This window comes from Microcystis sp. LE19-8.1F (assembly GCF_027531715.1).
In the GTDB taxonomy this organism is placed as follows: domain Bacteria; phylum Cyanobacteriota; class Cyanobacteriia; order Cyanobacteriales; family Microcystaceae; genus Microcystis; species Microcystis wesenbergii_A.
In genome coordinates this window covers 1-57,377 of the sequence record NZ_JAPZSO010000064.1, presented here as the reverse complement: position 1 = coordinate 57,377, position 57,377 = coordinate 1, and the positions used below count along the sequence as shown (strand labels likewise).

The window sequence follows — 57,377 nt, the reverse complement described above, 5'->3', positions numbered from 1 at the left end:
CAAAAGTCAAAAGGGAAGAAAAATATGTGTACCTCACTAGCTTATAGCGGTGTGCAGTCGTATTAGGTACAGTGTCACAAGCTATAAACCATGCTAGGCAAAGCTTGGTCTGTATCTCACTCAAGCGCTTACCGCTATATTTCTTCTCGATAAAGGTGATCGCTGATCCTGTAGTGCGATCGCTGCTCTTGTAGGTTGGGTTGAGGTAACGAAACCCAACATTGCCTTTATTTCTTACCTTAATTTTTTGGGTTTCACTTCGTTCAAGCCAACCTACATTTTATTCGATACCAACTATTAGTGACGAAACCCAACATTGCCCTTATTTCTTACCTTAATTTTTTGGGTTTCACTTCTACATTTTATTCCATACCAATATCACTATCAAAGATCAGCCTTTCTGAAGCTCCCCACATCTGATCATAAATTCCTTCTTCAACATAACGATGAAAACTGGAATATTGCCAATCTTTCGGAGCGTTTACTAATCCATGATGCACGGGATTATAATGGATGTATTCGAGATGATTAACAAAATCTCGATCGCCGTAGGCGCGCCCTTGGCGACCATCTCGAACTTGATGCTCCCAAAAGCGACGTTGCCAAATAGCCTTTTCTCCTTTATGTTGTCGAGATGTTGAAATTTTACCCTGATATTGAGAATGACATTGACGGCTAAAATAACTTTTAATTAATCGCCAACGAGTTGAAAAATCTGCATCCGTTTCAGGCAATGTCCAAAGAGCATGAATGGGATCTGGTAAAATGACAATAGCATCAATCTTAAAATGATGTTGTCGCATAACATATTTAAAAGCATTTCGTAGTCAATCCACATTTTCAGGTTCACACAAAATTCTGTGACGATTGTATGTCACAACTGTAAAAAAATAAGTGGCTCTAGGTGTTTTTGCTCTACGGTATTGCATCAAGTTAGAATAACATTTATTGGATTGGTGTTTACGCAACTGGTTGTTGGGTTTCGCTTTCCCCTAAAATTGAGAGGTTTTCTTTAACCCATTGATTCGCTCAACCCAACCGACGGACTCTCTTGTAGGTTGGGTTGACGTAAGGAAACCCAACTATAGACCCAAGGAAACCCAACAAAAGGTCATGAGAAGCGATCGCCTATTCAGACGGATTTAGGTGTTGGCTGTTGGGTTTCCCTTTCCCCTAAAATTGAGAGGTTTTCTTTAACCTATTGATTCGCTCAACCCAAGAAAAAGGACTAGACCGCGCCTAATAGCCGTAGGAGTTTCATAACCTTTTCATATAACGCCGCGTTTCCTTGCTGGCGGAACAGTTCGGCGGCTTGTCGGAAATCTCTGATCGCTTTTTCCCTTTCTTTTCGAGAGTAATAAAGAATCCCCCGACCGACGTAAGCCTCGGCGTATCTGGGATTAATGTTGATCGCCTGATTGTAATCGGACAGGGCGAGGTCGGCTTTTCCCTGTTCGTAGTAAAGATTCCCGCGATTGTAGTAAGCATTGGCGTATCGGGGATTAATGTTGATCGCCTGATTGTAATCGGACAGGGCGAGGTCGGCTTTTCCCTGATCTTCGTAAAGAGACCCGCGATTGTTGTAAGCCGGGGCGTATCGGGGATTAATGTTGAGCGCCTGATTGTAATCGGACAGGGCGAGGTCGGCTTTTCCCTGTTCGTCGTAAAGAGACCCGCGATTGTAGTAAGCCAGGGCCAATCGGGGATTAATGTTGAGCGCTTTGTTGAATTCAGCGAGGGCGCGGTCGGGTTTCCCCTGATCGTAGTAAAGAACCCCGCGATTGTTGTAAGCCAGGGCCAATCGGGGATTAATGTTGAGTGCCTGATTGTAATCGGACAGGGCGAGGTCGGGTTTCCCCTGTTCGTAGTAAAGAAGCCCGCGACCGTTGTAAGCTTCGGCCAATCGGGGATTAATGTTGAGCGCCTGATTGAAATCGGACAGGGCGAGGTCGGGTTTCTCCTGTTGTTCGTAAAGAAGCCCGCGATTGTAGTAAGCCGTTGCGTTTCGGGGATTAATGTTGAGCGCCTGATTGAAATCGGACAGGGCGAGGTCGGATTTCCCCTGTTCGTAGTAAAGAAGCCCCCGATTGTTGTAAGCCTCGGCCAATCGGGGATTAATGTTGATCGCCTGATTGAAATCGGACAGGGCGAGGTCGGGTTTCTCCTCTTGTTCGTAAAGAACCCCCCGATTGAGGTAAGCCTCGGCGTATCGGGGATTAATGTTGATCGCTTTGGTAAATTCAGCGAGGGCGAGATCGTATTTTTCTTGTTGGATGTAGCCAACTCCCCGGTTATAGTGGCCGATCGCGTCTTGATTGTTCCCTTGAGCGATCCGGGTTTCGGCTGGTTGTCGGCTCTCTAGCGCCATGACGGGGCGAACAGTCGCGAGGGTGGAAAGGCTGATTAGGCTAAGGGTGGTAAGAAGGGCAAAGGATTTCATGGCTAGTTCCTCACTGGGGGTGATTTGAATTCTACTTAGGGTTTGCTGAAAAAGTTTTTCCCGGGGGCAGGGTGTGGGGTGTAGATCACGCCAAGGGTTGGCAGTTTTTGATTGCAAAAAAGCCTAAAAATATTATCCAACAAGGTTTTTAGATTTATTCAGCCAGCCCTACTTATACTAAATCTGGTTATTAAAAACTGATGATTTATTCTCCGTTTTGCCTCTTGCCTCTTGCCTCATCTCAATAAGCAATTTAAATGCGCGGGCAGTTTACCTAGCAGCAGTCAAAGGCAATCAACCAACTCTTAACGATAAGATTCAAGCTCTAAGTATAGAGGACAATTTTAAAATAAGTATTGAAAACAAGGACAGCAAAAAACTTGAACAACAAAAACTAGAACAGCAAGGGATGGGAGCAACCCCATCCCCAAACTAGACAATTATGCTATTCTTTTTTATACATCACCTCCACCACGGTATGTACGTTACCCCTCGGATGAAAATCCCCCTTAACTTTCATCTGCAAGGGTTCGCAAGCGGCCACCAAATCATCTAAAATTTGGTTAATTGCTTCTTCGTGGGAAATATAACGATCGCGATAACTATTAATATAAAGTTTAATCGCCTTTAATTCCATCACCTTTTGATCGGGAACGTAGCTAAGATAAATAGTGGCAAAATCGGGATAACCGGAAAAGGGACACTTACAGGTATATTCCGGCAGAGTGATCTGAATATCGTAATTTCTGCCGGGGCGTGGATTGGGGAAAGTAATTAATGTTCCTTCGGCAATTTCTCTTTCCCCGTACTTAACTTCAATTTTTTCGGAAGACTGAACCATGTTTTTTCCTAACTAGACAATGTTTCCTATCATAGCTGGAATATTCTCTCGAGAGGTGTTACCGAATCAAGAGATGAATAGTAACTCCTGCATCCTATTGACAAATTAGCTTAGTCCTACATTGAAAGAATGCCGAGAAGACAATTCAGACTGAAAATCAGCCAAGCCCAATTTTCAGGTAAAAAATGCTCTATGATTAACCCTAAAGATACTGTAAAACTGGTTTCATGCTCTCCGAGATTAAAAACATAGCCGAGAGTCTCGCACCCCGATTAGTGGAGATTCGCCGCCACATTCACGCGAATCCAGAGTTAAGCGGGCAAGAATATCAAACTGCCGCCTATATTGCCGGGGTTTTGTCTTCCTGTGGTCTATCGGTGCAGGAAGCGGTGGGAAAAACGGGAGTTAAGGGAGAATTGGCGGGAAAAGGCAGTGATCGAAGGATTTTAGCCATCCGGGCCGATATGGATGCCCTACCGATCCAAGAAAGAACCGATTTAGACTTTGCTTCCCGCAAACCGGGGATTATGCACGCCTGCGGTCACGATGTTCATGCTACCGTCGGTTTAGGGGTGGCGATGGTGCTTTCCCGTCTCTCGGAACCTTTGGGGGGAAAAATACGCTTTCTCTTTCAACCAGCAGAGGAAATTGCCCAGGGGGCCAATTGGATGATCCGGGAGGGGGTGATGCGGGATGTCAGCGCCGTTTTCGGGCTGCACGTTTTCCCCTCGATTCCGGCCCGATCGATCGGGGTTCGTTACGGGGCCTTAACTGCGGCTGCCGACGATCTGGAGATTTTTATTCAAGGGGAATCCGGCCACGGGGCCCGGCCCCACGAGGCGATCGATGCTATCTGGATCGCCTCGCAAGTAATCACCACTTTGCAACAGGCAATTAGTCGGACTCAAAACCCTTTGCGTCCCATTGTCCTCACCATCGGCCAGATTAGCGGTGGTCGCGCCCCCAACGTCATCGCCGATCAGGTACGCATGGCAGGAACAGTGCGATCGCTGCACCCAGAAACCCACGCCCATCTCCCGGAATGGATCGAGAGTTTGGTCACGAATGTCTGTAGCACATATAACGCAAAATGTCAAGTAAAATATCGTCGGGGTGTGCCATCGGTACAAAATGACCAATTTTTAACCCGGTTAGTCGAAGAAGCTGGTTTAGAAGCTTGGGGACGGGATCGGGTTTTAATTCTCTCGGAACCCTCCATGGGGGCCGAGGATTTTTCCCTTTATTTGCAACAGGCCCCGGGGACAATGTTCCGTCTGGGAGTGGGTTCTACTAACCTCCTCAATCCCCCCCTTCACCATCCGGAATTTTTAGTCGATGAGTCGGCAATTCTGACGGGAGTGATTACTTTAGCCTACGCGGCCTATAAATATTGGCAACGGCAAGATTAAACCAGTTTTTCAAGATAATTTTATGGAAATTTGGCAAGATTTAGCTATTATAGCTTGGACGGAATTGCTGCTGGATAATTATGAACAGTTAATCGGGCGATCGCTTTTACCCCGGATCGGTACTGGCAAAGAACAGAGTAAAATGCTCTTTTATGCCCCTTTTGTGCTGGTTTCCCACGGTACACAAACTAATCCGATCTTCAATTATGGTAATCGCGGTGCCCTCGATCTCTGGGGTTTAACTTGGCCAGAATTATTAACAACTCCTTCGCGAGCAACGGTAGAGGGAGAGGAACCCGCCCAAGAACGCCAAAAAATGCTGGATTTAGTCAAAAAACAGGGCTATATCAACGATTATCACGGGGTAAGGATCACGAAAAACGGTCAACTATTTCGCATTGAAAAAGCGATCGTTTGGAATATCATCGATCGTGATGGCATTTACTGCGGACAGGCTGCCACTTTTGCCGATTGGATTTTTCTCTGATTTATCACCCAAATATGACCAACTCAGACCGAATTATTGTTCCTCTCGATGTGCCGGATTTAGAATCAGCGATCGCACTGCTCGATCTGTTGCCGGAAGTCAATTTTTGGAAAGTGGGACTAGAATTATTTGTCAGTAGCGGTGCAGAAATTCTAGGGATTCTGCAAGAAAGACAAAAAAAGAGCTTTCTCGACCTAAAATTTCATGATATTCCCAATACGGTCGCCGGGGCCTGTCGTTCCGCTAGTCGCTATCAAGTGGATTTACTCACCCTGCACGCTACGGCCGGACGGCAAGCACTGACGGCAGCTAAGGAGGCAATATCTGACCTGCTATCGCCGCCAAAACTTCTCGCTATCACCGTTTTAACCAGCCTTAACGCCCGCGAATTAGCCCTCGACCTCAAAATTCCCCTAGAACTATCGGAATATGCCTTAAATCTGGCATTATTGGGCAAGGAATCAGGAATTGATGGGGCGGTTTGTTCTCCCCAAGAAGTGGCGCAATTGCGGCGCGTCTGTGGAGAGGATTTTCTCTTAGTTTGCCCCGGAGTTCGTCCCTCTTGGTCAAGCAAAGGGGATCAAAGTCGGGTGATGACTCCGGCCCAAGCGATTAAAGCTGGGGCTGATTATCTAGTAATTGGACGACCGATCACCGGTGCCGAGGAGCCAAAGGTAGCATGGACAAAAATTTGTCAAGAATTAACCGACATTTAGCTGTATTACTGGTTATTTTCGGGATTAACTTGCCAGCAGTTAGTCGTCCTCTTTCTAGCTGTCCGGAGGATTTAAATCTTTTAGTCGATCGCCTCTTGTCAGATTTACCCGGTTATGCTAATCGAGTTATTACCCGTTCCCAAATCGACCAAAAATTATCTACACCGGTTTTTGTGATTATTGCCGGTCGTCCCGAATTTGCACCCCTACCTTTAACTGCTAGTCAATATTCCGGTCAAATTGCCGATGACACTCAACAGGTTTTTTTTACGACTTTAGAGCGTCAGTATAGCAAAAATCGCTCTGTCAGCCTCCAGAATTATCACTGGTTATTTTTAACTAAAACTGGGGAAGGATGGCGATTAGTGACGGTTTACAGTCAATTAGCTTCCCTTGAACCCGCTCAAGTCCCCTTACCTCCCCTAGAAACCAGTCAAGGCACCATCGGCCAAGCGGTGCGTCTCTGGCTGCGGGACTGCGAAGCGGGTACATTGCGCTAAATTCGCTCGGCCAAAACAAAGCGATCGAAACCTGCTAGGTCGTTAATAATCTGAATTTGTCGATAATTGCCCTGATTTTCCAGCATTTGCGCTACTTTTTCCCCTTGACCGGCTCTCATTTCCACTAGCCAAAGGCCTCCCGATCGCAGATAATCGGGAGCAGTGGCCACTAGATAGCGTAGCGCGGTCAATCCGTCTTCACCTCCATCGAGGGCCAAACGGGGTTCATGTTCCCGCACTTCAATTTGTAAGTCGAGGATTTCTGCACTGGGAATATAGGGAGGATTGGACAGCATACCGCTAATCTGTCCTTTCCACTTCTCTAGGGGGGTCCACCAAGAACCCTGTTTTAAGATAATTCTGTCGGCAAAACCCGTCTTGATGATATTTTCTTTGGCGATCGCTAAAGCCGTTTGACTGTAATCAATGGCATATATCTCTGCTTTTGTCAAGATACTGGCTAAACCAATAGCGATCGCACCGCTACCGGTTCCCAGATCTACCCAGATTCCCCCTTCTTCTCCTCTGACGGTTTCTCCAACGATATCGATTAATAACTCGGTTTCGGGACGAGGAATTAAGACCCCCGGGGAGACTTTCAGGGTAAAATTACGCCAGACCACCGATTCGAGCAAATACTGCAAGGGAACCCTTGCTTGCAGGCGTTTTTGCCAGCGTTTAGTAATTTCCGACCAAGAATAACTCAAAGGGATTTTTTCTCGTTCCCGAAAGGATTGTAAGCGCAGGGAAAGAGTATCTAAATCTGTCACTGCTTGCAGAAAGATATCCACTTCTTTCGGAGATAGTTGCGCTTGCTCTAAATCGGTGATCGCCTGTTGGCGCCATTGACTTAATTCTTGACCGGAAATACTAGCAGACACAAGGCTTAACGATTGGGGGCGGGGCGATTATTGGTATTATTATTAGGGCGTGGCTGATTTGCCGGGGGTTGGTTGGGAGCATTTTGGTTGCTATTTGCTCGGATAAAATCAATCGTTTCTTGGCTAGGATAGAGGAGAATTTTAGTTAAAGCTTCATCGTTACTTTGTTGTAGGGTAGCGATGACACTTTCTAAGGGAATAACATCAATTTTCACCGTGGCTGCTTCTGCGGGATTAGCTTTTTTGTATTGTTCTACCATTTGCAAAGCGGCGGCCTTTTCAAAGAAGAAAGGAATCAAATCCTGATTATTGCGATTGATCACCAGAAAATTACTCTCTTTTCCTGCTTTCGGCACAAACAAAGGTACACCACCTTGATATTGTTGACCTCTTTCACTGAGCAGTTTTTTCGCTGATTCTACTTCCGACTCTTTGGGAACAAAATCGATAATTAAACGATTTTGATCGGTTTGACTGGTTTGCATTTTATAGACTTGTGCCAAAGAAACGGGCTGAACTTTAACTTTGCTGGCCACTTCGGGATTCTCTTTTTTCAGTCGTTCAAAAAAGTTTTGTGCGTCCTGCCGACTGATAAAAACTCCCGTGAATTTTTGTTCTTTTTCTCCCACGGCAATTAGGGGAACTCCTTGATCGTCGGCAATAGCAAAGACAGGTACAGACTGCAAGGTTCTGACGATTTGTTCTTCCGGTAAAGCGAGTGCTTTAGAATAGCTTCCCAGCAGCGAAGTCAACATTGTCGTTCCTACTAAACCAAGAGTTGCTGTCCAACGAATGAGAGATTTCATCAAAATAATTACCTCGTTATTACTATTAACCAATATTTGCCGTTAATCTGAACTATATCGTCTGCTTAACTCCTCCGATCAGGAGTTTTCTGATGAATAACCAGCCACGAAAGTTCCCTTTATTGGCTTGCTTTTGAACCATCATAGCTAAAAAGCTCCATATTTGGTGAGATGTGGTCGCAGCGGCGGCCAGGAAATAGGGGCAATTTACGCGCTGATCTGGGGAATAATAGGGATTAATTGGAGTTTTTAAGCTATATTTTCAAAAAAAATCGCTTTAGCTACGGTTTAAGCTTGCTTTTGCCTTAATAAGCACCAACTTAAGCTCAAAAGGCCTCCTCTTGTCTGAATCAGTTAGTCAACCGGCTACCTTTTGATCTTGGCACTACTAATGACTTTCCGAGAGATGGTGCGGATGGGCGATCGCTAACCGCAGCCATTGATAGGAAACTAGATTTAAAATCAGTCCGATAATCAGTAAAATTGCCATGAGAGCGATTTGATACCAGGCGATCGGTCTGACCAGAAGATCGGCGATCAGATGGGCTAAATTCAAGACAGAATAGAGAATTGTCAGCCAGAAATGGGTTTTTCTCAAGGAGCGACTTTCGCTAAAATTGACCCCGATAATCGCTAACATTGGCAGCAAAAAAAAGAGCAACATTCCCCAGAAAATCGGATCGAGATTGCTGGTTTGATGACTCTCGACGATCGATTGACCATGGAAGAGCGGCATTAAACCCAGTTGGGTGTGAAATAGGGTTCCCAAGAGGAATGTTGTCCAGAGAGCGGCAATTTTTTCGGGATATTTCGCTGTTTTCACGGTAATTATCCTCTTAATCGGTTAGTATAAAAGGTCGGGCTAGGTGAGAAAGTATTCTTAAATTTTTCCTAGTCACTTATCTATACATTCTAAAAAAAGTTTCTGTATTTAAAATTACTTTTTACAAAAAAACACAAAATAGTTTTTACTGCTGATCAGCCGTGGAGAAAGGCCGCTGCTATAGTGATAAATTTAGCTAATTCTCAATCTAAAAATGTTTATGACCACAACCACTTGCGAGAGTAACTCGATCTATCCCGTGCGTTGGCAAGATAACAAAGTTTGGCTGATCGATCAAACCCGTTTACCCATGGAGTATGGGGAAGTTGAGATCACCAGCAGTGAAGCCATGGCCCGGGCGATCGAAACGATGATTGTGCGCGGCGCTCCGGCGATCGGGGTGGCGGCTGCATACGGTATGGTTTTAGGAGCGCAGGAAATTAAAACCGACCAGAAAGAGCAATTTCTGGCTGATTTAACTAGAATAGCCGATCGATTAGCCCAAACCCGGCCGACGGCGGTGAATTTATTCTGGGCGATCGAGCGAATGTTAAAAGTGGCCAGGGAAAGTGGCCCAGAAGTGGCAGTAATTACCAAAAATCTCCTTGAAACTGCCCAAAATATCCAAAAAGAAGACGTGGAAACCTGTCGGGCGATCGGTCGCCATGGTTTATTGGCGCTGCCGGAGCAACCGGAAAAACTGACAATTTTAACCCACTGTAACACTGGTTCCCTGGCCACGGCCAGTTATGGTACTGCTTTAGGGGTAATTCGTTCTGCTTGGACGGCAGGAAGACTAATACAAGTGTATGCAGACGAAACCCGGCCACGGCTGCAAGGGGCAAAATTAACCGCCTGGGAATGTGCGCGGGAGGGAATCCCCGTCACTGTGATCACCGATAGCATGGCAGCCCACTGTATGCAGCAAAAACTGATCGATGCGGTGATTGTTGGGGCCGATCGCATTGCGGCCAATGGGGACACAGCCAACAAAATTGGCACCTATTCCCTCGCGGTGCTGGCAAAAGCTCATCATCTGCCTTTTTATGTGGCTGCCCCCCTATCGACGGTGGATTTTTCCCTTAAGGATGGTACGGGTATCCCGATCGAACAGCGCGATCGTGCCGAAATTTATCAGGTGGGGACAACTACCCTTTGCCCTAGAGATGTTAACTTTTATAACCCCGCTTTCGATGTTACTCCCGCCGCTTTAATCACCGCTATCATCACGGAAAAAGGAGCGGTAACACCGGCTGAATTAATTTTTTTACAGGACTCCTAGGGGTGAGCTTTTTCCCTACTGACACCATTTTTATTTGTTTATATCCATTGGCACAGTGGGGAAAAATTCCGCCTCAATCCCATTGGAGGTTACGGCCAAGGGCGAAAAATAGACAAAAACTACCTCTATCCATAAACTAAAGGACTAGAGTAATTTTGAGAAACTATCTAGTTATCAATAGAATAGTTTGAATTAATTATTGATTACTTAAATCAAGAAACCATAAATTATTTATTAATTTTAGATTATTTTTTTTTGTTAATATAGGCTAAAAAATTAATTAAACCAGAGCTTGGTTCTATTCTATGAAAATCCAAGCAGCTCGAAGATGTATTCTTGTTAAAGAATTTTGTATCTTCTCGATTTTGTGTGATATTTTTTGCCGATCAAATTCTGAAATCTTTACTGGGAAAGACTTTAAGGACTATTTTGTTAAATAAACTATCAGTATAGACCTCATTTTCACACAGGACTCAGAAGAGCCTAATTCTTGCCTAATCTAAATTTGCATGATATTATAATAGAAGAATTAAAGGAGAAAATTATGGGTAGATTTGGGTAGATGTGAGTAGATTTTAGTGGGAGTTTAAGTATATTTGTAATCGCCGCTTTGAATAAGTAGAAATAAAATCAACTGAAAAAAGGGGATTGCCGAATGAAGATAAGAAAGTGGAATTCAAGGAAGGAGGAAGGGAATGAAGTCAATGTTTAGGAACGGCTCTAATAATCCAAAAGCCAAAATTATTGAATCATCGCCTAGTTCAGCAAAACCGCGAAAAAATATGGATAAAGTGCGGGTTATCGTTATAGAGGATCACGATTTAACGCGCATGGGGTTAGTGGCGGCTCTCCAGCATCGAGAGGGTATTCAAGTGGTGGGAGAAGCCATCAGTGGATTACAGGGACTAAAACTGCTAGAGGAGGCCAAACCCCATGTAGCGATCATCGATATAGATTTACCCATGATCCATGGGATCGAGTTAGTGCGACGCTTCCAACAAAATCGGGGCGAGGACAGCTTGGCCACGAAAATCCTTATGCTAACCATGTACAAAACCCAAGAACTGATTTTAGCGGCTTTTACTGCTGGGGCTTATTCCTACTGTATGAAGGATACCAGCGTCGATCAATTAGTCGAGGCGATTTATTCCACCCACGAAGGCAATCCTTGGATCGATCCCGTGATCGCCGGTGTTATTCTGCAACAAGTGCGCCAAATTTTTGCCGTCGGTGCGGCTGCCGGGAGCAAAACAGTGGTAATTGACGGCGTTGAACCAGAACATCGCCAATTGCTGAAAAATGCGCCCCTAACGGAACGAGAGCTAGAAATTCTCGCTCTGATTGTCGGGGGTTACAGTAATGCTCAGATTGCCGGCCGACTCTATATCACCATCGGCACGGTGAAAACCCATGTCCGCAATATCTTAAATAAACTCTCTGTCGATGATCGCACTCAAGCGGCAGTGCTGGCCCTGCGATCGGGATTAGTACGTTAAAAAAACTGGCATCCTAACCATGGTAGGATGCCAGTTCGGTCAAAACTAGAAACTAGACTGGCGCTGCCACTTTTGATTCGGCCGCCATTAGTTTTTCGTAGGTTTCACGCATTTTGAGACCGACTAACACTTGGAATAAACCCGTACCATTGGTAGAACCGGGATAATCTTTGTGTTTGAGCAGTAATTCCGTCATTTCACCGTAGTATTTAGTGCCGGTTTTGCTCAAATGGCTTTCGATGTAGATCATTTCTTCCAGGTTATCGAATTGACCATCTAGTTCCAGAATCGACACTTCATTCCCCAAGAAGCCATCCGGACCATAGTAGAGTTTAATACCGGGATAAGCGCAGGTCAATTTACGACCACAGGGCCGCCAATCGATGGTGGAACCTTCATCAAACAGATAAGCGGGTTCAAAGTTTTCCACCCCTTCTTTCTGGATTAAACGAACCCGTAGTAACTTACTTTCGTGATCTTCAAGTAATTGGGTGGGCAGCACTTGAATCACCACATCAGCGTACTGTCTTTGGGGATCGATATAGGCACTGAAATCCGGTTTTCTAGAATTAATGGCCGCCATCACATCATCATAGGTGTGACCGCGCTCGGCCATATCCCGTTGAATTTTCCAGTTAACTTTGACTTCATCGCTAATATCGAGATAAACGCTGAAATCTAATAGGGCCCGGACTCGTTCATCATATAAGGGGTGCAGTCCCTCGATCACGATTACCTTATTCGGTTCGATGATTTCGGGAGGATCGATCATCCCCGTTTCATGATTATAAATAGGTTTATTAATGGCTTGACCTTCCTTGAGCGCTTTAATCTGCTCATACATCAGGTCAAAGTTATTCGCTTTCGGATTGAGTGCGGTGACACCCACCTCTTTTCTCTGTTTGCGATCGAGGCAATGGTAGTCATCTAAACAGATCACTGTCATAAACTCGGCCCCGAATAAATCCGTCAAACGACGTAAAAAAGTAGACTTCCCACAGCCGGAGTCCCCAGCTACACCGATTAGAACCACGCGCTCTGGCTTATTGGCCATAGTTTCCCTCTAAATACACAACTAATTGTTAACCCATAGTATGTAATTAAACCAGACTCTGGATCGAGCAGTACCCCGCCGCCAGAAATTTCTGCTGCTGACAGGTTTGGCAAGAGCCTCACGCTAGAATGAGTAAGTATTTAATACTAGGGGGCCTGTTGGCGGCGATAATCTCTGACAAAAAACCAATTAATAATCCGCCGTAACCCATCAACTTTATCATTAAATTGGTGCGTTGCGCTATCGCGCTTCACAGCCTACCAGTGAACTACCGGTAAATCGTCACGCTGCCTGCCCAGATCAGGAAACTGGGATAACAGGGGAAATCTGTCCAGAATTTGAGCGATCTTTTGGTCGGCCATTAATTCATCTTGTCTGCCTAAATAGAGCCAAATATCCCGCCAGTCTTGCTCTGCTTGCCGTGAAACGAAAGCGATTCACTAAATTAACTCCTGTTGAAGTCGCTGTTTGCAAGCATCTTAATAGTGTCTAACAAATCTCCAACGAGATTATGATCTCGGTATCGCTCTGGTAGTATTTGTTCTTGCACCAGTAGTTCCACCACAGTTTTTAATTTTTCCAAGTCTTTACTCCGTTTTTTCATCCGCCTCAAATCGCGTCGAAAGTGGGTGCTTTCCTGTGGGGTTAACATTCCCCTGTATCCTTGTTCCAATCCTCGAACATCTGCCCAACGCTACTATAACGCTTAAGACGCTCAGGATGTTTTTCTACTTCTTCAATGGCGGCGAGCGTTTCTGTATTAGGAATTTGAACATCAAAGGGAAAACCTTGATGACAATCGACATCAGATAAGGCTGGATGCTGAATTTTTTGTAGGAGAAGCTGTTGTTCTTCGTCAGTTAAAGAAAGGATAATTTGAGCAAGGGAATCAATTAGTTTAGTATTGATTGCAGCAGCTTGACTCATGATTAAACAAATGATTAGGAGTTAATTAATTGTTTTAATCTAGTCTAGCGCGAGTTAGCAATCCCTAGCGATCGCCTCTTAGTCCAGAAAACGGGTTTCTCAAAGAAACCCGTTTTCTATGCTAATCTTTCCCATTCAAATGGCGCTTAAGTGCCGCTCTCGCTCCCAGTAAGCCTAAAGCCAGCAAACCTAAGCTAGAACTTGGCTCAGGAATGGGGGTACCTTGCAAATTTAGCGTCCAAGAAGTGAAAGAGCCAGTAGTACCAGCGACAGTATCGGCAATGGTCAGCCGCCAGACGCCGCTGGACTCTTGTCCGCCTAGGGAAGCGAGCATGGGAACCTTGGTGCTACTGTTCGCACGAGTGGCGAAGTAGTTGCCGCTGGGGACGTCAAAAGCATTACCCCCAGCAGCCGCTGCGGTCCAGAGGTCATCGGTAAAGGCATCGTTAAAGCTGTAGTTGCCGTTGAAGTTGCTGTTATCGCCAGTCGCAGTAGCAGGGGGAACAATGCGCCCAACCCGGTTGAATAGGAGTACTGTCGTGTTGGTTGGGACGTAGGTGAGGGCGGCACGCAACTGGCCTAGAAAGTTGTGCTGCAGTCCCGTGAGGGTGACAGTGACATCGGTGATCAAAAAGTTGGAACTGGTGGGAACGGTAATAGTGCTACTAAAACCAGTGGTGCTGCTATCAGGGATATTACCGCCACTACCATTTCCGGTAAAGGTAAGGGTGGCGGCGCTGGCGGGGAGGGTGGCCACCATAGCGATCGCGCTAACTGTGCTGGCGAAGACAACACCGACACCAGACAGGGATTTGAGGATAGTTGTAGTGTTCATTGACAATTTTGTATAAATTTTACCAAAAAGCCTATCACACCACCCCGATTTTGTCAATTATTGCTTCTTATCGATTTTATAGGGTTTTATCTATGTTTTTCGTCAATTCATCGCTCGCCTCTTATTCCAGAAAACGGGTTTCTTCAAGAAACCCGTTTTCTTCTCAAAGAAACCCGTTTTCTATGGCAATTAAGCTTTGTCACTGCCTTGCTTTGGCTTTAACTGGCGTTTAACCAAGGCACCCAGGCCTAATAAGCCTAACCCTAAAACGGTACTGGGTTCGGGAACTTGCTGTACTTGAACGTTCTGTCCTGTTACGGTTAAGGGAAAAGAAACCCCTTGAGCCGGATTACCCTCGCTGATGGTAATCCAATCACCTGAATCCAACTGCCGTGCATTTCCATTTACAGTTACGGGATTTCCCCCTGAAGTTGTCATTAGAAAAGGAGTAAAAGCAGTTGTACCTCCTGTGGGTGACAGCCCCGTTAGTTGGTAGTCTGCCCAGTAAGTGCCTGGCGCGAGAGTAAGACCAGAACCACTGAAATTGGCGGCAATGTTCATCACCGGGCGTTGGGCATCGTCTAACACGCCATTGAAAGTGCGGTAAACGCCAGTCCAGTTAGTAGATAGTAGATTTGTGGACGAACCGAGGATATTACTTCCGGCAAGACCGGGGGCATTATCCCAAATATTAACTGAGATGCCAGTAAAAGGTGAAGTGGGGGGATACCCATAAGTTGATGTCATGTAAGCCATCACCGATACCTTATCGATCGCCCACAGTCCTGCATCAGAAATGGTAAAGCTTTGTGCCAAGCGGAAATCACCGGTTGCATTCTGCCCCGCCACATCCACAGTAGCAGAGGCTTGACTGACATCTGAGCCGTTGAATCCTGCACCTGGGTTGGTGACGATATTTGTCTGGCTAAATAGAGTGGTTGCCTGTGCGGGCAAGCCAACTACCGTTCCGAGGGTGACAGCAGTGGCCACGCCGACTGTTGTCCCGAGAAAATCTGAGACAGGCTCCAAGGAACAGGAGCGGCTCAAGAACGAGCTTTTTTGAGTAGCCATCGGTTTATTCGGGTAAATAATTATGCGAAAAAGCCTATCACCCCCCCCGATTTTGTCAATTATCGCTGTTTTAAGCGATTATATAGGGGTTTATCTATGTTTTTCATCTCCAGAAAACGGGTTTCTTTGAGAAACCCGTTTTCTAATGTAATCGCGTAGTGCTATATCATAGACTTATCAAACTTGACAAGTCTTGTCTATGCTTTCAATAGAATACCTAACTGACCAAAACGGACAACCCAAAGCCGTTGTTATTCCGATTGAACTATGGAGACAAGTATTTCCCCAAGAAGATATGTCTTGTGAAGAGTTCACCGAAGCAATAGAAGACTACTGCCTTAACCAAGCGATGGATGAGGCACAGCAGAGTCCACTATTAGATATCGAAGAGGCACTGGCTTATTTGGAGGAATAGATTTCCCTTGAAGGTTCAATATCGAAAAAGATTTCTCAAAGATTTGAAGGCATTGAAAAACCAGCCTGTTTATGAACAAATTTTACAGCTTGCTTTTAGAGATTTACCCAATGCCAAATCATTGCAGGATATTGGTAATGTCAAGCCAATGAAGGGAGCTACCAATCGCTACCGAATACGCCTTGGTGAATATCGATTAGGAATAGCCGTTGTTGATAATAACATTGAGGTAATGCGGCTCCTACACCGACGTGAATTTTATCGCTACTTTCCCTAAATATTCATTAATTTAACTAAAAGTGAGCCATTATGAGTATAGATTCAGCCCTTAAGAATATAGTTGAGAATATGCCCGATGCTCTCAAAAATGAACTTTTACATTATGCCGAATATTTGCTCACTAAGTCTGACCAAACAGAAGAAAATAAACAAGCAGCAAAAGAATCTGTAACTGTTAAAAGAACTTTAGCTGGTTCAATAAAAGGAACTTTCGTTTTACCTTTAGCTAATGACTTTGATGCTCCCTTAGAAGACTTTGAGGACTATAGGTAATCAGGAGTGCTTTAATAGATACTCATGTCTTTATCTGGTTAGCTGAGGATTACCCGATTTTGCCTGTTTCGCTGCGAGATAGTCTTGAAAATACCGATAATGTTTTTGTAAGTATTGCTAGTTTTTGGGAAATATCGATCAAGGTAAAAATTGGTAAACTCTCTCTCTGTTCTGAAATGACGATAACTCAAAAAGATTGGGATTGAATTGCTGTGATTACCACCGTATTGATAATATCGGGAACGGTACAACCGCGACTGAGATCATTGACGGGTTTTTTTAATCCCTGTAGGATTGGACCAATCGCTAAAGCTTTCGTTTCCCGCTGCACGGCTTTATAAGTATTATTCCCTGTATTCAGGTCAGGAAAAATAAACACCGTCGCTTGGCCCGCCACCTCTGACCCCGGCATTTTTTGGGCGGCTACTTCCTTATCCACGGCCGCATCGTACTGAATCGGCCCTTCTAGCTTCAAATCGGGGCGTTTTTCCCTAGCGATTTTGGTCGCTTGTCGTACTTTTTCCACGTCTTCTCCCTGGCCCGATTGACCCGAAGAATAGGAAAGCAGGGCGATTCGCGGTTCAATTCCGAATTTTTGGGCGGTTTCGGCAGAAGATAGGGCGATTTCGGCTAATTCCTCGGCACTGGGGTCGGGATTCACCGCACAATCCCCATAGACCAAGACTCGATCCTCTAGACACATAAAAAAAACCGAGGAGACGATCGCACAATCGGGCTTAGTTTTGATAATCTGGAGTGCAGGCCGAATCGTGTGTTGAGTGGTATGCACTGCCCCCGATACCATACCATCAGCATCGCCTTGATACACCATTAAAGTGCCAAAATAGGAGACATCCTGTGCATAATCCCGGGCCATGTCGAGATTCATTCCCTTGGCTTTTCTCGCTTCGTAGAGGGTCTGCACATAGCTTTCAAAATGGGGACTAGCCACGGGGTCAATAATTTGCAGGCGATCGAGATCGAGAGTGATACCATGTTTTTTAATCACCATTGCGATCTCGTCCGGTTGTCCCAGGAGGGTTAAATCGACGATATCCTGTTCGATTAAAACTGTGGCCGCCTGGAGGATGCGCGGTTCGGTCCCTTCGGCCAAAACGATGTGACGTTTTTGCGCTTTGGCCTGTTGTACGAGATTATAGGTGAACATCTTCGGGGTAATCCCCTGGGTCCGCAAAGTGCGAATTTGCGCTTCTAGGCGATCGAGATTGATGTTACTGTGAAAAAGCTGCAGACTGAGGTTAATTTTATCGTAGTCCGTCGAGGTCAGGGTCGTCCGCACTTGGTGGATGCGTTCGGCCGTGGTGTAGGTATCGGTGGTGACGGAGAGAATCGGTAAGGGATCGGGCAAACCTTCAATTAAACGGGCGATCGAAGGATTGAGGTTATGACCTGCTGTTAAGACTATACCAGCTAATTGGGGATAATTGGCCGATTGGTGGGCCTGTAACATCCCGATAATCACATCGCCGCGATCCCAAGGGGTGATAATTAAGCTATCTTCTTTTAGCCGCTCTAGGGCATTTTGCATCTGCATGGCCACCACCAGAAAGTTACTAGCTAAACTGTCTAATCTCTGCTGTCCGTAGAGAACTTTTGCCTGTAATTGTTGGGCGATTTCTGCTACTCGCGGGCTGCTAAGTTTAGCATTATGGGGAATCACTCCTAGGGCATATTCTTGGGGGGGGAAAATTTTAGTCAGGGTTTTCCGTAATTCCTCTGTTTTTTCCTCTTCAGCTTGATTGATAATAATCCCAATCACCTTACAACCTTTATCTTGGTAGGTATCGCAGGAAATCAGGATCGGACTAAGGGCATCTTCGATACTGCGCTGGTGAGCATTACCTAATATTAAGATGGGATGGCCGAGATTTTTGGCGATTTCTGTATTTAGTTCAAATTCAAAGGCGGAATTTTCTTGCAGATAATCGGAACCTTCACAGAGGATAAAATCATATTTTTTTTCTAAGTTTTTAAACTTTTTGATAATTCTTTCAATGATTTCATCAAATTTTTGTTGTACCAATAAATCCTTAACTTCTTCGTAACATAACCCGAAGGCTTCTTCGTAGGTTTGTTCTAATTTAAAATAATTGAGGATTAAGTCAATGTCTTCGTCCCGATGACCTTCGGAACAGTCGAGAACAATTGGCTGGAAAAAGGCAACTTTATTAGTTTTGCGGAGAATTAAGTCGATAATTCCTAAAGCTACTAACGCTTTACCGCTTCCCGTTGCCGTCGTGCTGATATATAAAGAGTTAGTCATGGGTAGAGAAGAATAATAACGAGGGTGGAATTTAATTCACTCACCCCAACCTTGAGGTGAGCGATTGATCCCCCCTTAATCCCCCCTTGATCCCCCCTTAATCCCCCCTTAATAAGGGGAGCAGCGATCAAGTTGTCTATAAGGGCGTGAATTGTTGGCAAATTTTCAGTAAACTATCTTTATTTGTTGGCTAATCCAGCGATTTTTATCACACAGCGATCGCTGTGTGAATATCTGCTAGAGATTGGGCAACCATATATTTTAATATATCAGTTATTTTGTCCGATTGCTGTTCACTGGTAACATTTTTTCCATGAACTTGATTTAATTTCCTCGGATTAAAATAAAGACTCCAGCAAATCCTATCACTGGCTTTCCAGCTAGGGCTTGATTTTTCAGAAAGATTTAAGCTTCTCTCCCGCCGATGGGCATTAAATCTTAACTGGAAGCGATTACCCCAGATTGTTGAAACCATTGGCTAATTCCGGCGGCTAAAACTTGCGCTAATTGTTTTTGTGCCTGAGTATCGGTAATCCATTCAAATTCTTGAGGATTACTCATAAATCCTAACTCTAATAACAATGAAGGACTACTATAGGGACGAGTTAAAGCTAAATTATTCCAAAATACTCCATAGGAAGGACGGTTAAGATTTTTGGTTAAATAATCGTGGAGAAAAACCGATAGATCCGCTGCCTGGGGATGATACCAAAATATGCCAATTCCTTGGGTATTTAAGGCATCTCCATCATCGGGTAAAGCATTATAGTGAACCGATATTGCTAGGGTTGGTTGCAGATTATTAATCATCTCTACTCGTGCTGGTAGGGATAGGTCGATGTCCGTTTCTCTAGTTAAATAAACTGTTGCCCCCAATTTTTCTAACTCCCGTTTAATTAATTTAGACATAACCAAATTAATCTCTTTTTCTGTGTAACCCGTCGGACCGACAGCACCAGTTTCTTTACCTCCGTGTCCGGGATCTAATAAAATAACTTTGCCCTGTAAATTTTCACTTTTTTCCGGGGGATGACGCAGGGTTAAGATTAAATTTGTCCCCTGGTAACGAAGACTATAACCCCACTGTTGTTTTTGGTTAAGATTAAAAGTGTATTCTATCGTGGTCGGGTTGATTTGTCGCCAATCTAAACGTCTGACTAAGGGATTATCCACTAGAAAAATTGTATCGGTTTGGGCAATGGTATTATAAAGGGTCAAAATAAATTTATCATCTTCTTGTCTCACGGCGATGGGTACAGGATGGGAGAGGGGAAAAATAATTTCTGTTGCTTGATTGATACTGCGAGAAGAGAGACCACGAATATTAGCATTATCTAGGACTTCATTAACTATTAAACGGGTTTCTCGCTCTAAAATCCAACCACCATAATCTAACCGCAACCAATCCCCTTCTTTCCCGGTGACTCTCGCTTTCGTGCCTTGGGGTAAAGGAGTTAAACGGGAATAATCACTACCCGGCCCCGTGCGCGCTACCCCTTGGGCTGCTATAATTTCAATCACTGGTAAATTTTGATCGCTAATAATGTTAATTTCTCCTTGACTTTGTTGGCTAATCGAGCGATTATTTAATTGTGCTGTAAAAATAGGTTTTCCTAAGTTAGCCTCTTGCTTAAACTGCTGACAACCTCGATAGTAACCAGTTTTATCCTCGGAATTCGCTTGATTAAGATTAGTTAAAACTGCGGCATTACTAGGCAGTTTTGTGGTTTGAGGTTGGGGTAAAAGAGGCAGAATTTTATCTCCTAACTGCACAGAAACCTGAGCTTGGGGAGTGGCAATCGCACTAAAACAAATCCATTCCCCCACTAACCTCGTCTTATTGACAGAAGGACTGAGAGAGTTATCAGCAAAAGCTAATTCGTGGGGAATAACTGCTTGAGTATCTAGACGAATTATTTGGCGATTAATAGTTTGGTTTTGATAGCGAATAGTGAAATTATTTTCGCCAACTTCTAGGGGAAAACTAGGGGCAAAATATCCTTTAGCACTGCGTTGAATCGGTTGATTATTAAGCAAAACTTGACCCGATGGAGGAGCAGAACCAATAAAAAAGATTCTCGATGCCGTGGTTTGATGATTATCGGGGGGATAAACAATCATTAATGAGGCAGATTTAGCGCTGATACTGTCATAAAAACCAATTAATAGCACTAAAACTAAACCGATTAAGATATTTTGCCCAAAAGTTCTCACTTTTAACCAGAATGGCCCCATATTATCCCCCTCTTAGCTGACAAATATTATCCTAGGACAAATTCTAGAGGTTTGTTGTTCGTCTTCTCAGTTGTACTGCATTTAAACTGCCTAGTGAAAATAGTAGTACAAATAATCTGACTTCTTCTCCCCTCTCCCTTCTCCCTTCTCCCTGCTTATAGACAGTCTTGGGGTGCTGAAGTGACCCTAATCCTTTATCATCAATATAGATTAACTTTTGTAAAGGAATCGGAGTTATGGCTTTAACCGTTGGAACAATCGCACCGAACTTTACCACCACCGACGATACTGGAAAAACCGTTTCCCTGTCGGATTTTCAAGGTAAAGTCGTAGTTTTATACTTCTATCCCAAAGATGATACCCCCGGCTGCACCAAGCAAGCGCAAAGCTTCCGGGATAACTACGAACAATACCAAGACAAGGAAATAGTAGTCTTCGGGGTGAGCAGGGATGACCAGGGTTCCCATGCACAATTTAAAGAAAAATATAGTTTACCCTTCCAATTGCTCGTAGATACCGATGGTGCTATCACCAAAGCTTATGATGTGGATGGGGGTGGCTATTCTAAGCGCGTCACCTATATCATCGATGCAGAAGGCAAAATTAGCCATGTAGATGAGAAAGTGAATACCGCTAGTCACGCATCGGATATTCTCTGCGTCGTCGGTTAATTTTCCCTAAAATCTTTTCTGGGTGTGTTAGGGCAGCCTAATACACCCGATATTTATCTTGAATGTCGGGTGAAGAGCCTCGATTTTGCCGAAGGGATGAAACCTGACCAACATAATTTAGATTGGCTATTAACCCACTTAAGAACATCAGGGGTGGGTAAGTAAGAAGAATGTGAACATAGTCTGATACTAAATCCGTTGAGAGGTCGAGCCCGTAGTCATAGAGTTTAAATTAAAAGCCAACCCATGGCAAAAGATAGCCATTCAAGAAGCTATCAGAATGGGCATTCATTAGGAACAAATGTCTGAGATTTTGGATAGACTCTGCCAAAGAAAACAAAGTAAACTATGCTACTTGATGCCGCAGAAAGAGCTTGGTTTTCTCTATCCCGTTTTTGGGAAATATTTCTAGACATTTCTTCATATCTATTCAGAAAAATTAACAGAGGATTCTTGACCCTGCAGCTAGGGGAATATTTTATCCTAAAGATAGAACTCTGGTGCAGGGGATTTTATTGCTGACTTTCTCTGCTATTAAAATTATGACCCATCAAACTCTCAAACTCGCCGGGATGAGTTGCGCTGGTTGTGCTGATTCGATCGAGCGGATAATTAAATCTATCCCCGGAGTGATTCGATGTCAAGTTAATTTTGGCATGGAACAGGTGGAGGTGGACTATGACCCTAAGCGTACCGATCTTAACACTATTCAAGCAAAAGTTAGGGATGCCGGTTTCCAAGCCACACCGATAACAGAAATTAATCTCGAATCCAGGCCAGAAAAAGAACTTCTCCCTAAACTATCGATCGCTATTGTTATTAGTATTATACTTTTTATCGGTTCTTTGCCGATGATGACGGGTTTATCTCTATCTTTTATTCCCCACTGGTTACACGCTCCCTTATTACAATTAATTCTCGCTACTCCTGTCCAATTTTGGTGTGGTCAAAGTTTTTATAAAAATGCTTGGAAAGCTTTAAAAAATCGCACTGCCACCATGGACACTTTAGTAGTTTTGGGAACCAGTGCCGCCTATTTTTATTCCCTATTTTTAACCTTCGAGAGTGATTTTATCGAAAAACAGGGGTTTAATTCCCATGTCTATTACGAAGCATCAGCTATCGTCATTACTCTGATTTTACTCGGTCGTTTCCTCGAAAAACGTGCCAGAAAAGAAACGGCCGCCGCTATTAAACAATTAATGGGATTACAGGCAAAAACTGCTAGGGTGATTAGGGAAGAACAGACGCTAGATATACCAATAGAAGAGGTGAAGGTAGGAGATATAATTTTAGTGCGTCCGGGAGAAAAAATTCCCGTCGATGGCATAATTATCCAAGGCAGTTCTAGCATTGATGAATCGATGGTGACGGGGGAAAGTTTACCCGTGCGAAAAACCGTCAATCAACAGGTAATCGGGGCGACAATTAATAAAACTGGTAGCCTACAAATGCAAGCGTTACGAGTGGGAAAAGATACGGTTTTAGCCCAGATTGTCCGATTAGTGCAAACCGCGCAAGCATCAAAAGCACCTATACAAAGATTAGTCGATCGAGTGACCGCTTATTTTGTGCCGGTGGTGATGATTATTGCCGTAATAACTTTCTTATTTTGGATTCTCCGCACGGGTAATCTCACCCTCGCTTTGATTACAATGGTGGAAGTCTTAATTATCGCTTGTCCCTGCGCGCTAGGATTAGCTACACCCACCTCGATTATGGTGGGAACAGGACAGGGAGCAAAACAGGGAATTTTAATTAAAAATGCCGAAAGTTTAGAATTAGCCCAGGGCATTACTACTATTGTTCTCGATAAAACGGGAACTCTCACCCAGGGTAAACCAACGGTGACGGACTTCTTGACTCGCGAAGGGGTGAGGGATGGACGGGAATTATCGCTGCTGCAGTTAGTCGTTTCGGTGGAGAATCATTCTGAACATCCGTTAGGAGAAGCAATAGTTAAATATGGACAGTTAAACCAGATTAAACCCCTAGAAGTAACCGAATTTGACTCAATAACTGGGGCAGGAGTGCAGGGAAAAGTCGGGTCAGATTTCGTGCAAATTGGTACACAACAATGGTTAGAACGTCAAGGGGTTGAAACAAAAGTTCTTAAAAAAGTCGCCCACGATTGGGAATGGCAGAAAAAAACCGTGGCTTGGATAGCGGTTAACGGGCATTTAGAGGGGTTGATCGCCATTTCCGACGTTTTAAAACCTTTTTCTTCCTCAGTGGTCGCCAAGCTCAAAAAAATGGGCTTAGAGGTGATGATGATGACGGGGGACAACCTCGAAACCGCAGAAGCGATCGCCAGCGAGTTGGGTATCCGGCGCTTTTTTGCCGCACTCCGTCCCCAACAAAAAGCCGAAAAAATCGAATATTTGCAGAAAAAAGGGAAAATAGTCGCCATGGTTGGCGATGGCATCAATGATGCGATCGCATTGGCGCAAGCGGACTTAGGTATTGCCATTGGCACGGGGACTGATGTAGCGATCGCCGCCAGTGATATAACCTTAATTTCGGGAGATTTAGAGGGAATTGTGACCGCTATTGAGTTAAGTCGGGCAACAATGCGAAATATCAAAGAAAATCTCTTTTTTGCTTTTATTTATAACTTGATTGCCATTCCCATCGCTGCCGGAGTCCTCTGTCCTTTTCTGCTCAATCCGATTATTGCCGGTGCTGCCATGGCTTTAAGTTCCCTTTCCGTGGTGACGAATGCCTTGCGATTGCGTCGAATTCATCCCAGGGTGGGGAGCAGGGTGTAGGGTGTGGGGTGTAGGGTGTGGGGTGTAGGGTGTGGGGGTTATTTATTTTCAAGAGCGCGAATCAAAGTTAGCAGGAGTCGGCCTACTGATTCACATTGATTAAGAATAGGATTGACGCTCTGAGGGGAAGCTAGTTCAACTCTTTGAGAGATTAACCAATGAGTCTCCAACTCTTTGAGAGAACCTTGAGCTATGTACAAAAATTGGATGTATTCTCCCCGGGTTTTGCGTCCATACCCCTCGGCAATATTCGCTGCTATTGACACCGAAGCTCGGCGAATCTGTGTTGTCATCCCATAAAGCTCTTCTTTGGGAAAAGTTTTAGTGAGACGATAGCAACTTTCAGCTAAATTTACGGCCTCCTGCCAAACTCTTAAATCTCGGTAAGATTGAATTTTTGAATCCGCCATAGATTTTATCAACTTATCCCTATAGCCTACACTCTACACCCTGTCTCAACCCAAAAGATTGTACTACAATTTCCAGTACCCAGTTTCAATGCAAAGGGGGATAATTTTCGTTAACAATTCTTAAGGAAAAACCAGAAAAATTAGCTGTACGGGGGATGATACCGTAGAAAAGGCAATAGAATAATCATCGTGATATGACTGACTCCCCTGAAATACCTTATTTATTACGCGCTGCCAAAGGAGAAATCTTACCCCGTCCTCCCGTGTGGATGATGAGACAAGCAGGACGTTATATGCAGATTTATCGAGAATTGCGGGATAAATACCCCAGTTTTCGGGAAAGATCGGAAAATGCCGATTTAGCGATCGAAATCTCCCTGCAACCTTGGCGCGCTTTTCAACCGGATGGGGTGATCATGTTCTCCGATATCCTCACTCCCTTGGCGGGAATTGGTATTCCCTTTGATATTATCGAAAGTAAGGGGCCGATTATCGATTCTCCCATTCGTACTCAAGCGCAGGTGGATCAACTTAATCCCCTCGATCCCGATCAGTCTTTACCTTTTATCAAAACGATTTTAAAAACCCTGCGTCAAGAGGTGGGAAATAAATCCACTGTCCTCGGTTTTGTCGGAGCGCCTTGGACTTTAGCAGCATATACAGTGGAAGGGAAAGGTTCTAAAAGTTATTCTGTGATTAAAGGGATGGCTTTTTCGGAACCTTCGGTACTGCACCAATTTTTAGATAAATTAGCGGATATGATCGCCACCTATGTCCGTTATCAAATCGATTGTGGGGCGCAAGTAGTACAAATGTTTGATTCTTGGGCGGGTCAATTAACTCCCCAAGATTACGATGTTTTTGCCTTACCCTATCAACAAAAAGTAGTTCGTTTGGTGAAAGAAACCCATCCCGATACACCCTTAATTCTCTACATTAGTGGCAGCGCCGGCGTTTTGGAAAGAATGGCTCAATCGGGGGTTGATATTGTGAGCGTCGATTGGACCGTGGATATGGCGGAAGCGAGACAGCGTTTAGGTAAATCGATGATGGTTCAAGGTAATATCGATCCGGGGGTTTTATTCGGTTCCCAGTCTTTTATTCGCGAGCGGATTCTTGATACTATTCGTAAAGCGGGTAATCAAGGCCATATTCTTAATTTAGGTCATGGTGTTTTAGTGGGAACTCCTGAAGATAACGTGCGTTTCTTCTTTGAAACTGCTAAACAAGCGGATCAATTATTAGCAGTTCACGCCTAGGATGTCGTTATCTAGGTTTAGGGAATAGGGGTTAGGAAATGATCGATAGGGAATCTTGGCAGAAAACTAAAAAATCCCTAACCCCTAACTCAATATCCCCGACTCAATACCCCACACCTAAACCCTATCAACAAATCTAATTTCTCTGTCCTAGTGATCAAATGAAAAAAATATTTCTAACGGGTGTGAGTGGCTGTATTGGGCATTATATCGCCGAAATTTTACTGGAAAATCCCGACTATGAATTATATTTTTTAGTGCGTAATCCAGAGAAGTTAAAATTTACTTACCAAGGGCGATCAAATGTTCATATACTTTTAGGCGATATGCAAAATATTGGGGTATATGCGGAGCTTTTAAAAACAATGAATAGGGCGATTTTAATCGCTACCAGTTGGGGAGGAGAGGAGGAAAGTTATCAGATTAATGTGGTAAAAACCCTAGAATTAATTAGTTATTTAGATGCTCAGATATGCGAGAAAGTCCTCTATTTTTCTACTGCCAGTATTCTCAATCAAAATAATCAACCTTTGCCCGAAGCTGGGGAGATAGGAACTAATTATATTCGCACTAAATATATTTGTTATAGTAAATTTACTGACCTAGAAATTGCCGATAAAATTATCACTTTATACCCCACTTTTGTCTTAGGTGGTGACGAAAATAAACCCTATTCTCATATCTATGGCGGTTTACCAGATGTGTTGAAATATATCGGTTTAGTGCGTTGGTTTCAAGCTGATGGCAGTTTTCATTTTATCCATGCCAAAGATATAGCTCAAGTGGTGAATTATTTAATCGAAAATCCCGCACCAGAAAGCAAAATTGTTCTAGGCAATCAACGCACAACAGCTAACCAAGCAGTGGAGGAAATCTGCACTTATTTAAACAAAAAAATCTACTTTCGCATTCCTTTATCTTTAACCATCGCTAACTTTTTTATCAAAGTTTTTAACTTGCAGATGGAAGCATGGGACCGCTTTGCCATGAATTATCGCCACTTCACCCACATTAAAACCTATACTCCTGCTGATTTTGGTTTAAAAAACTATTGTTCCACCCTCGATGATGTTTTAGCTTTGCGAGGAATTCCCCGAAAAAAACCCTAAGTAGAGGGAACGGAAAAATATCTATAATTAATTCTGTCTGGATACTTACAGCGTTTCCCTAAAGATGAAGTCTAACCTAATTCCGCAACTGACTTTCCAAAACGAAAACTTCCTACCTCACCATTAAGATAACTGCTATATCGGTGACTCTTAAATTAGTACAAGTATATGAACAACCGCGTGTAAGCATCCCACCGAAAAACTAATGCGCTCCGGGGTTCGGGTAGGGTTGATTCATGAATCAACCCTACCTTGAATCAACCCTAGGGGTTTGGGGGGTAGAACCCCCCAAAAACTTGGCTTGAGTGATAAAATCAGAAATAATGCCCAACTCTTAACGCCAAATAGACTAATCTTGAAATTGTCTAGCATGAAATTGAGCGTAACGACCATTAAGATTTAATAACTCCTCGTGATTACCCACCTCGATAATTTCACCCTTTTCTAAAACTAAAATACGGTTAGCTTTTCTGACAGTTGCTAATCGGTGAGCAATAACAAATACCGTGCGCTCCGTCATAATTCTTTCTAAAGCTTCCTGCACTAAAGCTTCCGATTCCGAATCGAGCGCTGAAGTCGCTTCATCTAAAATTAAAATTCTCGGATTAGATAAAACCGCTCGCGCGATGGCGATTCTTTGTCTTTGTCCACCCGATAAATTAACACCTCTTTCTCCCACATAGGTATAGTAACCCTGGGAAAGTTCACCAATAAATTGATGAGCGTTGGCAATTTTTGCCGCTTTTTCCACCTCTTGCAGATTAAAATCTCCCTGGCCAAAAGCGATATTTTGGGCTATAGTACCAGAAAAGAGAATATTTTCCTGCAAAACTACGCCAATTTGTCGCCGGAGACTTTTTAAAGTCACATCACGAATATCCACCCCATCGATTAAAATCTTGCCGGCAGTGGGGTCATAAAAACGCAATAAAAGATTAACTAAAGTGGTTTTTCCCGCTCCCGATGCTCCCACTAAAGCAATCATTTCGCCAGCGTGTGCAGTAAAATTAATATTTTTTAAAACCTGTCTGTCCTCATTGTAAGAAAAATTTACTTGACAATATTCAACTTCTTTGCTGTGGGGTTGCAGATTGATCCCATTCGGTTTTTCGGTAATTGTCGGCAGAATAGCTAACAATTCAAAAATCCGATCCATGGAGGCTTGACCCTGTTTAAATTGATTATAATTACTGGTAATATGGGCGATGGGATCGATTAACATTGCCACCGCTGCCACATAACTAACAAAGTCAATTCCAGTTAAATTCTTTTGGGAAATTTGCCAACCAGCGAGAAAGAATAAAAAGATGACACCGAGAGCTTGTAAGAATCCCACCACGACGTATTGTAAAGCTTTGGTGGATTCTGATAGGTATTGAGCGCGGCGATTTTCCTCCGCTTCTTTGGCAAAAAGCTCGGTTTGATAATCTTCAGCAGCGAAAGCTTGCACCACACGAATACCGCTAAAAACTTCGGTTAATAACGCAGAAAGATTAGATATTTTCGCTTGGGCGCGACGAGCATATTGTAATAATTTTTCACCAAAAAATCCCACCAAAACTCCCAACAAAGGAGCGATAATAATGACAGCGATCGTCAATTGCCAGTTAACAATAAACATATAGGCAAAGACGACAATTAACTGTAAGGCTGAGGGAATAAAATCATGGAAAAATTTATTAATTACTTCCCCAATGCGATCGATATCTTCCGTTAAACGATAGGATAAATCACCGGTTTTTGCCGTTTCAAAGTAATTTAAGCCGAGGGTTTGCAGATGTGCATAAACTTTTTTTCTTAATTCCAGGGCAATTTTTAAAGAAGCTTTTGCCATCAGGGAATCTTGCCCATACTGAGACATTCCCCGCAGTAAAAAAACCACTGCTCCCACCCCCGAAAGTGTCGCCAATGCTTGCACATTTCCCTCACCGATATATCTGGCCATTTGTCCGGCTAACCAAGCTAAAATCGGCCAAAATACCGTAAATCCGATCGTACAGATAAACGCCAAAATAATTGTTTGGGTTTGGGGACGGAGATAGGGAATGAGGTTCCAATAACTAGAGCGAGATTTCAAAATAATTTAGCGCCTTTAAATATAAGTATTCGTGCAAAATTAATTTGCTAGTCGAGACAGTTATCAGTTATCAGTTATCAGATTTGAGTTTTAAGTGAGCAGTATTAAATAGAAGTTTCCTACTGTCTTTTCACTGTTTACTGATCACTGATTACTGTTTAGGCACTCTTGCACTTTAGCCAGAGGGTTAGGGAGAGGTATAATTAACTTGGCTTAGGTACTGAAGAAAAGGAGATTAACTAACAAATTTGCTTAAGGGGTTAATCAGGATGTAGAGACGTTTTTAGTCCACGTCCCTACGATATTTTCCAACAATACAAAGTTATACATTAATCAAACCGCCACAGCTTGATTAATGTAGCCTAATTCCGTCAATTTGTCCCAGACTTTGGCGACACTTTCCTCTAAAGTCTCTAAATCGGTGCGGCATTCCACTTCCGGGTTAAAAGGTGGTTCATAGGGATCATCAATTCCCGTAAAAGACTTGATTTCGCCAGCACGCGCTCTTTTATATAATCCTTTCACATCGCGATCCTCACAGACGCTTAAGGGAGCATTCACGAAAACTTCGACAAAACTGCCAATTTTCCCCCGTACTTCCTCGCGAATCTCACGATAGGGAGAAATGGCCGAAACTAGGACAATTACACCGTGACGGGTGAGCAAATTAGACACAAAACCAATGCGACGGATATTTTCATCGCGATCCTCTTTACTAAATCCTAAACCTTTGGTGAGGTTCGTACGTACTATATCGCCATCGAGAACTTCAATGGAATAACCTTCAGCGATTAATTTTGCCTGTAATGCCTCGGTAATCGTGCTTTTTCCCGCACCGCTCAATCCTGTTAACCAAACCGTCACGCCGCGCTGTTTCATAGTAATCATTAATAATACTTAAATCCTGTTTAGCGTACCATATCTCAGGGATCAGTGATCAGGAGTCAGGAGATAGGAGTCAGGAGATAGGAGTCAGGAGATAGGAGACAGGAGATTATTTTATTTATTCTCCCCACTTCCCCACCTCCCCACACCCCACACCCCACACCCCACACCCCACTTCCCCAACCTGATTGAAACAAACAACCTGTCACCACGATCATTGATAATGTATGTTGAGTTACTGTCTTTAATAAGGTAATGTTTAAGAAATTCCCCCCTCACACCCCGCTCATTCTTGGACTAGGTTCTGGGGTTGCGCTTTTTACTCTCACCAGTCTCTTTCTCTTTCACCCGAAAATTCTCGCTTGGCTCGATCGCAATAGTGCTTCGCTTCCTAGCCAAGCTCCTAACCAACCCTCTGCCGTAGTTGATAGCACTTCTTTACCACAAACCGAGCGAGATGTCAAGTTAAAAGATGTTGCTGATGCCAATGCGCCCTCTTTAGATCGTAGTCGCGCCCGCTATCTCTTGGCTATGGATTTATTGAGAAAATATGAAGGTGGTCCGGCTTTAAAACAATTAGAAGGCTTAGAAAAACAATATCCTGTTCTCGCTCCCCAGATTCTCCTCAAACAGGGACGCGCCCACGAATTAACCAATGATAGTGAAAGAGCGCAAGAAATTTGGCAAAAATTAGTGGAAACCTATCCCCAATCGCCCGTAGTGGCGGAAGCTTACTATGCTTTGGGCAAATACGACCCCAGTTATCATGAAAAATTGCTCAAGGAATACCCCCGACACCCGCGCACTTTGGCTTTAATTCGCCAACGTCTTCAAGAAAATCCCGATCAATTTCCCTTATGGTTGCAGTTAGCCAAGGCTAATCCTTTTGATCCTACCCTCAATCAGGCCCGCGATCGTTTGGTGAAAGACTACGCCGAGCAGTTAACTCCGGCCGATTGGGCAATGATTGGGGCGGGTTATTGGCAGTCGGGATTGTACGAAAAAGCCTATAAAGCTTACGCTAAAGCCACTCCTAGCCCCGAACAAGCCTATCGTTACGCCCGCGGGCTACAAATTGCCAAAAAACTGCCAGAAGCTCGCAGCGCTTACCAAAAACTAATTAAAACCTATCCCCAAGCCTCAGAAACCGGTTTGGGATTACTGCGACTCGCCCAAATTTCTCCTAACCGCGATGCCATAGCATATCTCGATCGCATTGTCAAGCAATTTCCCGATCGCGCTCCGGAAGCTTTGGAAGCGAAAGCCAAATTACTCAACTCAACTAATGCCCAGGCCGCTAGTCAAACATGGCAGACTTTATTAAATAAATACCCAAAATCCGACGAAGCCGCCGATTATCGCTGGTTAATGGCCCAAAGAGCCGCTAAATCCGGTGATTACGCCAAGGCGTGGCAGTGGGCGCAGCCAATTGCGGTTAATAATCCCGATAGTCAAATTGCCCCGAAAGCGGCGTTTTGGGTGGGAAAATGGGCGCAAAAACTCGGCAAAAACCAAGAAGCAAAACAAGCTTTTACCTACACTATTTCTCGTCATCCCCATTCCTATTATGCTTGGCGCTCGGCGGTTTTATTAGGTTGGGATGTGGGGGATTTTACCACTGTCCGCTCCTATAATCCTACCACCGTCAAACCCGCCACTCGTAACGATCCTCCCGCCGGTTCGGAAGCTTTCAAGGAATTATATCGAATTGGTGAAGATACGGACGCTTGGAATCTCTGGCAAGCAGAAATTGTCGATCCCTGGAATTTAACCGTTGACGAACAATTTAACCTCGGTGTCTATAAACTCTCTCGCAATCAAAATTTAGAAGGAATTAACCTGATTTGGCGCTTGCGAGAAAGAGATACCCCGGAGGAAAGGGAAGCATGGAAAGCCCTGCGACAAAATGATAAATACTGGCACGCTTTATTCCCTTTCCCCTACTACGATACTATCCTGGAATGGTCAAAAGATAGACAATTAAATCCCCTGCTAGTGACGGCTTTAATCCGGCAAGAATCCCGCTTTGAAAAAGAAATTCGTTCTCCTGTGGGGGCAGTGGGATTAATGCAAATTATGCCCGATACGGGTAAATATATCGCGGGTAATACTGGCAATAAAAGTTATTCTTTAACTAATCCCGAAGATAACATTATGATGGGGACATGGTATCTCGATTATACCCATGGCAAATTCGCTGGAAATTCACTTTTTGCCGTGGCTAGTTATAACGCTGGACCTGGGGCAGTTTCCAAATGGAAACAGCGTTTCGATTTTAGCGATCACGATGAATTTGTCGAGAATATTCCCTTCAGAGAAACTAAGGGTTATATAGAATCGGTGTTTGGCAATTATTGGAATTATCTCCAGATTTATAACCCCGAAATTCAAGAGCAAATGAAGAGAGTTGCTAACCCTTCCTAGTGGATTAATGGGGATGGGTAATTAACTCATTCCCTTAAGTAAGTAGTTATAATTAAATTGAAGATAGTTCCCCCCTCAATCCCCCCTTAATAAGGGGTGTGCCGATCCCACCTTAATCCCCCCTTAATAAGGGGGGCATCTGACAGTTTTTAACACCTAGCTACTTACTAACTTTTTTCTTGATTATGCAATCATTTAACTGGCAAACCGTCGATCGAGATTCTCCTTTTACTCGCCTAGATTTTCGGACCAAATTAACCATGATGATCGTGGTTACTCTCATCGCTTTTACTTGGGAAAGTCCCCTCGCTGGCGGTTTTCTAACTCTTATTGTCGCTTTAGCTTGTCTCTGGGCGGGGGTAAAATGGTCTTATCTCCTCACTATTTTAAAATTCATGGCTCCCTTTTATCTATTCTTATTAATTACCATGGGATTTTTTAATGTGGAACAGGTAAAAGCTTTAACGGGAAAAACTGAATTAACTCCCTTATTAACTGTCGGTTCTACTAAAATGACTGTGGAGGGAACCCTCTACGGTTTAAATGTTATCTTTAAAACTCTCACGATGGTTTTAATTATTCCCCTCGCTATTTTTACCACCGATATAAATCAGATGATGGTGAGTTTAACTAAAGCCAGAATTCCTTACAAAATAGTCTTTATTTTTTCCTCTACCCTGCGTTTATTTCCTCTCCTAGTAGAAGAATCTCGATCGATTATTTCTGCTCAAAGATTACGAGGATTAGCAATAGAAAAAATGGGTTGGCTGCAAAAAGGAAAAATTTACGCTTCCATCGCTGTACCTTTAATTTTAAACGCTATGGCTAAATCGCAAAAATTAGAGGTAGTTCTACAGGCTAAAGCTTTCTCTGGTGATCCCGATCGCACATTTTTACAGGAATCAATCTTAACCAATAAAGACTATTTATTAATTATTGTCTTTCTATTTTTATTGGTTTTGGCAATTATTCTCTATGTAAAATTCGGGGTGGGAAAATTTGCCTGGTTGTTTTAAAATTAATCCCTATTGTAAGTAGTTAGGTGTTAAAAACTATCAGTTTCCCCCCTTATCAAGGGGGGATTAAGGGGGGAAGGGGGGATATATCTTCAATTTAATTCTAACCAGCTACTTATAGCTCGATCGATCTGGGTATATAAAGCTTCTAAATCCCCGGAATTGTCTAAAACAATATCAGCTAAGGCAATTTTTTCGGCTAAAGGCATTTGATTATTAATCCGAGCGATCGCTTGTTCTCTGCTTAAGTTATTTCTAGTCATTAAGCGTTCAATTTGTTGCTCTAAACCGCAGGAAACCACCCAAATCTCTGTGACTAAATGGGTTAGTTTGGCTTCCAATAATAAAGGAACAGAAAAAACAACTATCGGTGCTTCTAACTGCTCTAAATGCCGCTTAAAACATTCTCTAACGTAGGGATGAATCTGACTTTCTAACCAGATTTTTTCCTCGGTATTATTAAAAATAATCTCTCCTAACTGTTGGCGATTAAGGGAATTATCCTCAGTTTTAACTTTTCTGCCATAACGCGCAAAAATTCTCTCTAAAATTGCCGAACCTTTTTCCACTGCTTCCCGGGCATAAATATCCGCATCAAGGACAGGAATTTTGTAGATATTTTCTAAATAATTGGAAACCGTGGATTTACCACAGGCTATTCCCCCTGTTAACCCGATAATTCTTCTTGACATAAATTATTAAATTGCTAATCTCAATTAAGGTGCGTTACGCGCTCGCTAACACACCCCAAAGTTATAAACTCTCTATCTGTCGTAAAACTCTTGCTTGTACTTGTTGATAAGCAGTTTCCACATCTCCTAAATCGCGACGAAAACGATCCTTATCGAGAATACGCGCTTGGGCGTCCTCTTGGGTTTTATCCCAGAGACGACAGGTATCCGGGCTAATTTCATCACCTAGATAAATTTTGCCGGTTTTATCAACTCCAAATTCTAACTTGAAATCGACGAGAATAATCTGGCACTTATCGAAAAATTCTTGCAGATATTGATTGATTTGCAGGGCTAAATCTCGTAACTGATTGACTTGCTCCTCGCTGGCAATATCGATCACTTTTATGCGATCGGTTGTTAACAAAGGATCGCCCAAAGCATCATCCTTGAGGTAAAATTCTACAAGAGGAAAAGGTAAAACTTTCCCCTCCTTTAATCCCGTTTGCTTGCACAAACTCCCGGCGGCGATATTTCTGACTACTACTTCCAAGGGAATGATTTTAATCGCCTTGACGCGCATTTCCCTAGAACTAGGGCGATCGATATAATGGGTAGGTATTCCTAGGGATTCTAACCATTTAAATAGGGCAGTGGAGACAGTACAGTTAATTTCCCCTTTGCCAACAATTTGCCCGCGTTTTTGGGCATTAAAAGCCGTGGCATCGTCTTTGTAATAAGTGAGGAGAATATCGGGATCATCGGTTTGATAGAGAATTTTGGCCTTACCTTCATAGAGTTTTTCCATAGTTATCATCCTCGACAATTGATAAACGAAAATCGATGGTTAATCGGATAGTGGCAGCAGCAAATTTTGGCGATCAACCTAGACAAAAAATTTATATCATTAGGTAGATGATTGTTAAGAAAAAATAATGTATAATTGCTGCTTAAAGATAACTGCCAACATTTTGCGACCGAACCTTAACCTATAACCAAAAAGTGTCACGATCCTAGTGGTCAACTTTTGGCGAATCAGCCAAGTTTTTACTTGAATCCTCAATGATAGCCAACAATTGATATTATCTCCCATTATCATTACCGAAAAATCTAAAGAAATTCCGAAAAATTACCCGCCGTCGCCCTATGAACCAGAATCCTCCTAACGATGATAACCCAAATCTCCCCGATCGCCGCAAGGAGGATTTTCTCTATCCTCGCGCCCCCTATTATGGAGAATTTAAGCCAGAAAACTTGCTATTTAACGCCAATTTACAGGAATTTGCCCAAAAAGTCAGTTTTATTTGTAATCTGGAAACGGGGGGCAAAATCAGTTCTCTAGAAGCCTACCAAAAAATTAAAGCCCTCTGGAAAGACTTAAAACAGAGCAAAAAAGGCCTAGGCATTGGGGAAAATACCTTTCAAAAAGATGATGATACCTAAAGGGTAATAGACCTCTTGCAAAAATCAAAAATCTGACCTTAGGTGAGGAGTCTCCGAGCCAGTAGCCGGTCGTCAGGAGAATTAAGAATGAGCATTAATCAATTAAATGCTCTATTTAGAGATTTTATGCAATTTTATGTCTATTTTTCTCATTTTTGCACTCTCGAAAATTAATTATGCAAGAACTCTAATCAGTAAAAATCTCCTCGCTTGATCAAAAATACTGGGACAGAAATATTTTCTGCCCCATAGAATGAGATGAGCAAACGCTTAAAAATTACCGTGATTTTGGATGGCACTTTCTAATTTTGCCACCACTTCCTCGACGCTAATTACTCCTAAATCGCCCGTGGCACGGGTGCGAATACTTAAACTATTACTTTCCATTTCCTTTGCCCCCACCACTGCCATCACGGGGATTTTTGCGGTTTCAGCATTGCGAATCATTTTACCCAAACGTTCGCCACTGGTATCGGTTTCGGCGCGAATTCCTAACAATTGCATTTTCGCTGTCACCTCTTTAGCGTAATCCAATTGAGTATCACTAACCGGTAATAATCGTATCTGGACAGGGGCTAACCAAAGAGGAAAATCCCCCGCGTATTCTTCGATTAAAATACCGATTAAACGTTCCAAAGAACCAAAGGGAGCGCGATGAATCATCACCGGACGTTTACGATTACCATCTTCGGCAACATATTCTAGTTCAAAACGTTCGGGTAAATTATAATCTACCTGTACCGTTCCTAACTGCCATTCTCTTTCGAGGGCATCTTGGAAAATAAAGTCTAATTTTGGACCGTAAAAAGCCGCTTCTCCGGGGGCTTCAAAATAATCCATCCCCAAAGTTTGCACCGCTTTTCTAATCGCTGATTCTGCCTTTTCCCAAGCTTCATCGGAACCGATATACTTATCCGATTCGGGGTCACGAAAACTCAATCGCGCCTTAAAATTCTTTAATTGTAAACTCTTAAACACCGTCAAAATTAAATCAACAACGCTTAAAAATTCCTTGTCTAATTGTTCGGGAGTGACAAACAAATGGGAATCATCGACGGTAAAACCGCGAACTCTAGTTAATCCTCCCAATTCTCCCGATTGTTCGTAACGATAAACTGTACCGAATTCTGCCAAACGCATCGGCAATTCCCGATAGGATCTCAAATCACTTTTATAGATTTGAATATGAAAAGGACAGTTCATCGGTTTAAGCACAAATCCTATTTCCTTACCAGCAGATTCCTCATCGTCTGCCATCATGGGAAACATATCTTCTTTGTACTTTTGCCAGTGACCGGAAATTTTAAACAAATCGACGCGAGCAATATGGGGAGTAACTACGGGTAAATAACCGCGTTTTAACTGTTCTTTTTTGAGAAAATCTTCTAACAAAGAACGAATTAAAGTTCCTTTGGGAGTCCATAAAGGCAACCCCGGCCCGACAGAATCAGAGAAAATAAATAAACCTAATTCTTTGCCTAATTTGCGATGGTCCCGTTTGAGGGCCTCTTCCTTGCGGCGCTTGTATTCGGCTAATTGTTGGGGATTTTCCCAGGCTGTACCGTAAATGCGCTGTAATTGGGCTTTATTCTCATCCCCGCGCCAATAAGCACCCGCTACCGTCTCTAATTCGATCGCTTTTGGGTCTAGTTCGCTTGTATTATCTAGGTGCGGACCGGCGCACAAATCCCACCAAGCGTCACCAAGATGATAGAGGGTGATGGGTTCTTGAATTCCCGCCAGAATTTCCAGCTTATAGGCTTCATTAATCGCTTTAATGCGCTTTTCCGCCTCTTCCCGAGAAACTTGCTCGCGAATCACCGGCAGTTTTTTATTGATAATTTTGACCATCTCTTTTTTGATGTCCTTGAGATCCTTATCGGTAAAAGGTTCCGGCACATCAAAATCGTAGTAAAATCCGGTTTCAGTCCAAGGCCCGATAGTAACTTGGGCTTTCGGGAATAATTTCTGCACCGCCATCGCCATCACATGGGAGGTGGTGTGACGAATTCGCTTGAGGTGGTCGGATTCGCTGGTTTTCGGTAGTTTAATCGGGGCTTGGTTATCCATATCTCTTGAATTTACACCTTCTCTATTCTCTATTTTAATAGTAAAAGGAGTCTTTAGTCAGGAAAAAAATCAAGATAGATATCAATGCCATTTCCCCTCATCTCTAACCTCTAAACCCTCATCTCTATTTCCCGATGAAAAAACTAATTTTATCCTGTTTATTTTTGGGATTGGTTGCTTGTAATGCTGCGGTTAATACCCCCGATAACCAAAAACCCAAGGTAATCTCCACTAGCACAATTATCGCCGATTTAACCGCACGAGTGGGCGGTGAAGAAATTGACCATCAAGACATTTTAAAACCGGGGGATGATCCTCACGTTTATGAACCAGTTCCCGCCGATAGTGTCGCTTTAGAAAAAGCCGATTTAATTCTCTATAACGGTTATAATCTCGAACCGGGGTTAATTAAAATGATCAATTCTACGGGGATTAAGGCGAAAAAAGTGGCCGTGGGAGAAGCCATTACACCTTTACAACTGGAAAAAGAGGGGCAGAAAGTCCCGGATCCCCACGTTTGGGGTTCGGCGAAAAATGGGATAATCATGGTGGAAAAAATCCGAGATCAATTGATTGAATTAAGTCCCGAAGATAAAGAGATTTTTACTGCAAATGCCGCCCAATTAATCAGGGAATTAGAAAATCTTGATCGCTGGATTACTGCGGCTATTGAAACTATCCCCCCTTCCCAAAGGCAATTAGTCACCACTCATGACGCTTTTCAGTATTATGCTCATGCCTACGGTTTAAAAGTTGCGGGAACTTTAATTGGCATTAGTACCGAAGAACAACCTAGCGCCCAAACGGTGAAAAATTTAGCCGATGCTATTAAAAATCTCCAGGTTCCTGCTATCTTTGCCGAGACGACTATTAATCCCACTTTAATTACCACTGTAGCCGCAGAAGCGGGGGTAAAATTAGCACCACAACAATTATATTCTGATTCGATCGGTGCGGTGGGTACTAGAGGGGATAGTTATGTAAAAATGCTCAGGGAAAATACTCGCTCGATCGTGGAATCTTTAGGAGGAAAAGTACCTCAAGAAGGTCAATAGACCTCTTGTAAAAATCAAAAAATTGTCCTTAGAGTCAGGAGTTAGGAAGGCAGAAATACCGACAATCAGCAATTATCGGTGACTTTTAGATGATGACAAATGGATCAGCAGCTGCCTGTAAGCATCCCACCGAAAAGCTAATGCGCGGGGGGTTTGGGGGCGGCACTTCGACACGCTCAGTGACCGCGCCACGCCCCCAACGGGGGGTTTGGGGGGTAGAACCCCCCAAAAGCTTGGATTGAGGGAAAAAATCGAAAGTAACGCCCGACTTTAGCAGAGAGTTTCCCCTTAAAAATCCCAACTTAGTAGATTTACAAAGCGGGGTTTATTTCCCAAATCCTTTACCGCGATTGACAGCAGGTAAACTGAGACAATTGTTAATCTGTTCTTTTAGGGTTTCATGATCGAGATTTTGACCGATAAGAACTAGCTGATTTTTGGGAGTACCTTTCCATTCGTCATCTTCGAGAGTAAAACGTTTGCCACTAAGGTGGAAAATATGACGTTTAGGACTCTCATCAAACCAGAGAATACCCTTAGCGCGGAAAACGCTTTCTGGTAACTGATTATCGAGGAAATATTGGAACTTCCGAATCGAAAAAGGTTGGTCACTAGCAAAGGAAATAGAAGTAAATCCATCCACCTCTAAATGATTGGAATGGTCGTGATGATCATGATCGTGATCGTGGTGGTGATCATGGTCGTGATCATGATCGCAATGGTCGTGATCGTGGTCGTGGTGATGATGGTCGTGGTGTTCTTCCTCTGTGTCGAAATATTTATCCGATTCAAATAGTCCGACGCTGAGAATTAAGGGTAAAGGGACCTGACTTTTGCTAGTACGAAGAATTCTCGCTCCTTCCTTCATGTCCCGGATTCTTATTTCTAAAGAATCCACATCAGCTTCATCCACTAGATCGGTTTTATTGAGAACAATAATATCACCGTAGGTGATTTGACTTAAGGCCGCTTGCGAGTTGAATAAATCGAGACTAAAATTGGCACAATCCACCATAGTGACAATGGAATCTAAACGGGTCATTTCCCGTAATTCCGTCCCTAAAAAGGTTAAAGCTACCGGTAAAGGATCGGCTAATCCCGTGGTTTCTACGACTAAATAATCGATTTTTTCGGGACGTTCGAGAACTTTATAAACTGCTTGAATTAAATCCTCGTTAATCGTGCAGCAAATACAGCCATTATTTAATTCTACCATGCTGTCATCACTGCTGATAATCAGTTCGTTATCGATACCGATTTCACCGAATTCATTGACAAGAACAGCAGTTTTTAATCCCTGTTGATTGCTGAGAATATGATTGAGGAGAGTAGTCTTACCACTACCAAGAAACCCAGTAATAATTGTTACCGGTAGCCCTTTTTTTGGCACTGACATCGTGTTAATAGCTTGTGATTCGACGGTTTGCATAATGATTTGGGGGTGAGTATTCTGTCACTAAAAAGCGATTTTTCGGGATGAGATAGCTAGTTTTTCTCGATCAAACAGTCTCCACTCGATCGCCGACTATTTTTATTGTAGATATTTTTGGACCACATCCCATCCTGTTAGGGTAACAAAAAGAAAACCCAGAAACAATAAAAGATTAGTGCCGATGTGGAGAGACCGCGCTAGAGGTGGACGAGTTGTAATGTTCAGGCCGGTAATTGCCGAAACAAAAACCAGAAAAACCACCGATAAACCCGCTATCAGGTGGGAAGAGTGGCCTAAACTGCCATAATGACCGATTGTTCCCACTAATCCGATTCCCAGCAGAATTAAGACCAAAGCAACCATGATCAGGCCGCTGAGGAGATGAAAGGGTCTTAACCATTTTGGTCGAGATTGGCCCGCGAGTCGTCGATAACCCATGTTTACCCCCGAAACCGCTAGTAAAAAATAGGCAAAGAGGGTAAATCCCATCGACCAAGCGGCAATTTTCCATAACCAGAGAAAGGAAGGGAGATTCATAGGGGTGGGATTATTATTAGCAAGGAAAGGGACGACCGATCGTGTTAATTTAAGTTTACCGGACAAAAATCAGCAAGTTAGGGCTAATATGTCTCATCTCACCATCGACACGGAAAATAATCAGCGTCAACCCTTTGAATTACCGGGGGCTAAACCCCATTATAACCCCGATCGACCCGGACAAGTTAATCATATTTTTCTCGATTTAATTATTGATATTCCTCAGCAAAGTTTTCAGGGCAGCTGTCAGATTACCCTCACCCCCATTCGTCAGGGAATTAGCAGTTTAACCCTGGATGCAGTGGATCTAAATATTAATTCTGTGTTCATTGAAGGTATCAGTCAACCCTTTGACTATGATCGTTCTCTGCTGACCATTCATCTGCTACAACCCACCAGCGATAAACCGATTATCCTGACGATTAACTATCAGGTTAAGCAACCACAACGGGGATTATATTTTATCGGCCCCGACGAATATTATCCCGATAAACCGATGCAAGTTTGGACCCAGGGAGAAGATGAAGATTCTCGCTTTTGGTTTCCCTGTTTTGATTACCCCGGCCAATTAACTACCTCCGAAATTCGGGTTAAAATTCCCCAACCCTATATCGCTATTTCTAACGGGGAATTAATCTCGGTGGCAACCGTTGGTGAGGACAGAATTTATCACTGGTCACAAAAGCAAATTCATCCCACCTATTTAATGACTCTTGCGGTGGGAGATTTTGCCGAATTATGCGACTCATGGAATGGTGTTCCTGTCACTTATTATGTGGAAAAAGGACGGGAAGAAGAGGGCCAAAGAAGTATGGGTAAAACTCCCCGCATGATCGAGTTTTTTAGCCAAAAGTTTGGTTATCCCTATCCCTATCCCAAATACGCGCAAGTTTGTGTAGATGATTTTATTTTTGGTGGGATGGAAAATACTTCCACCACAATTTTAACCGATCGCTGTTTAATTGATCAAAGAGCCAGCATCGATCATACTTGGACAGAAAGCTTAGTTGCCCATGAATTAGCTCATCAATGGTTCGGTGATTTAGTAGTAATTAAACACTGGTCTCACGCTTGGATTAAAGAGGGAATGGCTTCCTATTCTGAGGTTTTATGGACAGAATCGGAATACGGAAAAGCTGCTGGTAGTTATTATTTATTAGGGGAAGCAAGAAGTTATTTAGAAGAAGATGCTTCCCGCTATCGTCGTCCGATTGTTACTCATGTTTATCGAGAAGCGATCGAACTTTATGATCGTCATCTCTACGAAAAAGGTGCTTGTGTTTATCACATGATCCGCTCTATTTTAGGGGAAGATTTATTCGGAAAAGCGATTCATACTTTTGTGCGGGATAATGCCCATAAAACCGTAGAAACTGTGGATTTATTACGGGCGATCGAAAAAGCGACCGGCTACAATTTATTATTCCTCTTTGATCAGTACGTTTATCGCGGTGGTCATCCCGATTATAAGGTGGCCTACAGTTGGGATAATCAGAATAATTTAGCCCAATTAACCGTCACCCAAACTCAGGATGAAAAGGAACTATTCGACTTGAAAATTCCCGTCGCTTTTGCCTATCTCAACTCTGACGATCTTACCTACAATCTGCGGATTCACCAAAAAGAACAAAGTTTCTATTTTCCCCTAGCACAAAAGCCCGATTTTGTCAAGTTTGATCGGGGTAATAATTTCCTCAAAACCGTCACTCTTGAGTATCCCATCGCCGAATTAAAAGCGCAATTACAACAGGATCCCGACCCGATTTCCCGTATCTATGCAGCGACGGCCATTGCTAAAAAAGGCGGTTTAGAAGCGATCGAAGCTTTAGGGACATCCCTAGAAAATGAGCCTTTTTGGGGTGTGCGTGTGGAGGTGGCCAAACAGTTAGCAACTCTTGGTTTAGATCAGGCAGTTACTGCTTTAATTAAAGGTTTAAACGATGAAAAAGCACAAGTCCGTCGGGCAATTGTCGAGGGATTAAGTGAAATTAAAACCTTAGATAGTTATAACGCGCTTAAATCCCTATTAGAAACTGGAGATGCTAGTTATTATGTGGAAGCGGCCACGGCGCGAGGATTAGGCTCCATGGCCGTGGGACAATTACAAAATAAAGAAGGGGAAATTATTGACCTGCTCAATCACATTTTACAGTCAAGAAAGGGGTGGAATGAGGTAGTAAGAGCGGGCGCAATTGGGGGTTTAAGCCAGTTAAAAACCTCGCCGGCGGCTTTGGAGTCAATTTTGACCTACACGGCTTTAGGCACGCCTCAACCCCTGAGATTAGGAGCTATCCGCGCCCTGGGAGCGATTTCTTCGGGACAAACCACGGATAAATTAACCGTAATTTTGGAACGTTTAGAAACCATTGCCAAAGAAACTTTTTTCTTGACGCAAGTGGCAGTGTGTAACGCTTTAGGACAGATAGAAAATGCCAAAGCTATCGCTATTTTACAAGCTTTGAGCGATCGAACTCCCGATGGTCGCGTCCGTCGTGTAGCCGAGGAAGCAGTACAAAAAGTCCAGAAAAAATTAGGTTCCGAGAAAGCAATTCAGGAAATTCGCGAGGAATTAGAAAAAATGAAACAGGAAAATCAGGAACTTAAAAGTCGTTTGACCAAATTAGAGGCGAAAAATAGTTAGTTAACCTGAGTTATCAGTAATCAGTTATGGCGTTGCTGAATCAAGGTATGAATCAGCAACGCCGAAATTATTAATGAATTTAGAAATGCTTGGACAAAATACTTCTCAAGTTGAAGTAATACTAATTCTACAAAATCTGGCTACAAAAGTCTGAACTCCCTAAATCCTCCTTTTCAAGGGGGGCTTAAATTCGATAATTTGATGTGTAGTTTTTATGAGAGAGAATTGGTATAAGTAGAGATTAGGGAAGCTTAATCCACCGAAAAACCCTATCCACTAAATTGCGACAATTCGCCAGGATAACCATTAAGCGGTGCGTCAACAATAGCTTAACACCCTCTACCACTGTCAACCTGACTTCTAATTAGGTTGCTTGGGTTTTTCGAGTTGCTCTTTAACTAATTCTAAGGGAAGTTTTAATACTCTAGCAATTTGTTCGACGGTTAAGCCTTCTTTCATCAATTCTGTAGCGATTTCGAGTTTATATTCTTCTTCTGGATCAAATTTTTGTAACTGATTTTCTGGTAGTTGATTACAGATATTACCTTCGCTAATTTGGATTCCAAATACATTATTGTTAGCGACATTATAATAATATCTTCGCAGACTAGACCTAAGATTGGCTTTATTAACTTCTTCTCCTAGAATTTCCGATAAGGTTTTCCATAGCTTACCGGCTACATCCTTGACATATTTCTCGGAACGATGATGATTTTTAGCGATTTCTGTGTATTTTTGGTGATTAATCACCCCTTCTAAGATTTCAGACTGAACATCATCTAAATTTTCTCCTGTATAGGAAAAGATAAGATTATCAACAGTTGTAATTAAAGAGTGAATATCAAAATTGTTCATTTTTAAACACAGAATCAAGATTAATAAGCTTTTACCCGACATTATATGACATTATCAGGTGTACGGTCAATTTAATATTATTTTTAGATTTAAGTTATTTTTCTTAATACTGCTTTATATAGCTTTAAAACGCTCTCATTCACCCGAAAAAGAACCCAATAACGTCGGTTAAATTGCCTTTTTTATATAACTCATTCCCCCTTAATTGAATAAGTTGAGGGGGATTTTTATAGATTAATTTTCGGCTTCATTTTCTAAAATTTCCTGTAATTGTGAACGCAATGGAGTTAGATTATTTTCAATCGTCCGCCAAGCAATTGCCAATTCTACCCGAAAATATTCATGAAAAATGAGATTTCGCATATCTCCCATTAAACGCCAAGGAATTTGAGAATAACGCAATTGTACCTCACTAGGAATATTTCTAGATGCCTCACCAATAATTCCTAAATTATAAAGAACTGCTTTAAGAGTCACTCGATTTGAGCTAAAATCTTCAAAGGTCATATTAGCCGTCCATTCCAAGATTTCATCAATGGATTCAATAATATCTTGAAGACGAAGTTGCCAATCTCTAAAAGGCATTAATCACATCCTTTAATACAGGTTGTCGTAAATGTTCTTTTAAAGAATCTTGAGTACCTAAATCAACAGAACATCCTAATATATCTTCTAAGTAAAGTCGTACCTCGATAAACTCAAATAACCCTACCGCTTTACTAAATTCTACCAATAAATCTACATCACTGTCAAAACGTGCTTCATCCCTTGCTACTGAACCAAATAGAGACAGAGATTTTACCCCTAGTTTTTCTAATTGTTCTCGGTGTTTTGCGAGAATTGTTAGTACCTCATCTCGTTTCATGGCTATTTCCTGAAATCTGATTCCTTCATTGTAACCTTAATGGTTGTCTCGTTGATATTGGCTCTCATGATGAAGTTTATTAAAATAGAAATTATTATTGAACTTAGAAATGCTCTGCCAGTGCCAAATACCACCATTAATTAGGTTGCTTAGGTTTTTCAAGTTGCTCTTTAACTAATTCTAAGGGAAGTTTTAACACTCTAGCAATTTGTTCGACGGTTAAGCCTTCTTTCATCAATTCTGTAGCGATTTCGAGTTTAGATTCTTCAGCAAGATTAGGTTTTTGTAATTGATTTTCTGGTAGTTGATTACAGATATGACCTTTATTAATTTGTACGGGATTTATTACATTAAAGTTATGAGAGACATTATAATAATATCTTCGCAGACTAGACCTGAGATTAGCTTTATTAACTTCTTCTCCTAAAATTTCTGATAAGGTTTTCCATAATTTACCAGCTACATCCTTGACATATTTCTCGGAACGATGATGACTTTTAGCGATTTCTGTGTATTTTTGGTGATTAATCACCCCTTCTAAGATTTCAGACTGAACATCATCTAAATTCTCTCCTGTATAGGAGAAGATGAGATTATCAACAGTTGTAATTAAAGAGTGAATATCAAAATTGTTCATGGCATTGGTTTAACTATGGGATTAAGTCATAATTGCTTGACATTATAGCACAGAATGTAAATTTAGGTACTTTATACGACTTTATCTTACTTTTTAGTGCTTGAAAGTTAATCTTTAATGTCATAAGCTCTTAGAAACCTTAGCTTAAGCAAAAATAATGAAAATGAACAGAGTTAAAAGTTCTCTATTGAAATCGGGTTTATGTGTTTTCAGTTTTTCCATATCACTTCTTTGTCAAAAAACTCCTGTACTGTCTGCTACAGTATCAAGTTCTAGTTCAACACTTCAATCTGTAGGTATTGTAAATGACTTTGATAAGATTTCTGTAATATTAGATGGTATTTTAAAACTTTGGGGTATTGTTGCACCTGTTGGAAGACCTTTACAGCCAGAAGATTTTACAACAATTAAATCAGCCAGGTTGTTGATTGCGTGTGTCAATGGAATCTGTGATAAGGATGAATCTCAAAGTAATAGTCTAGTAAGCATTAATAAACGAACAGTAGAAAAAACAGGACAAGTTAGTTCAATAGCATCAATTAGTGGTGCTTTAACCCAAACTAGCATTGGAAAGAATCCGGCTTGTGTCGGAGATACGTTTGTTGATGGTCTCAGTCCCATTAAGTGTGAAAAAAATGTTAAGGCCGTTGGTAAACCTGGAGAGGTATTTGTAAAAAATGTAACCGCATCTGCCTTTGGTCTTGTTTATGATGGCAGGGGTGGAAGACTGCTTATGGACGGAGCAGAATCCATGGACGAAGTTTATAGAGAAATCCCCGAACCTACATCAACCCTAAGTCTTCTTTCTCTTGGAATACTTGTTGCAGGTGCAACCTTAAAACGGAAAGTAAAACGCTCTCATTCCCTCGAAAAAGAACCCAGTAACGTCGGTTAAATTGCTTTTTGTATAACTCATTCCTCCTTAATTTTAGATCGGTTGAGGGGGATTTTTATGCTCTTGCTTCTCCTTCTTGTATTTTTAAATTAATATTTGCTATAATAAACGAAGGGTAAGCATCAATCATCCTGATTAGATTTCTGATGAGTCCAACTGTTTTCCGAGAAGATGGCTATCGCTTCTTTTTCTTTTCCCGAGAAGAAACAAGAATGCACGTTCATGTTCATTGTGCAGAAGGAGAAGCTAAATTTTGGCTGGAACCACAAATTGAATTAGCTCGTAATCATAACCTATCTCGAAAACAACTTCAAGCGATAGAAACTATTATTGAGGAACGACAAAATGAACTTAGAAATGCTTGGACAAAACACTTCTCAAGCTGAAGTAACTCATATTTCTTCCCATGGAATATGGATTCTGGCAAACAATGAAGAAATGTTTCTTTCCTATCAAGATTTTCCCTGGTTTCAAGATATACCTATTAGACAAATTTTAAATATACAAGAGCCTTTTCCTAATCATTTTTATTGGCCAGATTTAGATGTAGATTTAAGCAAAGAAATTATTAAAAATCCTGAGAGATTTCCTTTAAAAGCTAAAGCCTAGTTTTTATCCTTAATTAAGTGCTTGCCGTAGATGCAACCTTAAAACGCACTCATTCCCTCGAAAAAGAACCCAGTAACGTCGGTTAAATTGCCTTTTTGTATAACTCATTCCCCCTTAATTGAATAAGTTAAGGGGGATTATTTGTTAGGTTTAGGCTTTGCACTATAATAGTTGATAATTAAGATGAGGTCTTAAAATAGAACAGCAAACCCTAAAAGGGACTTGGGGATGGCTGTGTCCTCAACTTGCCTCCGCATTTTAAAAGTCCCCACTATAAATCTTAGAGAGACTGAGACAATTTAGCTGATGGAAAATAGCCGATGCACTTGCGCTAGGGTTTTCGTATCTTGAAAACCCCGTTTTTTGTCTAAGTCCTAAGGGAGTTATACTAGCGCACTTTGCCCCCTAAAAGCTATCATCTTGAAAGGGGGCATTTTAGAAGTATAGTGAGCGACTCTTTTCTAGGCACGCAGAAATGCTGAATAACTTAACAGTTAAAAATTTGACGGTTTTTCCCGAAATACAGCTGCAATTTTCCCAAAATCTGAATGTCATTGTCGGGGAAAACGGAACAGGCAAAACTCATCTTCTCAAGATTCTCTATTCGGCACTCGCTACCAGTGGGGAAGAAGGGCGAAAATCTCCGAACGGAACGCCAACAAAAACGTTATTGCAAACTCGTTTAGCCGATAAACTGATTCATGTATTTCGCCCCGATTATTTAGGAAGGCTCACCCGCAGAAAACAAGGGCGAGAACGATGTGATATAAAATTACACTTTCAAGATAGTCGATTTAATTTTGCTTTCAGTTTCGCAACTAATAGTAAAACAGAAGTCTCCCTAGAGGAAGTTCCAGAGGCTTGGCTTGATGTATCTTCTGCCTATTTTCCCACTAGAGAGCTATTGACAATTTTTCCAAACTTTGTATCTCTATACGAAAGTCATTATCTTGAATTTGACGAAACTTGGCGAGATACTTGCTTACTTCTCGGCGATCCTTTGCAACGTGGCAATAAGGAAAAACCCATTCAAAAGTTATTGGAACCGATCGAATCGGCGATGGGAGGTTCGCTAGAGTTAGATAAAAATGGGCGTTTTTATCTAAAAAATGAAAGTGGACGATTCGAGATGCCTCTCGTTGCCGAAGGAAATCGTAAATTAGCGATGTTAGCTCGTCTAATCGCCACTGGTGTGTTAATGGAAAAAGGTGTTTTATTTTGGGATGAACCAGAAGCGAATCTCAACCCTATTTTGATCAGAGAAGTCGCTAAGAGCATCGTCAATCTTAGTCATGCGGGTATTCAAGTCTTTCTGGCAACCCATAGTTTATTTTTACTACGAGAACTGGAAATTTTAATGAGCGATCGAGATAACTTTCCCCTGAATCAGCGTTTTTTCGGCCTACATTTCTCCGATGGTGCTGTAGTCGTTCAACAAGGAAATACAAGCGATGAAATCGGTGAAATCACAGCCCTTGATCAAGATCTTGCTCAATCCGATCGCTTTTTAAGTATGGGAGAAGAAAGACGGTGAGGGTTGAAGTGGACGGCATAATCTTTGATTTTCCCGATTCGTGGCAAGTCAGTAAATACGATAATTGGTCTTTTTATCGTCACCAGTTCTCTACAATGCTAGATGGAATTAAAGGGGTTGATTTGATTGCGATTGCTCGACAAGATATCTGGTTAATTGAGGTGAAAGATTATCGCCAGTCACGTCGTACTAAAGCTCAAGATCTCGCCGAAGAAGTTACCGAAAAAGTTCTCTATACAATCGCGGCTAAGTAGGTAGGCGTTAAAAATTATCAGACACCCCCCTTATCAAGGGTAGGGTTGATTCATGAATCAACCCTACCTTATCAAGGAGGACAGGGGGGATCGAACCTAAAATCCATTTTTAATTTAATTATAACCAGCTACTTATGTTACCAGCGAAGATTAATGCCTCTGACAAATCCGAAGCAAATTTTGCCAGAAAAGTTCTTCAGGGAAAACAATTACAGGTTGTCCTCCATCTTGAACAACCGGAAACACATTCCCGACTTTTTCCCCGCGCCATTAACCCTGTAGATGTGCAGCAAAAACTGAGAAGATTAATTAAGCCGATCGCTCCTCATCCAAAGGTGGTAGAATCTACTCGGATGCAGAGTGTACCGTGGAGTGTAATTTAATTCTCATATTCTCAACTGGCAAATTAATATAACTCATTTCCCCTTAATTTTAGATCAAATGAAATTAGTTGCTGACAAGAGTTTTAAAAGAGCATTTAAAGAATTTATCAAGAAAAATCCTCAACTTAAATAAAAGTTATTGAGTATCTTAGATTGATTAGAAGCTGATCCCTTTCTTCCTTCTTTAAAGTCTCATAAGTTAACAGGAAGTTTAGAAGGATATTGGTCTTTTTCTGTTGCTTACGATTGTCGTATTATTTTTACGTTTCGTCAAGATACTGAATTGCTATAGATAAGGATAATTTTCTTTCTTGCCTTTAATTCTCCTATTCTAAACTGGTAAAAAGTCAAAATCTATGATTTCTGCAAAGGTATAAGGACAAACTTGCGGAAACGTATCCAAAGATAAACCAGTTTTTTTGATCACCGATCGCTTGGCTTTATCATAAATTATATCTAGCCTAGAAGCCCCATAATTGTAGAGGGTTTTTGACTGGAATAAAATTTCTAGTTCTAGACGGAAATTATCGATTTCATCGGCCCATCCCCGGCCACAATTACCTTTTTCAGTCAGCCAATACTGATACATTAATAAATGTTTAACGGTTTGAATTAGATAGCTTTCCACTTTGTTTCTTTGTTCTCTCCCCAAATCTTCTATCTCCGTTAAAAGATGTTCCCAATCTAAATTTTTAATCTCCCCGCGTCGAATTTGTTCGGTGGTTCGCTCAATCCACAAAACAAAGTCCTGATCATAAAGCTGTTTTAATTCTTCCAACTGCATAGATTTTTGAGATTGAGCCGCGCTTTTATGATCAATCATAAACAAAACCCCCCACCAATGGGCGGGGGGTTTTTTAGTCACCTAATTCAAGGTTTAGCCGAACTTGCCAGCAGTGGAAGCGATCAAGAAGGCGGCGTAGGTGAAGATATAGCCAACGGTGAAGTGAGCTAAACCAACCAAACGAGCCTGAACGATCGAGAGAGCCACGGGTTTGTCTTTCCAACGAACGAGGTTCGCCAGAGGAGTGCGTTCGTGGGCCCAAACGATAGTTTCGATCAACTCTTGCCAGTAACCACGCCAAGAGATCAGGAACATGAAACCGGTTGCCCAAACGAGGTGTCCAAAGAGGAACATCCATGCCCAGACAGAAAGGTTATTAACACCGTAGGGGTTGTAACCGTTGATTAACTGAGCCGAGTTAGCCCAGAGGTAATCGCGGAACCAGCCCATCAGGTAGGTGGAGTTTTCGTTAAACTGAGCCACGTTACCCGACCAGACACCGAGGTGTTTCCAGTGCCAGTAGAAGGTTAACCAACCCAAGGTGTTCAACATCCAGAACATGGCTAGGTAGAAGGAATCCCAAGCAGAGATGTCGCAAGTACCGCCACGGCCAGGACCGTCGCAAGGGAAGGAATACCCGAAGTCTTTTTTATCGGGCATTAATTTGGAACCACGAGCGTCTAAAGCACCTTTAACCAGGATTAGAACGGTGGTGTGTAAACCAAGAGCGATCGCATGGTGAACGAGGAAGTCGCCAGGACCGATGGTTAAGAAGAGGGAGTTAGTGCCGCTATTGATTGCGTCTAGCCAACCGGGCAACCAAACATCACCGTAGTTAGGATAGGCGGTGTAAGCGATGCTATCGGGGTTAGACAACAGTACGTTCATGCCGTACAGGGTTTTACCCGAAGCAGCTTGCACGAATTGAGCGAACACAGGTTCGATCAGGATTTGTTTTTCGGGAGTACCGAAAGCGACGACGACATCGTTATGAACGTAGAGGCCGAGGGTGTGGAAACCTAAGAAAAGGGAAACCCAGCTTAGGTGAGAGATGATCGCTTCTTTATGCTCCAGCATCCGCGCCAGCACGTTATCTTTGTTCGCTTCGGGATCGTAGTCACGCACGAAGAAGATAGCACCGTGGGCGAAAGCACCCACCGCTAGGAAACCAGCGATGTATTGGTGGTGCGTATAAAGAGCCGCTTGGGTGGTGTAGTCCTTAGCGATAAAGGCATAAGGGGGTAGCGCGTACATATGCTGCGCCACCAGAGAGGTGATCACGCCTAAAGAAGCGAGAGCCAAACCGAGTTGGAAGTGGAGAGAGTTGTTAACCGTGTCATAAAGATTTTTGTGACCGGCTCCTAACTTACCACTGGGGGGTCTGTGTGCATTGAGGATGTCCTTAATGCTGTGACCGATGCCCCAGTTGGTGCGGTACATATGACCAGCCACAATGAAGATCACAGCGATCGCCAAGTGGTGGTGAGCCATATCGGTTAACCAGAGGGACTCGGTTTGGGGATGGAAACCACCTAAGAAGGTGAGAATCGCAGTTCCCGCGCCTTGGGCAGTACCGAAAATGTGGTTAGCAGTATCGGGGTTTTCCGCATACACACCCCAGTCACCGGTGAAGAAGGGTAGTAAACCCGCCGGGTGGGGGGGAGTGGAGAGGAAGTTGTCCCAACCAACGTGCTGACCGCGGGATTCGGGGATAGCAACGTGAACGAGGTGTCCGGTCCAAGCCAGAGAGCTAACACCGAACAGAGCGGCGAGGTGGTGGTTCAGGCGAGATTCAGCGTTTTTGAACCAAGCGAGGCTAGGACGGAACTTAGGTTGTAAGTGTAACCAGCCAGCAAAGAGGAAAATCGCCGAGAGAATCAGCAGGAACACCGCACCTTGGTATAGGTCTTGGTTGGAGGTCATACCGATGGTGTAGAACCAGTGGTAAACCCCGGAATAGGCGATGTTAACCGGATTAGAAGCGCCAGCTTGGGTGAAGGCATCCACAGCACCTTTACCGAACTGGGGATCCCAAATCGCGTGGGCGATGGGACGGATGTTTAAGGGATCTTTGATCCACTGCTCGAAGTTACCTTGCCAAGCGACGTGGAATATAGTACCGGAAGTCCACAGGAAAATGATTGCAATGTGGCCGAAGTGCGACGCGAAAATCTTTTGGTAGAGATTCTCTTCCGTCATGCCATCATGACTTTCAAAATCGTGGGCTGTGGCGATCCCGTACCAAATCCGACGGGTGGTCGGATCTTGGGCTAGATCTTGGCTAAATTTAGGGAATTTAGTTGCCATAGCTGTTTAGGAAATTCTCCTCTCTAAATAACTGAGGCTCTTACACGAGTGCTGGTTATTTCCTTTTTTAAATTCACCCACTGTAATAGGAAACGCTTACAGAGGTATCGGTCAATCGACGCTGGTTCAGCCTAGTCTTGCCAATCCCCGGGGGACTGGCAAGCCCTTATAGGCAAGTTTAGCCAATCGAGAGACTTCTGGCCAAGAAGAATGCCCAAGTGGTGACAATACCGCCTAAGAGGTAGTGAGCCACACCAACGGCACGACCTTGAATGATGCTCAGGGCGCGAGGTTGGATAGCGGGGGCAACTCTTAACTTGTTGTGCGCCCAGACGATCGACTCGATTAATTCTTGCCAGTAGCCGCGACCACTGAACAGGAACATCAAGCTAAACGCGAAGACGAAGTGACCGGCTAGGAACATGATTCCGTAGGCAGACAGGGCGGAGCCATAGGAATTAATGACTTGCGCCGCTTGCGCCCAGAGGAAATCCCGTAACCAACCGTTGATGGTGATGGCACTTTGGGCGAAGTTACCGAGGGTAACGTGGGTGACAGTGCCATCGGGGGCGACGGTTCCCCAGACATCGGACTGCATTTTCCAGCTAAAGTGGAAGATTACGACCGAGAGGGAGTTGTACATCCAGAACAGGCCGAGGAAGACGTGATCCCAACCTGAAACTTGGCAGGTACCGCCGCGACCGGGACCATCGCAGGGGAAACGGAAACCGAGATTCGCTTTATCGGGAATCAGACGGGAACCGCGAGCGTAGAGAACCCCTTTGAGGAGAATCAACACGGTTACATGGATGGTGAAGGCGTGGATGTGATGCACGAGGAAATCGGCAGTACCGAGAGTGATCGGCATCATGGCCACTTTGCCACCCACTGCTACTACGTCGCCACCGAAAGCATAACTAGCGGTAGTGAGAGCGTTAGGAGCGGTGTTGCCGGGGGCTAGGGTGTGGAGACTTTGTACCCATTGGGCAAAGATGGGTTGTAGTTGAATTCCCGTATCCGAGAACATATCTTGGGGACGACCAAAAGCCCGCATGGTGTCGTTGTGAATGTATAAACCGAAGCTATGGAAGCCGAGGAAAATACATACCCAGTTCAGGTGGGAGATAATTGCGTCGCGATGACGGATCACCCGATCGAGCAGGTTATCGACGTTTTTGGCCGGATCGTAGTCGCGTACCATGAAGATCGCTCCGTGCGCTCCCGCACCGACGATTAAGAAGCCACCGATCCAAGTGTGGTGAGTAAACAAGGATAGTTGGGTGGCGTAGTCAGTCGCCTGATAGGGATAGGGCGGCATGGCGTACATATGGTGGGCCACGATGATGGTTAGCGAACCTAAGAGAGCCAGGTTAATCGCTAACTGGGCGTGCCAAGAGGTGGTCAGGATTTCGTACAGTCCTTTGTGACCTTGACCGGTGAAGGGACCTTTGTGGTTTTCGAGGATTTCCTTCATGCTGTGACCGATACCCCAGTTGGTACGGTACATATGGCCGGCAATGATGAATAATACAGCGATCGCCAAGTGATGGTGAGCGGTATCGGAAAGCCAGAGACCACCGGTCACGGGGTTCAAGCCACCTTTGAAGGTGAGGAAATCCGAGTAAGCACCCCAGTTAAGGGTAAAGAAGGGGGTCAAACCCTGGGCGAAACTGGGATATAAATCCGCCATCTTGCTCGGTTCGAGGATGAACTCGTGGGGCAAGGGGATATCTTGGGGAGCGACTCCCGCATCGAGGAGTTTGTTCACCGGTAAAGAAACGTGAATCTGATGACCGGCCCAACCTAGGGAACCTAAGCCGAGTAAACCCGCCAAGTGGTGGTTCATCATCGATTCCACGTTTTGGAACCATTCCAGTTTCGGTGCGCTTTTGTGGTAATGGAACCAACCAGCAAACAGCATCAGGCCCGCCATAACTAAACCACCGATAGCGGTGCAGTATAGCTGATAGCTGTTGGTGAACCCGGAGGCGCGCCAGAGGTAGAACAGACCAGAGGTGATCTGAATACCGTGGAAACCACCGCCCACATCGCCGTTCAGGATGCCTTGACCGACGATCGGCCAGACCACTTGGGCGCTGGGTTTGATGGCCAGCGGGTTGGTTAACCAAGCTTCATAGTTAGAAAATTTCGCGCCGTGGAAGTACATTCCACTCAGCCAAACGAAGACAACGGCGAGATGTCCGAAGTGGGCGCTGAAGATTTTCCGAGAAATATCTTCTAGATCGCTGGTTTGACTATCAAAATCGTGGACGTTGGCGTGTAGGTTCCAAATCCAGGTAGTGGTTTTGGGTCCTTTGGCTAAAGTGCGATCAAAATGCCCCGGTTGCCCCCACTTCTCAAAGGAAGTAGGTACTGGGTCTTTATCTACAATCACTTTAGCTACCGCTTTGGGGGGGAGTGCCATGAGGATTCTCCTCTCTCGACAATAGACTTAGCGTTTTATTTGAGGATAGATTTTTTAACCTAAAAAAGGCAAGTTGAAATCTGACCCACCTTTTGTTAATGTCGCTTGACTTTCCTCTTGGGTGAGATTCCAGTCGAAAGCATCAATAGTAGATGATAAGTCTTTGTTCTCTTGTCTGTTCGTTATGCTTAACAATAATTAAAATTCTCTCAATCCTTGATAGGAGAGACATTTTCTGCTATGGACGGTCTTAGTCAGGGTCAGACCGGTGATTTTTCTTTACAAAAGTTTATCAATTGTCGCTCCAGAAGCCAATTTCCCCCTTTTCTCCCCGATCAGACCATATAGAAAATTCAATAGATAGATTCTCAAAAAACAATCAAACAATTCTGTAAAATTGAGGCCATGACCTCATCTTCTCGCGCTTTTGCTGACACCGGAGCATTCAATGACTCTAGCAAAAATCAATGGTTTGTATAGATTTTGGCCTTGGCTCTAGGAGGAACGTGCTATCCCTACTACATAAATTAATCCCAGTCAAAACCCTTCATATATGTCTTGTGATCGGTTTACTGACCACCCTGTTAACCGCCTGTGGCGATCGCCTGACGGCTACCAATCTCCCCACTTCCGAAACCCCTCATCTTCCCGTCCTCCAAGGACGCATTTCTGAGGTTGCCCCCCCGGCCCTAATTCAGGAACTGCGCCCCAGTTTAGATCGTTACGCTCCCCAAGTAACGATTCTCAGTCCTCTGGCCGAACAAGTTTTCGATGACCCTCAGGTGACAGTTAAACTACAAGTGTCAGAGCTGCCAATTTTCCAAGACGATACCCTGAAATTAGGACCCCACTTGAGCCTAATTGTCGATAATGAACCAGCAGCAGCTATTTACGACCTCAAGCAACCGATTATCCTAGAAAATCTTGCTCCCGGTACTCACACCCTCCGCGTCTTGGCCCTGCGGCCTTGGCAGGAAAGTTTTAAAAATGATGGTGCCTTCGCTGAAACAACCTTTCATATTCTGACAAAAACAGGCAAAAATGCCCCTGATCACAACTTACCCCTATTAACCTACAGTAGTCCGCAGGGAATCTACGGTGCAGAACCGATCCTGCTCGATTTTTATCTGAGTAATGCTCCTCTACGTCTGTCCAATACTGCCAACGGGGATAATAATCTTCAAGATTGGCGCATTCGTGTCACTGTCAACGGGGAAAGTTTTCTGCTTGATACTTGGGAACCAATCTATCTCAAGGGTTTTGCCAAGGGCAATAACTGGGTACAACTAGAATTCATCGATGGTAAGGGAAATAAAATCGAAAACGAGTTTAATACCAGCGTGCGCGTGATTAGCTTTGATCCCTCTTACCAAGACGGTCTTAGTCAATTAGTCCGTGGCGATTTATCCCCTACAATTGCCCGTAGCATTGTTGATCCCAACTATAAAACTATTCCTAGTCTAGAGGAAGAAACACCCGTTATTGAGCCAGAAACCCCTATAGTTGAGGAGGAAAAAAACCCTATAGTTGAGGAAACCCCTGTTATTGAGGAAGAAGAAACCCCAATAGTTGAGGAAACCCCTGTTATTGAGGAAGAAGAAACCCCAATAGTTGAGGAAACCCCTGTTATTGAGGAAGAAGAAACCCCAATAGTTGAGGAAACCCCTGTTATTCAGCCAGAAAGCCCTGTTATTCAGCCAGAAAGCCCAATAGTGGAAGAAAAACCAGTAGAGACAGAAACAATCGAAAAGGTCGAGGAAACCCCCGAAGCGATCGAATCTCCCCTAACCACCATACCAGAGACAAAAGAGATTAACGAACCGGCCCCTCGGGTTCAGCCTCCGGTAGAAATGGAACCTATTCCCGAACCCCAAAACAATAGCGAGCAAAAAATCACCATTTTTGATCGCATTCAACAAACTTTAAATCGCTTCCAGTTAGCCTCTCCCCCAGCAGAAAAAGATATCGAACTACCCACCCTCGATCCTGAATTATTCACCAATATCGATCGATCTTAAAGCCTAGCTTCATCCGGTTTTCAGGGAATAGGGTAATGGGGAATTTTTCAGTGAGCAGTGAACAGTAAACAGTAATCAGTGAAAAGAAAGTTCCCAAGTTTGGTTCTATTGGAGTTAAGGTGATCAGCTTATCTTATCGAAAAAAGGGCATATAGCGTTTTTCAGTCTGCTGAGGTACAAAAGTTATGGGTTTTAGGCAAAAGGCAAGAGGCAAAAGTCAAAAGGGAAGAAAAATATGTGTACCTCACTAGCTTATAGCGGTGTGCAGTCGTATTAGGTACAGTGTCAC

At 43.2% G+C, this 57,377-nt stretch carries 57 protein-coding genes and 2 pseudogenes; 27 read left to right on the top strand and 32 right to left on the bottom strand.

Annotated features, from left to right (window positions below):
* Nucleotides 1-362 precede the first annotated feature (362 nt).
* The 3 genes and pseudogenes from O9334_RS06735 to queF all read right to left on the bottom strand — a co-directional run bounded on the left by O9334_RS06735 (nucleotide 363) and on the right by queF (nucleotide 3,281).
* Nucleotides 363-929, bottom strand: a pseudogene (locus O9334_RS06735) (REP-associated tyrosine transposase).
* Between the two features lie 299 nt (nucleotides 930-1,228).
* Nucleotides 1,229-2,440: a tetratricopeptide repeat protein gene (locus tag O9334_RS06730; protein ID WP_287999708.1), complete on the bottom strand. Its 1,212-nt coding sequence runs from the start codon at nucleotides 2,438-2,440 to the stop codon at nucleotides 1,229-1,231.
* Between the two features lie 445 nt (nucleotides 2,441-2,885).
* Nucleotides 2,886-3,281: a preQ(1) synthase gene (gene queF / locus O9334_RS06725; protein ID WP_002740916.1), complete on the bottom strand. Its 396-nt coding sequence runs from the start codon at nucleotides 3,279-3,281 to the stop codon at nucleotides 2,886-2,888.
* Between the two features lie 227 nt (nucleotides 3,282-3,508).
* Here queF and O9334_RS06720 point away from each other — a divergent pair, with 227 nt between their 5' ends.
* The 4 genes from O9334_RS06720 to O9334_RS06705 are packed head-to-tail and all read left to right on the top strand — an operon-like array spanning nucleotide 3,509 to nucleotide 6,393.
* A complete protein-coding gene (locus tag O9334_RS06720) occupies nucleotides 3,509-4,690 on the top strand; it encodes a M20 family metallopeptidase (protein ID WP_024969862.1) in 1,182 nt (393 codons plus the stop codon).
* A 22-nt stretch (nucleotides 4,691-4,712) separates the two neighbouring features.
* On the top strand, nucleotides 4,713-5,177 hold the full coding sequence (locus O9334_RS06715; RefSeq protein ID WP_287999707.1) for an MEKHLA domain-containing protein: 465 nt from the start codon (nucleotides 4,713-4,715) through the stop codon (nucleotides 5,175-5,177).
* Between the two features lie 14 nt (nucleotides 5,178-5,191).
* A complete protein-coding gene (pyrF, locus tag O9334_RS06710; RefSeq protein ID WP_045362846.1) occupies nucleotides 5,192-5,893 on the top strand; it encodes an orotidine-5'-phosphate decarboxylase in 702 nt (233 codons plus the stop codon).
* A complete protein-coding gene (locus tag O9334_RS06705; RefSeq protein WP_045362771.1) occupies nucleotides 5,857-6,393 on the top strand; it encodes a hypothetical protein in 537 nt (178 codons plus the stop codon). Before pyrF ends, O9334_RS06705 begins: the two co-directional genes overlap by 37 nt.
* On the opposite strand, the gene prmC is transcribed toward O9334_RS06705, so the two are convergent.
* The 3 genes from prmC to O9334_RS06690 form a co-directional block, all read right to left on the bottom strand.
* Nucleotides 6,390-7,274, bottom strand: coding sequence for a peptide chain release factor N(5)-glutamine methyltransferase (gene prmC / locus O9334_RS06700; protein ID WP_045362777.1), 885 nt, complete (start codon nucleotides 7,272-7,274; stop codon nucleotides 6,390-6,392). The two genes, O9334_RS06705 and prmC, sit on opposite strands and share 4 nt — an antisense overlap.
* 5 nt (nucleotides 7,275-7,279) lie before the next feature.
* Entirely contained in the window at nucleotides 7,280-8,080 is an 801-nt protein-coding gene (locus O9334_RS06695) for a Tic22 family protein (protein ID WP_045362779.1), read from the bottom strand.
* Nucleotides 8,081-8,468: 388 nt separating this feature from the next.
* Nucleotides 8,469-8,903: a hypothetical protein gene (locus O9334_RS06690; RefSeq protein WP_045362781.1), complete on the bottom strand. Its 435-nt coding sequence runs from the start codon at nucleotides 8,901-8,903 to the stop codon at nucleotides 8,469-8,471.
* 220 nt (nucleotides 8,904-9,123) lie between these two features.
* On the opposite strand from O9334_RS06690, the gene mtnA reads away from it, so the two are divergent.
* On the top strand, nucleotides 9,124-10,185 hold the full coding sequence (gene mtnA, locus O9334_RS06685; RefSeq protein WP_287999706.1) for an S-methyl-5-thioribose-1-phosphate isomerase: 1,062 nt from the start codon (nucleotides 9,124-9,126) through the stop codon (nucleotides 10,183-10,185).
* A gap of 782 nt (nucleotides 10,186-10,967) precedes the next feature.
* On the top strand, nucleotides 10,968-11,681 hold the full coding sequence (locus tag O9334_RS06680; RefSeq protein WP_045362850.1) for a response regulator: 714 nt from the start codon (nucleotides 10,968-10,970) through the stop codon (nucleotides 11,679-11,681).
* A gap of 52 nt (nucleotides 11,682-11,733) precedes the next feature.
* On the opposite strand, the gene O9334_RS06675 is transcribed toward O9334_RS06680, so the two are convergent.
* From O9334_RS06675 to O9334_RS06655, 6 genes are all read right to left on the bottom strand, one after another.
* Nucleotides 11,734-12,735 carry a phosphoribulokinase gene (locus O9334_RS06675; protein ID WP_045362786.1) on the bottom strand — a complete coding sequence of 334 codons (1,002 nt, stop codon included), beginning with the start codon at nucleotides 12,733-12,735 and terminating at the stop codon, nucleotides 11,734-11,736.
* A gap of 257 nt (nucleotides 12,736-12,992) precedes the next feature.
* Nucleotides 12,993-13,130, bottom strand: coding sequence for a hypothetical protein (locus O9334_RS22820; protein WP_353737862.1), 138 nt, complete (start codon nucleotides 13,128-13,130; stop codon nucleotides 12,993-12,995).
* A 50-nt stretch (nucleotides 13,131-13,180) separates the two neighbouring features.
* Nucleotides 13,181-13,387 (bottom strand): type II toxin-antitoxin system mRNA interferase toxin, RelE/StbE family, encoded by a 207-nt coding sequence (locus O9334_RS06670; RefSeq protein WP_080754366.1) that lies wholly within the window; start codon nucleotides 13,385-13,387, stop codon nucleotides 13,181-13,183.
* Complete coding sequence (locus O9334_RS06665; RefSeq protein WP_045362788.1) at nucleotides 13,381-13,662, bottom strand: type II toxin-antitoxin system RelB/DinJ family antitoxin; 282 nt, start codon at nucleotides 13,660-13,662, stop codon at nucleotides 13,381-13,383. Before O9334_RS06665 ends, O9334_RS06670 begins: the two co-directional genes overlap by 7 nt.
* Before the next feature lie 121 nt (nucleotides 13,663-13,783).
* A complete protein-coding gene (locus tag O9334_RS06660; RefSeq protein WP_045362791.1) occupies nucleotides 13,784-14,497 on the bottom strand; it encodes a proprotein convertase P-domain-containing protein in 714 nt (237 codons plus the stop codon).
* 189 nt (nucleotides 14,498-14,686) lie between these two features.
* The gene (locus O9334_RS06655) at nucleotides 14,687-15,487 is read right to left on the bottom strand and encodes a PEP-CTERM sorting domain-containing protein (RefSeq protein WP_287999705.1); all 801 of its coding nucleotides are present in this window, start codon (nucleotides 15,485-15,487) and stop codon (nucleotides 14,687-14,689) included.
* A gap of 280 nt (nucleotides 15,488-15,767) precedes the next feature.
* Here O9334_RS06655 and O9334_RS06650 point away from each other — a divergent pair, with 280 nt between their 5' ends.
* From O9334_RS06650 to O9334_RS23115, 4 genes are read left to right on the top strand one after another with little or no spacing between them, the layout of a single operon-like run.
* Nucleotides 15,768-15,983 carry a RelB antitoxin-like protein gene (locus O9334_RS06650; RefSeq protein WP_002801839.1) on the top strand — a complete coding sequence of 72 codons (216 nt, stop codon included), beginning with the start codon at nucleotides 15,768-15,770 and terminating at the stop codon, nucleotides 15,981-15,983.
* A gap of 7 nt (nucleotides 15,984-15,990) precedes the next feature.
* Nucleotides 15,991-16,260 carry a type II toxin-antitoxin system RelE family toxin gene (locus O9334_RS06645; RefSeq protein WP_002792733.1) on the top strand — a complete coding sequence of 90 codons (270 nt, stop codon included), beginning with the start codon at nucleotides 15,991-15,993 and terminating at the stop codon, nucleotides 16,258-16,260.
* Between the two features lie 32 nt (nucleotides 16,261-16,292).
* Nucleotides 16,293-16,535, top strand: a complete 243-nt coding sequence (gene vapB / locus O9334_RS06640; protein ID WP_045362797.1) for a type II toxin-antitoxin system VapB family antitoxin — start codon at nucleotides 16,293-16,295, stop codon at nucleotides 16,533-16,535.
* A complete protein-coding gene (locus tag O9334_RS23115; protein WP_204377826.1) occupies nucleotides 16,535-16,741 on the top strand; it encodes a PIN domain-containing protein in 207 nt (68 codons plus the stop codon). The genes vapB and O9334_RS23115 overlap by 1 nt, the downstream gene beginning before the upstream one ends.
* Here O9334_RS23115 and pta read toward each other — a convergent pair.
* The 3 genes from pta to O9334_RS06625 form a co-directional block, all read right to left on the bottom strand.
* A complete protein-coding gene (gene pta / locus O9334_RS06635; protein ID WP_287999704.1) occupies nucleotides 16,723-18,819 on the bottom strand; it encodes a phosphate acetyltransferase in 2,097 nt (698 codons plus the stop codon). The two genes, O9334_RS23115 and pta, sit on opposite strands and share 19 nt — an antisense overlap.
* Nucleotides 18,820-19,027: 208 nt before the next feature.
* Nucleotides 19,028-19,294 carry a hypothetical protein gene (locus tag O9334_RS06630; protein WP_287999703.1) on the bottom strand — a complete coding sequence of 89 codons (267 nt, stop codon included), beginning with the start codon at nucleotides 19,292-19,294 and terminating at the stop codon, nucleotides 19,028-19,030.
* Complete coding sequence (locus tag O9334_RS06625; RefSeq protein ID WP_287999702.1) at nucleotides 19,258-21,054, bottom strand: N-acetylmuramoyl-L-alanine amidase family protein; 1,797 nt, start codon at nucleotides 21,052-21,054, stop codon at nucleotides 19,258-19,260. Before O9334_RS06625 ends, O9334_RS06630 begins: the two co-directional genes overlap by 37 nt.
* Nucleotides 21,055-21,290: 236 nt before the next feature.
* On the opposite strand from O9334_RS06625, the gene O9334_RS06620 reads away from it, so the two are divergent.
* Complete coding sequence (locus tag O9334_RS06620; RefSeq protein ID WP_002784120.1) at nucleotides 21,291-21,725, top strand: peroxiredoxin; 435 nt, start codon at nucleotides 21,291-21,293, stop codon at nucleotides 21,723-21,725.
* A 542-nt stretch (nucleotides 21,726-22,267) separates the two neighbouring features.
* A complete protein-coding gene (locus O9334_RS06615; protein WP_287999701.1) occupies nucleotides 22,268-24,493 on the top strand; it encodes a heavy metal translocating P-type ATPase in 2,226 nt (741 codons plus the stop codon).
* A gap of 38 nt (nucleotides 24,494-24,531) precedes the next feature.
* On the opposite strand, the gene O9334_RS06610 is transcribed toward O9334_RS06615, so the two are convergent.
* A complete protein-coding gene (locus O9334_RS06610) occupies nucleotides 24,532-24,903 on the bottom strand; it encodes a four helix bundle protein (protein ID WP_002784626.1) in 372 nt (123 codons plus the stop codon).
* Between the two features lie 194 nt (nucleotides 24,904-25,097).
* On the opposite strand from O9334_RS06610, the gene hemE reads away from it, so the two are divergent.
* Together hemE and O9334_RS06600 are read left to right on the top strand one after the other, a co-directional pair.
* Nucleotides 25,098-26,162 (top strand): uroporphyrinogen decarboxylase, encoded by a 1,065-nt coding sequence (hemE, locus tag O9334_RS06605; protein ID WP_190380734.1) that lies wholly within the window; start codon nucleotides 25,098-25,100, stop codon nucleotides 26,160-26,162.
* 161 nt (nucleotides 26,163-26,323) lie between these two features.
* Entirely contained in the window at nucleotides 26,324-27,271 is a 948-nt protein-coding gene (locus O9334_RS06600) for an NAD-dependent epimerase/dehydratase family protein (protein ID WP_287999700.1), read from the top strand.
* A gap of 349 nt (nucleotides 27,272-27,620) precedes the next feature.
* Here O9334_RS06600 and O9334_RS06595 read toward each other — a convergent pair whose 3' ends face one another.
* The 3 genes from O9334_RS06595 to O9334_RS06585 form a co-directional block, all read right to left on the bottom strand.
* Nucleotides 27,621-29,348 (bottom strand): ABC transporter ATP-binding protein, encoded by a 1,728-nt coding sequence (locus O9334_RS06595; protein ID WP_190381792.1) that lies wholly within the window; start codon nucleotides 29,346-29,348, stop codon nucleotides 27,621-27,623.
* 333 nt (nucleotides 29,349-29,681) lie between these two features.
* Nucleotides 29,682-30,227, bottom strand: a complete 546-nt coding sequence (gene cysC / locus O9334_RS06590) for an adenylyl-sulfate kinase (RefSeq protein ID WP_045362818.1) — start codon at nucleotides 30,225-30,227, stop codon at nucleotides 29,682-29,684.
* 65 nt (nucleotides 30,228-30,292) lie between these two features.
* Nucleotides 30,293-30,451 (bottom strand): hypothetical protein, encoded by a 159-nt coding sequence (locus tag O9334_RS06585; protein WP_287999699.1) that lies wholly within the window; start codon nucleotides 30,449-30,451, stop codon nucleotides 30,293-30,295.
* Between the two features lie 37 nt (nucleotides 30,452-30,488).
* Here O9334_RS06585 and O9334_RS06580 point away from each other — a divergent pair, with 37 nt between their 5' ends.
* Nucleotides 30,489-32,657 (top strand): lytic transglycosylase domain-containing protein, encoded by a 2,169-nt coding sequence (locus tag O9334_RS06580; RefSeq protein ID WP_045362820.1) that lies wholly within the window; start codon nucleotides 30,489-30,491, stop codon nucleotides 32,655-32,657.
* 185 nt (nucleotides 32,658-32,842) lie between these two features.
* Nucleotides 32,843-33,673, top strand: a complete 831-nt coding sequence (locus O9334_RS06575; protein WP_045362862.1) for an energy-coupling factor transporter transmembrane component T family protein — start codon at nucleotides 32,843-32,845, stop codon at nucleotides 33,671-33,673.
* A 92-nt stretch (nucleotides 33,674-33,765) separates the two neighbouring features.
* Here O9334_RS06575 and coaE read toward each other — a convergent pair whose 3' ends face one another.
* The gene (gene coaE, locus O9334_RS06570; RefSeq protein ID WP_045362823.1) at nucleotides 33,766-34,365 is read right to left on the bottom strand and encodes a dephospho-CoA kinase; all 600 of its coding nucleotides are present in this window, start codon (nucleotides 34,363-34,365) and stop codon (nucleotides 33,766-33,768) included.
* 61 nt (nucleotides 34,366-34,426) lie between these two features.
* Entirely contained in the window at nucleotides 34,427-35,152 is a 726-nt protein-coding gene (purC, locus tag O9334_RS06565; protein WP_277874329.1) for a phosphoribosylaminoimidazolesuccinocarboxamide synthase, read from the bottom strand.
* A 338-nt stretch (nucleotides 35,153-35,490) separates the two neighbouring features.
* Here purC and O9334_RS06560 point away from each other — a divergent pair, with 338 nt between their 5' ends.
* The gene (locus tag O9334_RS06560) at nucleotides 35,491-35,787 is read left to right on the top strand and encodes a DUF7219 family protein (RefSeq protein WP_190381053.1); all 297 of its coding nucleotides are present in this window, start codon (nucleotides 35,491-35,493) and stop codon (nucleotides 35,785-35,787) included.
* Between the two features lie 270 nt (nucleotides 35,788-36,057).
* Here O9334_RS06560 and thrS read toward each other — a convergent pair whose 3' ends face one another.
* Nucleotides 36,058-37,857, bottom strand: a complete 1,800-nt coding sequence (thrS, locus tag O9334_RS06555; RefSeq protein WP_045362831.1) for a threonine--tRNA ligase — start codon at nucleotides 37,855-37,857, stop codon at nucleotides 36,058-36,060.
* A gap of 134 nt (nucleotides 37,858-37,991) precedes the next feature.
* Between thrS and O9334_RS06550 the strand changes: the two genes are divergently transcribed.
* Complete coding sequence (locus tag O9334_RS06550; RefSeq protein WP_287999698.1) at nucleotides 37,992-38,912, top strand: metal ABC transporter solute-binding protein, Zn/Mn family; 921 nt, start codon at nucleotides 37,992-37,994, stop codon at nucleotides 38,910-38,912.
* 85 nt (nucleotides 38,913-38,997) lie between these two features.
* Here the strand turns inward: O9334_RS06550 and O9334_RS06545 are convergent, their stop codons facing one another.
* The 3 genes from O9334_RS06545 to O9334_RS06535 form a co-directional block, all read right to left on the bottom strand.
* Nucleotides 38,998-39,213 (bottom strand): hypothetical protein, encoded by a 216-nt coding sequence (locus tag O9334_RS06545; RefSeq protein ID WP_045362837.1) that lies wholly within the window; start codon nucleotides 39,211-39,213, stop codon nucleotides 38,998-39,000.
* Nucleotides 39,214-39,237: 24 nt separating this feature from the next.
* Nucleotides 39,238-40,341, bottom strand: coding sequence for a CobW family GTP-binding protein (locus tag O9334_RS06540; RefSeq protein ID WP_287999697.1), 1,104 nt, complete (start codon nucleotides 40,339-40,341; stop codon nucleotides 39,238-39,240).
* Between the two features lie 102 nt (nucleotides 40,342-40,443).
* The gene (locus tag O9334_RS06535) at nucleotides 40,444-40,881 is read right to left on the bottom strand and encodes a DUF4079 domain-containing protein (protein ID WP_016514615.1); all 438 of its coding nucleotides are present in this window, start codon (nucleotides 40,879-40,881) and stop codon (nucleotides 40,444-40,446) included.
* Between the two features lie 4 nt (nucleotides 40,882-40,885).
* Between O9334_RS06535 and O9334_RS06530 the strand changes: the two genes are divergently transcribed.
* The gene (locus tag O9334_RS06530; RefSeq protein WP_190381139.1) at nucleotides 40,886-43,522 is read left to right on the top strand and encodes a M1 family metallopeptidase; all 2,637 of its coding nucleotides are present in this window, start codon (nucleotides 40,886-40,888) and stop codon (nucleotides 43,520-43,522) included.
* 360 nt (nucleotides 43,523-43,882) lie between these two features.
* Here the strand turns inward: O9334_RS06530 and O9334_RS06525 are convergent, their stop codons facing one another.
* The 4 genes from O9334_RS06525 to O9334_RS06510 form a co-directional block, all read right to left on the bottom strand.
* The gene (locus O9334_RS06525; RefSeq protein WP_045362868.1) at nucleotides 43,883-44,377 is read right to left on the bottom strand and encodes a helix-turn-helix domain-containing protein; all 495 of its coding nucleotides are present in this window, start codon (nucleotides 44,375-44,377) and stop codon (nucleotides 43,883-43,885) included.
* A gap of 234 nt (nucleotides 44,378-44,611) precedes the next feature.
* The gene (locus O9334_RS06520) at nucleotides 44,612-44,962 is read right to left on the bottom strand and encodes a HepT-like ribonuclease domain-containing protein (RefSeq protein WP_147070680.1); all 351 of its coding nucleotides are present in this window, start codon (nucleotides 44,960-44,962) and stop codon (nucleotides 44,612-44,614) included.
* Nucleotides 44,952-45,242, bottom strand: coding sequence for a nucleotidyltransferase family protein (locus O9334_RS06515; protein ID WP_002757283.1), 291 nt, complete (start codon nucleotides 45,240-45,242; stop codon nucleotides 44,952-44,954). Before O9334_RS06515 ends, O9334_RS06520 begins: the two co-directional genes overlap by 11 nt.
* A gap of 136 nt (nucleotides 45,243-45,378) precedes the next feature.
* Entirely contained in the window at nucleotides 45,379-45,879 is a 501-nt protein-coding gene (locus tag O9334_RS06510) for a helix-turn-helix domain-containing protein (protein ID WP_045362991.1), read from the bottom strand.
* Nucleotides 45,880-46,042: 163 nt separating this feature from the next.
* Here O9334_RS06510 and O9334_RS06505 point away from each other — a divergent pair, with 163 nt between their 5' ends.
* The 7 genes and pseudogenes from O9334_RS06505 to O9334_RS06475 all read left to right on the top strand — a co-directional run bounded on the left by O9334_RS06505 (nucleotide 46,043) and on the right by O9334_RS06475 (nucleotide 49,846).
* Nucleotides 46,043-46,774 carry a PEP-CTERM sorting domain-containing protein gene (locus O9334_RS06505; protein ID WP_473110834.1) on the top strand — a complete coding sequence of 244 codons (732 nt, stop codon included), beginning with the start codon at nucleotides 46,043-46,045 and terminating at the stop codon, nucleotides 46,772-46,774.
* Between the two features lie 146 nt (nucleotides 46,775-46,920).
* A complete protein-coding gene (locus O9334_RS06500; protein ID WP_190721029.1) occupies nucleotides 46,921-47,160 on the top strand; it encodes a DUF4160 domain-containing protein in 240 nt (79 codons plus the stop codon).
* Nucleotides 47,120-47,383 carry a DUF2442 domain-containing protein gene (locus O9334_RS06495; RefSeq protein ID WP_287999695.1) on the top strand — a complete coding sequence of 88 codons (264 nt, stop codon included), beginning with the start codon at nucleotides 47,120-47,122 and terminating at the stop codon, nucleotides 47,381-47,383. The genes O9334_RS06500 and O9334_RS06495 overlap by 41 nt, the downstream gene beginning before the upstream one ends.
* 475 nt (nucleotides 47,384-47,858) lie before the next feature.
* Nucleotides 47,859-48,917, top strand: a complete 1,059-nt coding sequence (locus tag O9334_RS06490; RefSeq protein WP_287999694.1) for an AAA family ATPase — start codon at nucleotides 47,859-47,861, stop codon at nucleotides 48,915-48,917.
* A complete protein-coding gene (locus tag O9334_RS06485) occupies nucleotides 48,914-49,171 on the top strand; it encodes a hypothetical protein (protein ID WP_190381719.1) in 258 nt (85 codons plus the stop codon). Before O9334_RS06490 ends, O9334_RS06485 begins: the two co-directional genes overlap by 4 nt.
* Before the next feature lie 134 nt (nucleotides 49,172-49,305).
* Nucleotides 49,306-49,554, top strand: a complete 249-nt coding sequence (locus O9334_RS06480) for a hypothetical protein (RefSeq protein WP_045362883.1) — start codon at nucleotides 49,306-49,308, stop codon at nucleotides 49,552-49,554.
* A gap of 58 nt (nucleotides 49,555-49,612) precedes the next feature.
* Nucleotides 49,613-49,846, top strand: a pseudogene (locus O9334_RS06475) (type II toxin-antitoxin system RelE/ParE family toxin).
* A 39-nt stretch (nucleotides 49,847-49,885) separates the two neighbouring features.
* On the opposite strand, the gene O9334_RS06470 reads toward O9334_RS06475, so the two are convergent.
* From O9334_RS06470 to psaA, 3 genes are all read right to left on the bottom strand, one after another.
* Complete coding sequence (locus O9334_RS06470; RefSeq protein WP_287999693.1) at nucleotides 49,886-50,377, bottom strand: DUF29 domain-containing protein; 492 nt, start codon at nucleotides 50,375-50,377, stop codon at nucleotides 49,886-49,888.
* 54 nt (nucleotides 50,378-50,431) lie between these two features.
* On the bottom strand, nucleotides 50,432-52,645 hold the full coding sequence (psaB, locus tag O9334_RS06465; protein WP_002770787.1) for a photosystem I core protein PsaB: 2,214 nt from the start codon (nucleotides 52,643-52,645) through the stop codon (nucleotides 50,432-50,434).
* A 178-nt stretch (nucleotides 52,646-52,823) separates the two neighbouring features.
* On the bottom strand, nucleotides 52,824-55,070 hold the full coding sequence (gene psaA / locus O9334_RS06460) for a photosystem I core protein PsaA (RefSeq protein WP_045362886.1): 2,247 nt from the start codon (nucleotides 55,068-55,070) through the stop codon (nucleotides 52,824-52,826).
* 467 nt (nucleotides 55,071-55,537) lie between these two features.
* On the opposite strand from psaA, the gene O9334_RS06455 reads away from it, so the two are divergent.
* A complete protein-coding gene (locus O9334_RS06455; protein ID WP_287999692.1) occupies nucleotides 55,538-57,088 on the top strand; it encodes a hypothetical protein in 1,551 nt (516 codons plus the stop codon).
* The last annotated feature ends 289 nt before the right edge of the window (nucleotides 57,089-57,377 follow it).

Coding starts and splice junctions, on each gene's coding strand:
- O9334_RS06730 (WP_287999708.1), bottom strand. CDS start 2,440: ATGAAATCCTTTGCCCTTCTTACCACCCTTAGCCTAATCAGCCTTTCC.
- queF (WP_002740916.1), bottom strand. CDS start 3,281: ATGGTTCAGTCTTCCGAAAAAATTGAAGTTAAGTACGGGGAAAGAGAA.
- O9334_RS06720 (WP_024969862.1), top strand. CDS start 3,509: ATGCTCTCCGAGATTAAAAACATAGCCGAGAGTCTCGCACCCCGATTA.
- O9334_RS06715 (WP_287999707.1), top strand. CDS start 4,713: ATGGAAATTTGGCAAGATTTAGCTATTATAGCTTGGACGGAATTGCTG.
- pyrF (WP_045362846.1), top strand. CDS start 5,192: ATGACCAACTCAGACCGAATTATTGTTCCTCTCGATGTGCCGGATTTA.
- O9334_RS06705 (WP_045362771.1), top strand. CDS start 5,857: ATGGACAAAAATTTGTCAAGAATTAACCGACATTTAGCTGTATTACTG.
- O9334_RS06695 (WP_045362779.1), bottom strand. CDS start 8,080: ATGAAATCTCTCATTCGTTGGACAGCAACTCTTGGTTTAGTAGGAACG.
- mtnA (WP_287999706.1), top strand. CDS start 9,124: ATGACCACAACCACTTGCGAGAGTAACTCGATCTATCCCGTGCGTTGG.
- O9334_RS06680 (WP_045362850.1), top strand. CDS start 10,968: ATGGATAAAGTGCGGGTTATCGTTATAGAGGATCACGATTTAACGCGC.
- O9334_RS06675 (WP_045362786.1), bottom strand. CDS start 12,735: ATGGCCAATAAGCCAGAGCGCGTGGTTCTAATCGGTGTAGCTGGGGAC.
- O9334_RS06670 (WP_080754366.1), bottom strand. CDS start 13,387: ATGTTAACCCCACAGGAAAGCACCCACTTTCGACGCGATTTGAGGCGG.
- O9334_RS06665 (WP_045362788.1), bottom strand. CDS start 13,662: ATGAGTCAAGCTGCTGCAATCAATACTAAACTAATTGATTCCCTTGCT.
- O9334_RS06660 (WP_045362791.1), bottom strand. CDS start 14,497: ATGAACACTACAACTATCCTCAAATCCCTGTCTGGTGTCGGTGTTGTC.
- O9334_RS06650 (WP_002801839.1), top strand. CDS start 15,768: ATGCTTTCAATAGAATACCTAACTGACCAAAACGGACAACCCAAAGCC.
- vapB (WP_045362797.1), top strand. CDS start 16,293: ATGAGTATAGATTCAGCCCTTAAGAATATAGTTGAGAATATGCCCGAT.
- pta (WP_287999704.1), bottom strand. CDS start 18,819: ATGACTAACTCTTTATATATCAGCACGACGGCAACGGGAAGCGGTAAA.
- O9334_RS06630 (WP_287999703.1), bottom strand. CDS start 19,294: ATGGTTTCAACAATCTGGGGTAATCGCTTCCAGTTAAGATTTAATGCC.
- O9334_RS06625 (WP_287999702.1), bottom strand. CDS start 21,054: ATGGGGCCATTCTGGTTAAAAGTGAGAACTTTTGGGCAAAATATCTTA.
- O9334_RS06620 (WP_002784120.1), top strand. CDS start 21,291: ATGGCTTTAACCGTTGGAACAATCGCACCGAACTTTACCACCACCGAC.
- O9334_RS06615 (WP_287999701.1), top strand. CDS start 22,268: ATGACCCATCAAACTCTCAAACTCGCCGGGATGAGTTGCGCTGGTTGT.
- O9334_RS06610 (WP_002784626.1), bottom strand. CDS start 24,903: ATGGCGGATTCAAAAATTCAATCTTACCGAGATTTAAGAGTTTGGCAG.
- hemE (WP_190380734.1), top strand. CDS start 25,098: ATGACTGACTCCCCTGAAATACCTTATTTATTACGCGCTGCCAAAGGA.
- O9334_RS06600 (WP_287999700.1), top strand. CDS start 26,324: ATGAAAAAAATATTTCTAACGGGTGTGAGTGGCTGTATTGGGCATTAT.
- cysC (WP_045362818.1), bottom strand. CDS start 30,227: ATGAAACAGCGCGGCGTGACGGTTTGGTTAACAGGATTGAGCGGTGCG.
- O9334_RS06585 (WP_287999699.1), bottom strand. CDS start 30,451: ATGATCGTGGTGACAGGTTGTTTGTTTCAATCAGGTTGGGGAAGTGGG.
- O9334_RS06580 (WP_045362820.1), top strand. CDS start 30,489: ATGTTTAAGAAATTCCCCCCTCACACCCCGCTCATTCTTGGACTAGGT.
- O9334_RS06575 (WP_045362862.1), top strand. CDS start 32,843: ATGCAATCATTTAACTGGCAAACCGTCGATCGAGATTCTCCTTTTACT.
- coaE (WP_045362823.1), bottom strand. CDS start 34,365: ATGTCAAGAAGAATTATCGGGTTAACAGGGGGAATAGCCTGTGGTAAA.
- purC (WP_277874329.1), bottom strand. CDS start 35,152: ATGGAAAAACTCTATGAAGGTAAGGCCAAAATTCTCTATCAAACCGAT.
- O9334_RS06560 (WP_190381053.1), top strand. CDS start 35,491: ATGAACCAGAATCCTCCTAACGATGATAACCCAAATCTCCCCGATCGC.
- thrS (WP_045362831.1), bottom strand. CDS start 37,857: ATGGATAACCAAGCCCCGATTAAACTACCGAAAACCAGCGAATCCGAC.
- O9334_RS06550 (WP_287999698.1), top strand. CDS start 37,992: ATGAAAAAACTAATTTTATCCTGTTTATTTTTGGGATTGGTTGCTTGT.
- O9334_RS06540 (WP_287999697.1), bottom strand. CDS start 40,341: ATGCAAACCGTCGAATCACAAGCTATTAACACGATGTCAGTGCCAAAA.
- O9334_RS06535 (WP_016514615.1), bottom strand. CDS start 40,881: ATGAATCTCCCTTCCTTTCTCTGGTTATGGAAAATTGCCGCTTGGTCG.
- O9334_RS06525 (WP_045362868.1), bottom strand. CDS start 44,377: ATGAACAATTTTGATATTCACTCTTTAATTACAACTGTTGATAATCTT.
- O9334_RS06520 (WP_147070680.1), bottom strand. CDS start 44,962: ATGCCTTTTAGAGATTGGCAACTTCGTCTTCAAGATATTATTGAATCC.
- O9334_RS06515 (WP_002757283.1), bottom strand. CDS start 45,242: ATGAAACGAGATGAGGTACTAACAATTCTCGCAAAACACCGAGAACAA.
- O9334_RS06510 (WP_045362991.1), bottom strand. CDS start 45,879: ATGAACAATTTTGATATTCACTCTTTAATTACAACTGTTGATAATCTC.
- O9334_RS06505 (WP_473110834.1), top strand. CDS start 46,043: ATGAACAGAGTTAAAAGTTCTCTATTGAAATCGGGTTTATGTGTTTTC.
- O9334_RS06500 (WP_190721029.1), top strand. CDS start 46,921: ATGAGTCCAACTGTTTTCCGAGAAGATGGCTATCGCTTCTTTTTCTTT.
- O9334_RS06495 (WP_287999695.1), top strand. CDS start 47,120: ATGAACTTAGAAATGCTTGGACAAAACACTTCTCAAGCTGAAGTAACT.
- O9334_RS06490 (WP_287999694.1), top strand. CDS start 47,859: ATGCTGAATAACTTAACAGTTAAAAATTTGACGGTTTTTCCCGAAATA.
- O9334_RS06480 (WP_045362883.1), top strand. CDS start 49,306: ATGTTACCAGCGAAGATTAATGCCTCTGACAAATCCGAAGCAAATTTT.
- O9334_RS06470 (WP_287999693.1), bottom strand. CDS start 50,377: ATGATTGATCATAAAAGCGCGGCTCAATCTCAAAAATCTATGCAGTTG.
- psaB (WP_002770787.1), bottom strand. CDS start 52,645: ATGGCAACTAAATTCCCTAAATTTAGCCAAGATCTAGCCCAAGATCCG.
- psaA (WP_045362886.1), bottom strand. CDS start 55,070: ATGGCACTCCCCCCCAAAGCGGTAGCTAAAGTGATTGTAGATAAAGAC.
- O9334_RS06455 (WP_287999692.1), top strand. CDS start 55,538: ATGGTTTGTATAGATTTTGGCCTTGGCTCTAGGAGGAACGTGCTATCC.